This window comes from Pseudomonas sp. PDM30, from assembly GCF_019218985.1.
Classification (GTDB): Bacteria; Pseudomonadota; Gammaproteobacteria; order Pseudomonadales; family Pseudomonadaceae; genus Aquipseudomonas; species Aquipseudomonas jessenii.
Genome location: NZ_JAHUWM010000014.1, coordinates 57,672 through 114,693 on the forward strand (window position 1 = coordinate 57,672; position 57,022 = coordinate 114,693).

54 protein-coding genes and 1 pseudogene (2 of these 55 only partly in view) are annotated in these 57,022 nt (G+C 61.2%); 25 read left to right on the forward strand and 30 right to left on the reverse strand.

The genetic code is table 11. The features are described 5' to 3' along the window. Positions 1 to 499 carry the 3' end of a bifunctional aconitate hydratase 2/2-methylisocitrate dehydratase gene (gene acnB, locus KW840_RS26025; RefSeq protein ID WP_090454986.1) on the forward strand. It extends 2,102 nt beyond the left edge of the window, so the window shows 499 of its 2,601 coding nt (coding positions 2,103-2,601); its start codon lies beyond the left edge, outside the window; it ends in the stop codon at positions 497 to 499. A gap of 328 nt (positions 500 to 827) precedes the next feature. On the opposite strand, the gene KW840_RS26030 is transcribed toward acnB, so the two are convergent. Next, complete coding sequence (locus KW840_RS26030; protein ID WP_057715067.1) at positions 828 to 2,108, reverse strand: serine/threonine transporter; 1,281 nt, start codon at positions 2,106 to 2,108, stop codon at positions 828 to 830. A gap of 365 nt (positions 2,109 to 2,473) precedes the next feature. On the opposite strand from KW840_RS26030, the gene KW840_RS26035 reads away from it, so the two are divergent. From KW840_RS26035 to KW840_RS26055, 5 genes are all read left to right on the forward strand, one after another. Further along, entirely contained in the window at positions 2,474 to 2,857 is a 384-nt protein-coding gene (locus tag KW840_RS26035) for a tautomerase family protein (RefSeq protein ID WP_218498233.1), read from the forward strand. A gap of 28 nt (positions 2,858 to 2,885) precedes the next feature. Next, a complete protein-coding gene (locus KW840_RS26040; RefSeq protein WP_090454984.1) occupies positions 2,886 to 3,473 on the forward strand; it encodes a TetR/AcrR family transcriptional regulator in 588 nt (195 codons plus the stop codon). A 182-nt stretch (positions 3,474 to 3,655) separates the two neighbouring features. Further along, on the forward strand, positions 3,656 to 4,621 hold the full coding sequence (locus KW840_RS26045; RefSeq protein WP_218498234.1) for a 2-hydroxyacid dehydrogenase: 966 nt from the start codon (positions 3,656 to 3,658) through the stop codon (positions 4,619 to 4,621). 144 nt (positions 4,622 to 4,765) lie between these two features. Further along, on the forward strand, positions 4,766 to 5,833 hold the full coding sequence (locus tag KW840_RS26050) for a phosphotransferase family protein (protein WP_218498235.1): 1,068 nt from the start codon (positions 4,766 to 4,768) through the stop codon (positions 5,831 to 5,833). 137 nt (positions 5,834 to 5,970) lie between these two features. After that, positions 5,971 to 6,738, forward strand: coding sequence for an SDR family oxidoreductase (locus KW840_RS26055; RefSeq protein ID WP_007976320.1), 768 nt, complete (start codon positions 5,971 to 5,973; stop codon positions 6,736 to 6,738). Positions 6,739 to 6,882: 144 nt separating this feature from the next. Here the strand turns inward: KW840_RS26055 and KW840_RS26060 are convergent, their stop codons facing one another. From KW840_RS26060 to KW840_RS26085, 7 genes and pseudogenes are all read right to left on the reverse strand, one after another. Then, positions 6,883 to 7,104 (reverse strand): hypothetical protein, encoded by a 222-nt coding sequence (locus KW840_RS26060; RefSeq protein WP_139212678.1) that lies wholly within the window; start codon positions 7,102 to 7,104, stop codon positions 6,883 to 6,885. A 260-nt stretch (positions 7,105 to 7,364) separates the two neighbouring features. Next, a complete protein-coding gene (locus tag KW840_RS28750; RefSeq protein WP_371318495.1) occupies positions 7,365 to 7,532 on the reverse strand; it encodes a response regulator transcription factor in 168 nt (55 codons plus the stop codon). Positions 7,533 to 7,556: 24 nt separating this feature from the next. Beyond that, a pseudogene (locus KW840_RS28755) lies at positions 7,557 to 7,982 on the reverse strand (PAS domain-containing protein); the annotation flags it as partial. Positions 7,983 to 8,125: 143 nt separating this feature from the next. Beyond that, entirely contained in the window at positions 8,126 to 9,019 is an 894-nt protein-coding gene (locus KW840_RS26070) for a sigma-70 family RNA polymerase sigma factor (RefSeq protein ID WP_218498237.1), read from the reverse strand. Positions 9,020 to 9,022: 3 nt separating this feature from the next. Then, positions 9,023 to 9,457: a carboxymuconolactone decarboxylase family protein gene (locus KW840_RS26075; protein WP_218498238.1), complete on the reverse strand. Its 435-nt coding sequence runs from the start codon at positions 9,455 to 9,457 to the stop codon at positions 9,023 to 9,025. A 94-nt stretch (positions 9,458 to 9,551) separates the two neighbouring features. Beyond that, positions 9,552 to 10,835: a Zn-dependent hydrolase gene (locus KW840_RS26080; RefSeq protein ID WP_218498239.1), complete on the reverse strand. Its 1,284-nt coding sequence runs from the start codon at positions 10,833 to 10,835 to the stop codon at positions 9,552 to 9,554. Positions 10,836 to 10,983: 148 nt separating this feature from the next. Next, positions 10,984 to 12,468, reverse strand: a complete 1,485-nt coding sequence (locus KW840_RS26085; RefSeq protein WP_057715182.1) for an NCS1 family nucleobase:cation symporter-1 — start codon at positions 12,466 to 12,468, stop codon at positions 10,984 to 10,986. A gap of 552 nt (positions 12,469 to 13,020) precedes the next feature. Between KW840_RS26085 and hydA the strand changes: the two genes are divergently transcribed. The 4 genes from hydA (at position 13,021) to KW840_RS26105 (ending at position 18,561) form a co-directional block, all read left to right on the forward strand. Continuing rightward, on the forward strand, positions 13,021 to 14,460 hold the full coding sequence (hydA, locus tag KW840_RS26090; protein ID WP_218498240.1) for a dihydropyrimidinase: 1,440 nt from the start codon (positions 13,021 to 13,023) through the stop codon (positions 14,458 to 14,460). Positions 14,461 to 14,622: 162 nt separating this feature from the next. Continuing rightward, positions 14,623 to 15,990 carry an NAD(P)-dependent oxidoreductase gene (locus KW840_RS26095; protein WP_218498241.1) on the forward strand — a complete coding sequence of 456 codons (1,368 nt, stop codon included), beginning with the start codon at positions 14,623 to 14,625 and terminating at the stop codon, positions 15,988 to 15,990. After that, a complete protein-coding gene (preA, locus tag KW840_RS26100; RefSeq protein ID WP_102672357.1) occupies positions 15,991 to 17,265 on the forward strand; it encodes an NAD-dependent dihydropyrimidine dehydrogenase subunit PreA in 1,275 nt (424 codons plus the stop codon). 297 nt (positions 17,266 to 17,562) lie between these two features. After that, complete coding sequence (locus KW840_RS26105; protein ID WP_218498242.1) at positions 17,563 to 18,561, forward strand: RHS repeat-associated core domain-containing protein; 999 nt, start codon at positions 17,563 to 17,565, stop codon at positions 18,559 to 18,561. A gap of 52 nt (positions 18,562 to 18,613) precedes the next feature. On the opposite strand, the gene KW840_RS26110 is transcribed toward KW840_RS26105, so the two are convergent. Next, on the reverse strand, positions 18,614 to 19,234 hold the full coding sequence (locus tag KW840_RS26110; RefSeq protein ID WP_008046717.1) for a TetR/AcrR family transcriptional regulator: 621 nt from the start codon (positions 19,232 to 19,234) through the stop codon (positions 18,614 to 18,616). A 135-nt stretch (positions 19,235 to 19,369) separates the two neighbouring features. Here KW840_RS26110 and copC point away from each other — a divergent pair, with 135 nt between their 5' ends. The 3 genes from copC to KW840_RS26125 all read left to right on the forward strand — a co-directional run bounded on the left by copC (position 19,370) and on the right by KW840_RS26125 (position 21,676). Next, complete coding sequence (gene copC / locus KW840_RS26115) at positions 19,370 to 19,735, forward strand: copper homeostasis periplasmic binding protein CopC (protein WP_218498243.1); 366 nt, start codon at positions 19,370 to 19,372, stop codon at positions 19,733 to 19,735. Positions 19,736 to 19,738: 3 nt separating this feature from the next. Continuing rightward, positions 19,739 to 20,596, forward strand: a complete 858-nt coding sequence (gene copD / locus KW840_RS26120; RefSeq protein WP_218498244.1) for a copper homeostasis membrane protein CopD — start codon at positions 19,739 to 19,741, stop codon at positions 20,594 to 20,596. Between the two features lie 189 nt (positions 20,597 to 20,785). Continuing rightward, positions 20,786 to 21,676, forward strand: coding sequence for an aldose 1-epimerase (locus KW840_RS26125; RefSeq protein WP_218498245.1), 891 nt, complete (start codon positions 20,786 to 20,788; stop codon positions 21,674 to 21,676). On the opposite strand, the gene KW840_RS26130 is transcribed toward KW840_RS26125, so the two are convergent. The 13 genes from KW840_RS26130 to pedF form a co-directional block, all read right to left on the reverse strand. Next, the gene (locus tag KW840_RS26130) at positions 21,652 to 23,388 is read right to left on the reverse strand and encodes a NahK/ErcS family hybrid sensor histidine kinase/response regulator (protein WP_218498246.1); all 1,737 of its coding nucleotides are present in this window, start codon (positions 23,386 to 23,388) and stop codon (positions 21,652 to 21,654) included. The genes KW840_RS26125 and KW840_RS26130 overlap by 25 nt on opposite strands. Beyond that, positions 23,372 to 24,535 carry an alcohol dehydrogenase-like regulatory protein ErcA gene (ercA, locus tag KW840_RS26135; protein ID WP_057715188.1) on the reverse strand — a complete coding sequence of 388 codons (1,164 nt, stop codon included), beginning with the start codon at positions 24,533 to 24,535 and terminating at the stop codon, positions 23,372 to 23,374. Before ercA ends, KW840_RS26130 begins: the two co-directional genes overlap by 17 nt. 221 nt (positions 24,536 to 24,756) lie before the next feature. After that, entirely contained in the window at positions 24,757 to 25,899 is a 1,143-nt protein-coding gene (pqqE, locus tag KW840_RS26140; protein WP_218498247.1) for a pyrroloquinoline quinone biosynthesis protein PqqE, read from the reverse strand. Next, positions 25,877 to 26,149 (reverse strand): pyrroloquinoline quinone biosynthesis peptide chaperone PqqD, encoded by a 273-nt coding sequence (gene pqqD / locus KW840_RS26145; RefSeq protein ID WP_218498248.1) that lies wholly within the window; start codon positions 26,147 to 26,149, stop codon positions 25,877 to 25,879. Before pqqD ends, pqqE begins: the two co-directional genes overlap by 23 nt. After that, positions 26,146 to 26,898: a pyrroloquinoline-quinone synthase PqqC gene (pqqC, locus tag KW840_RS26150; protein WP_057715191.1), complete on the reverse strand. Its 753-nt coding sequence runs from the start codon at positions 26,896 to 26,898 to the stop codon at positions 26,146 to 26,148. Before pqqC ends, pqqD begins: the two co-directional genes overlap by 4 nt. A 143-nt stretch (positions 26,899 to 27,041) precedes the next feature. After that, positions 27,042 to 27,956, reverse strand: a complete 915-nt coding sequence (gene pqqB, locus KW840_RS26155; protein ID WP_218498249.1) for a pyrroloquinoline quinone biosynthesis protein PqqB — start codon at positions 27,954 to 27,956, stop codon at positions 27,042 to 27,044. 55 nt (positions 27,957 to 28,011) lie between these two features. Beyond that, complete coding sequence (gene pqqA, locus KW840_RS26160) at positions 28,012 to 28,083, reverse strand: pyrroloquinoline quinone precursor peptide PqqA (protein ID WP_003253598.1); 72 nt, start codon at positions 28,081 to 28,083, stop codon at positions 28,012 to 28,014. 256 nt (positions 28,084 to 28,339) lie between these two features. Continuing rightward, a complete protein-coding gene (locus KW840_RS26165; RefSeq protein WP_218498250.1) occupies positions 28,340 to 29,860 on the reverse strand; it encodes an aldehyde dehydrogenase family protein in 1,521 nt (506 codons plus the stop codon). A gap of 239 nt (positions 29,861 to 30,099) precedes the next feature. Continuing rightward, positions 30,100 to 31,875 carry a PQQ-dependent methanol/ethanol family dehydrogenase gene (locus tag KW840_RS26170; RefSeq protein ID WP_218498251.1) on the reverse strand — a complete coding sequence of 592 codons (1,776 nt, stop codon included), beginning with the start codon at positions 31,873 to 31,875 and terminating at the stop codon, positions 30,100 to 30,102. Between the two features lie 276 nt (positions 31,876 to 32,151). After that, entirely contained in the window at positions 32,152 to 33,090 is a 939-nt protein-coding gene (locus KW840_RS26175; protein ID WP_218498252.1) for a quinoprotein relay system zinc metallohydrolase 1, read from the reverse strand. 16 nt (positions 33,091 to 33,106) lie between these two features. Continuing rightward, on the reverse strand, positions 33,107 to 33,868 hold the full coding sequence (locus KW840_RS26180; protein WP_090454968.1) for a quinoprotein dehydrogenase-associated SoxYZ-like carrier: 762 nt from the start codon (positions 33,866 to 33,868) through the stop codon (positions 33,107 to 33,109). Between the two features lie 10 nt (positions 33,869 to 33,878). Then, positions 33,879 to 34,754: an ABC transporter substrate-binding protein gene (locus KW840_RS26185; RefSeq protein WP_218498253.1), complete on the reverse strand. Its 876-nt coding sequence runs from the start codon at positions 34,752 to 34,754 to the stop codon at positions 33,879 to 33,881. Between the two features lie 3 nt (positions 34,755 to 34,757). Continuing rightward, the gene (gene pedF / locus KW840_RS26190) at positions 34,758 to 35,219 is read right to left on the reverse strand and encodes a cytochrome c-550 PedF (protein ID WP_057715198.1); all 462 of its coding nucleotides are present in this window, start codon (positions 35,217 to 35,219) and stop codon (positions 34,758 to 34,760) included. A gap of 210 nt (positions 35,220 to 35,429) precedes the next feature. Between pedF and KW840_RS26195 the strand changes: the two genes are divergently transcribed. The 6 genes from KW840_RS26195 to KW840_RS26220 all read left to right on the forward strand — a co-directional run bounded on the left by KW840_RS26195 (position 35,430) and on the right by KW840_RS26220 (position 40,624). Beyond that, entirely contained in the window at positions 35,430 to 36,614 is a 1,185-nt protein-coding gene (locus tag KW840_RS26195; RefSeq protein ID WP_218498254.1) for an ABC transporter substrate-binding protein, read from the forward strand. Between the two features lie 30 nt (positions 36,615 to 36,644). After that, a complete protein-coding gene (locus KW840_RS26200) occupies positions 36,645 to 37,604 on the forward strand; it encodes a YVTN family beta-propeller repeat protein (protein ID WP_090454965.1) in 960 nt (319 codons plus the stop codon). After that, entirely contained in the window at positions 37,601 to 38,332 is a 732-nt protein-coding gene (locus KW840_RS26205) for an ABC transporter ATP-binding protein (protein WP_218498255.1), read from the forward strand. The genes KW840_RS26200 and KW840_RS26205 overlap by 4 nt, the downstream gene beginning before the upstream one ends. After that, a complete protein-coding gene (locus tag KW840_RS26210; RefSeq protein WP_057715202.1) occupies positions 38,329 to 39,120 on the forward strand; it encodes an ABC transporter permease in 792 nt (263 codons plus the stop codon). Before KW840_RS26205 ends, KW840_RS26210 begins: the two co-directional genes overlap by 4 nt. Positions 39,121 to 39,343: 223 nt before the next feature. Then, positions 39,344 to 39,901 carry a PQQ-dependent catabolism-associated CXXCW motif protein gene (locus KW840_RS26215; RefSeq protein ID WP_057715203.1) on the forward strand — a complete coding sequence of 186 codons (558 nt, stop codon included), beginning with the start codon at positions 39,344 to 39,346 and terminating at the stop codon, positions 39,899 to 39,901. A gap of 57 nt (positions 39,902 to 39,958) precedes the next feature. Next, a complete protein-coding gene (locus KW840_RS26220) occupies positions 39,959 to 40,624 on the forward strand; it encodes a response regulator transcription factor (protein ID WP_057715204.1) in 666 nt (221 codons plus the stop codon). Between the two features lie 108 nt (positions 40,625 to 40,732). Here KW840_RS26220 and nahK read toward each other — a convergent pair whose 3' ends face one another. From nahK to KW840_RS26250, 6 genes are all read right to left on the reverse strand, one after another. Further along, the gene (gene nahK / locus KW840_RS26225; RefSeq protein ID WP_218498268.1) at positions 40,733 to 43,327 is read right to left on the reverse strand and encodes a hybrid sensor histidine kinase/response regulator NahK/ErcS'; all 2,595 of its coding nucleotides are present in this window, start codon (positions 43,325 to 43,327) and stop codon (positions 40,733 to 40,735) included. Then, positions 43,296 to 44,459: a nitric oxide-sensing protein NosP gene (gene nosP / locus KW840_RS26230; RefSeq protein ID WP_218498256.1), complete on the reverse strand. Its 1,164-nt coding sequence runs from the start codon at positions 44,457 to 44,459 to the stop codon at positions 43,296 to 43,298. Before nosP ends, nahK begins: the two co-directional genes overlap by 32 nt. 154 nt (positions 44,460 to 44,613) lie before the next feature. Continuing rightward, on the reverse strand, positions 44,614 to 45,798 hold the full coding sequence (locus KW840_RS26235) for a porin (RefSeq protein ID WP_057715207.1): 1,185 nt from the start codon (positions 45,796 to 45,798) through the stop codon (positions 44,614 to 44,616). Positions 45,799 to 46,006: 208 nt separating this feature from the next. Beyond that, positions 46,007 to 46,813: a sulfite exporter TauE/SafE family protein gene (locus KW840_RS26240; protein ID WP_090454959.1), complete on the reverse strand. Its 807-nt coding sequence runs from the start codon at positions 46,811 to 46,813 to the stop codon at positions 46,007 to 46,009. Between the two features lie 9 nt (positions 46,814 to 46,822). Further along, entirely contained in the window at positions 46,823 to 48,067 is a 1,245-nt protein-coding gene (locus KW840_RS26245; protein ID WP_218498257.1) for an FAD/NAD(P)-binding oxidoreductase, read from the reverse strand. A 164-nt stretch (positions 48,068 to 48,231) separates the two neighbouring features. Further along, on the reverse strand, positions 48,232 to 48,573 hold the full coding sequence (locus KW840_RS26250) for a helix-turn-helix transcriptional regulator (protein ID WP_057715210.1): 342 nt from the start codon (positions 48,571 to 48,573) through the stop codon (positions 48,232 to 48,234). 119 nt (positions 48,574 to 48,692) lie between these two features. Here KW840_RS26250 and KW840_RS26255 point away from each other — a divergent pair, with 119 nt between their 5' ends. Continuing rightward, positions 48,693 to 49,556, forward strand: coding sequence for an MBL fold metallo-hydrolase (locus tag KW840_RS26255; RefSeq protein WP_218498258.1), 864 nt, complete (start codon positions 48,693 to 48,695; stop codon positions 49,554 to 49,556). A 142-nt stretch (positions 49,557 to 49,698) separates the two neighbouring features. On the opposite strand, the gene bkdR is transcribed toward KW840_RS26255, so the two are convergent. After that, the gene (gene bkdR / locus KW840_RS26260) at positions 49,699 to 50,187 is read right to left on the reverse strand and encodes a Bkd operon transcriptional regulator BkdR (RefSeq protein WP_007976593.1); all 489 of its coding nucleotides are present in this window, start codon (positions 50,185 to 50,187) and stop codon (positions 49,699 to 49,701) included. A gap of 185 nt (positions 50,188 to 50,372) precedes the next feature. Here bkdR and KW840_RS26265 point away from each other — a divergent pair, with 185 nt between their 5' ends. From KW840_RS26265 to KW840_RS26285, 5 genes are all read left to right on the forward strand, one after another. Then, positions 50,373 to 51,608: a 3-methyl-2-oxobutanoate dehydrogenase (2-methylpropanoyl-transferring) subunit alpha gene (locus KW840_RS26265; RefSeq protein ID WP_154860167.1), complete on the forward strand. Its 1,236-nt coding sequence runs from the start codon at positions 50,373 to 50,375 to the stop codon at positions 51,606 to 51,608. Between the two features lies 1 nt (position 51,609). After that, complete coding sequence (locus tag KW840_RS26270) at positions 51,610 to 52,668, forward strand: alpha-ketoacid dehydrogenase subunit beta (protein WP_154908888.1); 1,059 nt, start codon at positions 51,610 to 51,612, stop codon at positions 52,666 to 52,668. Next, positions 52,669 to 53,946 (forward strand): dihydrolipoamide acetyltransferase family protein, encoded by a 1,278-nt coding sequence (locus tag KW840_RS26275; protein WP_218498259.1) that lies wholly within the window; start codon positions 52,669 to 52,671, stop codon positions 53,944 to 53,946. Between the two features lie 3 nt (positions 53,947 to 53,949). Beyond that, positions 53,950 to 55,332, forward strand: coding sequence for a dihydrolipoyl dehydrogenase (gene lpdA / locus KW840_RS26280; RefSeq protein ID WP_218498260.1), 1,383 nt, complete (start codon positions 53,950 to 53,952; stop codon positions 55,330 to 55,332). Positions 55,333 to 55,600: 268 nt separating this feature from the next. After that, positions 55,601 to 56,620, forward strand: coding sequence for a branched-chain amino acid aminotransferase (locus tag KW840_RS26285; protein WP_057715216.1), 1,020 nt, complete (start codon positions 55,601 to 55,603; stop codon positions 56,618 to 56,620). A gap of 159 nt (positions 56,621 to 56,779) precedes the next feature. On the opposite strand, the gene KW840_RS26290 is transcribed toward KW840_RS26285, so the two are convergent. After that, positions 56,780 to 57,022: the end of a helix-turn-helix transcriptional regulator gene (locus tag KW840_RS26290; RefSeq protein WP_218498261.1), read on the reverse strand. It continues 522 nt past the right edge of the window; the window shows 243 of its 765 coding nt (coding positions 523-765); the start codon falls outside the window, past its right edge — the gene reads right to left on this strand; it ends in the stop codon at positions 56,780 to 56,782.

Sequence of the window (57,022 nt, forward strand, 5' to 3'; positions counted from 1 at the left end):
GATCGACGAAGTGTTCATCGGTTCGTGCATGACCAACATCGGTCACTTCCGCGCCGCCGGCAAGTTGCTGGAACAGGTCAAGGGTCAGCTGCCAACCCGTCTGTGGCTGTCGCCGCCGACCAAGATGGACGCTCACCAGCTGACCGAAGAAGGCTACTACGGCATCTACGGCAAGGCCGGCGCTCGCATGGAAATGCCAGGCTGCTCGCTGTGCATGGGTAACCAGGCACGTGTAGAGCCGAACTCGACTGTCGTGTCGACTTCGACCCGTAACTTCCCGAACCGTCTGGGTGACGGCGCGAACGTCTACCTGGCTTCGGCCGAGCTGGCGTCCGTGGCTTCCATCCTGGGTCGCCTGCCGACCGTCGAGGAGTACATGGAATACGCTGGCAAGATCGACAGCATGGCGGCCGATGTCTACCGCTACCTGTCCTTCGACCAGATCGCCGAGTTCCGTGAAGCTGCTGCGAACGCCAACATCCCGGTCGTTCAAGCCTAACGTTGCAACGCAATGAAAAACGCCGCCCATCGTGAGATGAGCGGCGTTTTTTTATGGCTGTTTTTTGTGTACATATCCGTTTCTGGAGTAATGGCTGCTATTTGTTCCGCGAGCCGACCTGGCTCTGACTGAGGTCCCCGAACCTCTGTAGGAGCGAGCCTGCTCGCGATGGTCGTCAACGATAACGCAGGCTGTCTGAATCCCCGCGGTGTCCCGGCGTTTTTCGCGAGCAGGCTCGCTCCTACAGCGATCGAATACCCCCCCCCAAAAAAAACGGCCAACCCGAAAACCGGATCAGCCGTCATTCACTCATCAAATCAAACAGCAATCACGCACTCAGCGAATAGACCAACGCCGAAATCGCCACCAGGCCTACCGCCGTCACGAAGACATTGGACGCCTGACCGCGATAGCGTGCCATCGCCGGCACCTTGCGGATGGCGTACATCGGCATCAGGAACAGGATCGCCGCGATCACCGGGCCACCGAGGGTTTCGATCATGCCGAGGATGCTCGGGTTCAGCGTGGCGACGATCCAGCACACCACCAGCATGAACGCGGCGGTCATACGGTCCAGGGCCTTGGCGGACGGACGCTTGCCGCTCTTGACGATCAGACCCTTGAGGCCTTCGCTGGCGCCGATGTAGTGCCCCAGGAACGACTTGGAAATGGCCACGAAGGCAATCAACGGCGCCGCGAAGGCAATGGTCGGATTGCTGAAGTGGTTGGCCAGGTACGACAGGATCGACAGGTTCTGCGCCTTGGCTTCAGCCAGTTGCGCTGGCGACAGGGTCAGCACGCAACTGAAGACGAAGAACAGCACCATCACTACCATCAACAGATGGGCACGGGACAGGATCTGCGAGCTGCGTTCCTCGGCGTGTTCGCCATAACGACGCTTCTGGTCGACCGCAAACGCCGAGATGATCGGCGAGTGGTTGAACGAGAACACCATCACCGGTATCGCCAGCCACAGGGTATGCAGCAGCGCCGACGGCGCAGGCACTTGGCTCGCGGTGGCGAGAATGCCGCCGTTCCAGTGCGGAATCAGGTACACCGCCAGAAACAGCAGCGCCACGATGAACGGGTAAACCATCAGGCTCATGGCCTTGACGATCATTTGCTCGCCGCAGCGCACCACGGCCAGCAAGCCAAGGATCAGCACCAGCGACAACACGGCGCGCGGTGGCGGCGTGATGTGCAATTGATGCTCAAGGAAACTGCCCACGGTGTTGGTCAGCGCCACGCTGTAGATCAGCAGGATCGGGAAGATCGCGAAGAAGTACAACAGCGTGATCAGCGCGCCGGCCTTGATGCCGAAATGTTCTTCCACCACTTCAGTGATGTCGGCGCCTTCGCGACCGGACAACACGAAACGGGTCAGCCCGCGGTGTGCGTAGAACGTCATCGGAAACGCCAGCAACGCCAGGATCAGCAGCGGCCAGAAACCGCCCAGGCCTGCGTTGATCGGCAAAAACAGGGTTCCGGCACCAATCGCCGTGCCAAACAGCCCCAGCATCCAGGTGGTGTCTTGGCGATTCCAGCTCGTAAGCGTCGCGGGTGTCGCGTCTACATAGCGTTCGTTAACGCTATTGGCCTGATCATTCATCCGGTGGGATCTCCACATTCCGGTCACTTGCCACCCGGCCAGGACGCGTCGGAATACCCGACAGGCGGCGCCCGGCCGAAACAGGGGCGCGATTCTGGAGGATTAGTGAGCAGAAGCAAAGACTTAGGTGAGGAACGGTGGTACCAGATAGACGAAAGTCCCCTGTGGGAGCGAGCTTGCTCGCAATAGCTGCGGCACATCCAACATCTACTTGCCAGACACACCGCTATCGCGAGCAAGCTCGCTCCCACAAGGAATTGCAGTGTTTTCGAGGCTACGTTTCATCGCCAGAAAGCATGGGACACTTGATAAAGGTTCACCATCATGTATTTTTAACCGACCTGCATTCCTTCTGGAGTCTGCCCATGCCACTGGTTCGCGTCGACATCCGAAAACACCGGGACCCCACCCACGCCAGACGCATCGGGCAACTGATCTATGCCGCCATGCGCCAGACCATTGGCGTGCCTGAACACGACAACTTCCAGATCCTGGCCGAACACGACGAGCAGCATTTCATCTTTGATCCCGGGTATCTGGGCATCAACCGCACCGATAACCTGGTCGTCATCCAGATCACCCTCAACGAAGGGCGAACCCTGGAGCAGAAAAAAAACCTCTACAAAACCATCGCCGAAAGCCTTAATGCAGAGCTGGCGGTGCGCCTGGAGGACGTTTTCATCAATCTGGTGGAAGTGAAAAAAGAGAACTGGTCGTTCGGCAACGGGATTGCCCAATACGCCCTCTGATAGTCCACCTGAAAAACGAGAATGACCCATGCCCCGAGTTTCCCGCAAACAAGCCGACCTCAACCGCGAGACTATCGTCGATGCCGCCACCCGGCTGTTTCGTGAACGCGGCTTGCACGGGATCAGCGTGGTCGATGTGATGGCCGCCGCGGGCCTGACCCACGGTGGCTTCTACGGGCACTTCGAATCCAGGGAAGCCCTGGCGCAAGAGGCCAGCGGCCGGGCTTTCGAGCAGGCCGCGCAACGCTGGTCAGGACGGGTGGCCGAGCATGACGGCAAGGACGCCGCCCGCTGTGCCGTGGTCGAAACCTACCTGTCCAACGAAAGCCGGGACAATCCGGGCGACAGCTGCCCGGTGGTGGCCTTTGCCGGGGACATGTGCCATGAGGCCGCCGAGAGCGGATTGCGCCAAACCTATCTGCAGGGCCTGAACAACCTGCTCGATTCCCTTGGCTCGCTGCTGGACGCAGAGGACGAAGCCGGCAAACGGCAGCAGGCGCTGGTGCAGTATTCGCTGATGTTCGGTGCCCTGATGTTGTCCCGGGCCACCCGAGGCGACCCGCTATCGGATGAAATTCTCGAAGCTGCCCGGGCCGCCCTCACGCCGTCGAAGTAAATCGCCCGCCCCCACGCAATAAAAAGATCGCAGGCATTACCAGCCCCTACACTCAGCGCAGTGTCCACAATGGCGCAGGAGCTGCCACGGACTGCGATCGCTGGTGGTTGCCAAGCCGCCCTGAAATCAGCAATCTCAAGTGACGTTCGAGCCGATTTTTCGATGCCCACAGGGAGCCAAGCATGCCTGTAACCGTTCTGGTACTGGTTGAAACCATCAATGAGTACCTGCCTATCCTCGAACATCAGGGCTTTCACCTGATCCTGGCCCCGACGCCCGCCGAGCGCGCCGAAGCCATTGCCCACCACGCCGGGCAGATCGACGCCGTCCTCACCCGTGGCCCGTTGGGGCTGTATGCCGATGAAATCGCCGCCCTGCCCAACCTCAAGATCATCTGCGTGATTGGCGCCGGCTATGAACACGTCGACCTGCAGGCCGCAGCGAACCGGGGCATCACCGTCACCAATGGCGCCGGGGTCAACGCCTCGTCCGTCGCCGACCATGCGATGGCGCTGCTGCTGGCGCTGGTGCGCGACATACCCCGCTGTGATGCCGCCGTTCGGCGCGGTGAGTGGCCGAAGATCATGCGCCCTTCCCTCGCTGGCAAACGCCTGGGCATCCTCGGCCTCGGCGCCGTCGGCATGGCCATCGCCAAACGCGCGGCGAATGGCTTCGACATGGCGGTGAGTTACCACAATCGCCAGCATCGCAGCGATGTGCCCTACACCTTCTGCTCCACCCCCACTGAACTGGCCCGTGCTTCGGACTTTTTGATCGTCGCGACCCCCGGTGGTCTCGGGACCAGGCACCTGATCAACAAAGCGGTCCTTGATGCCCTGGGTCCCAACGGGTTCATCGTCAACATCGCCCGCGCCAGCGTGATCGTCACCACCGACCTGATCAGCACCCTTGCACAACGCCGGATCGCCGGCGCCGCACTCGACGTGTTCGACGCCGAACCGAAGGTGCCGGATGCACTCAAGACCCTGAGTAACGTGATCCTCACCCCCCATGTCGCCGGGCTGTCCCCGGAAGCCACCCAGGGCACCGTCGAAATGGTGGGCAAGAACCTCGTGGCGTTTTTCTCCGGCCAACCGGTGCTCACGCCGATCGAACTGCCGTCGGCCAAGAGCCGGCTCGCCCATTGATGGCGATTCAAACAGCTGTATCAAAAACAATGATTGGCCGGCAACACGCTCACCTATAAGAGCCGTTCGCGGTTGTAGGTGTGCAGTGTGCGCATTAGATTAGCCAATAGTTTCAGGCCTCCAGAATAAGCAGAAGGGATAAGCATGGCGCTTACTGACCAGTCCACCCGTACCCGCACCGGTGAAGAGCTCGATGCCGGCCTGATCGATCCGTACCTCAAGACCCATATTCCGGGGCTCAGCGGCTTGCCACGGATCAGCCAGTTTCCGGGCGGCGCTTCAAACCTCACTTACTTGCTGGAATACCCCGAACAGGAATTCGTCCTGCGTCGCCCGCCCTTCGGCCACAAGGCCAAGTCGGCCCACGACATGGGCCGTGAATTTCGCATCCTCAATCAACTGCGCGACGGTTTTCCGTACTGCCCGAAAGCCTACGTGCACTGCACCGACGAATCGGTGATCGGTGCCGAGTTCTATGTCATGGAACGGGTCAACGGCATCATCCTGCGCTCGGACCTGCCGCCGGAGCTGGGCCTGGATTCGGCGAAAACCGAAGCCCTGTGCAAGAGTTTCATCGACAAGTTCGTGGAACTGCATCGCGTCGACTACAACGCCTACGGCCTGGGTGACCTGGGTAAACCCGAAGGCTACGTGGCGCGACAAATCAAAGGCTGGAGCGATCGCTACGAAAAGGCCCTGACCCCCGATGCGCCACTATGGGAAGCGGTCAAGGCCTGGCTCAACGACAAGATGCCGGCCGACCATCCGACCTCCAGCATCGTGCACAACGACTACCGCTTCGACAACGTAATCCTCGACCCGAACAACCCGATGCAGATCATCGGCGTGCTCGACTGGGAACTGACCACCCTGGGCGATCCGCTGATGGACCTGGGCAACACCCTCGCCTACTGGATCGAAGCCGATGATCCGGCGCCGGTGCAGATGATGCGCCGCCAGCCGAGCCACGCGCCGGGCATGCTCACCCGCCGCGAGTTCGTCGATTACTATGCCGAACGCTCGGGCATACGCATCGACAATTTCGACTTCTACTACACCTACGGCCTGTTCCGCCTGGCCGGCATCGTGCAGCAGATCTACTACCGCTTCTACCATGGCCAGACCCAGGACAAACGCTTCGCGCAGTTCATTCACATGAACAAGCTGCTGGAGCAGATGAGCTTGCAGGTCATCTCGAAATCCAGCCTCTGACCATATGCGATCCCTGTAGGAGCAAGCCTGCGCGCGAAGACCGTGAACGATAACGCGCACTGACTGGACTCAACTGAACAGCATTAGCCGCAACACGGCATTTGACTCGATAACAAGACTTTTCATAAGGGAATCCCATGTCCAAGACTCAGTTGTTCGACCTCGACGGCAAGATCGCTTTCGTCTCCGGCGCCAGCCGTGGCATCGGTGAGGCCATCGCCAAACTACTGGCCCAGCAAGGCGCCCACGTGATCGTGTCGAGCCGCAAGCTTGAAGGCTGCCAGCACGTCGCCGACGCCATCATCGCCGCCGGCGGCAAGGCCACCGCCATTGCCTGCCACATCGGCGAGATGGAACAGATCAGCCAGGTCTTCGCCGGCATCAAGGAACAGTTCGGGCGCCTGGACATCCTGGTCAACAACGCCGCGACCAACCCGCAGTTCTGCAACGTGCTGGACACCGACCTCAGCGCCTTTCAAAAAACCGTCGACGTGAACATCCGCGGCTACTTCTTCATGTCGGTCGAAGCCGGCAAGCTGATGCGCGAAAACGGCGGCGGCAGCATCATCAACGTGGCTTCGATCAACGGTGTTTCACCGGGTATCTTCCAAGGCATCTACTCGGTGACCAAGGCGGCGGTGATCAACATGACCAAAGTCTTCGCCAAGGAATGTGCGCAATTCGGGATTCGCTGCAATGCCTTGCTGCCGGGTCTGACCGACACCAAGTTCGCCTCTGCACTGGTGAAAAACGAAGCCATCCTGAACACCGCTTTGCAACAGATCCCGCTCAAGCGCGTGGCTGACCCAAGCGAAATGGCCGGCGCAGTGCTGTACCTGGCCAGCGATGCTTCCAGCTACACCACCGGCGTTTCGCTGAATGTGGATGGCGGCTTCCTGTCCTGATCGTCTGAACAGCACAAATCCCTGTGGGAGCGAGCTTGCTCGCGATGGCGGTATCAGATTCAACATCGATGTCGACTGATACGCCGCTATCGCGAGCAAGCTCGCTCCCACAGTCGGGGTTGTTGCACATCGCAGCGTCCGGGCTTACTGCGTGACGCAACGAGTCGTGGTAGTGACTCGGGTCACCTGCCCGTCTTCAGCCCGTACATCGCCCAGGACATCGGTTTTATCCATGGCCTGGCAGGTGCGTTCAGGAGGTGGTGGAGTGACCGCTGGAGGGGGTGGCGGACTGGCACAGCCGCCGAGGATCGCCACGCAGAATGCCAGCGACAAGGGTGAGATAACGCGTTTCCCAAGAGTTTTCATAGGTTGACCCGCGATAAGTGATAGACACTTTTTTGTGACAACAAAACCGGCGCGCAAAATCCATGCACCTGTCAAAAAAATAAATATCTGCGAATCATTTATAGCCCAATCCGTGACCAGTACCCGTAAAAGCTGACAGTTCTTACATCACCGAATCAGGGCGCTGCAAGGAATTGCTGTCCAGTTCGTAACGCAGTTCTTCGATCAATGCGGTGACCGATAGTGCGTTTGTAGGTTAACCCTGCCCCTTCGACCGGGATTCACCAGAGAACAGTCCCCCGCTCCCGCGCCCAGACAATCGCCTCGCTGCGGCTGTGCACATTGAGCTTGGAGTACACCGTCGCCACATGGTTGCGCACTGTGTTCGGTGCCAGTTTCAGGCGCGCGGCGATGTCCTTGTCGGCCAGGCCTTCGCAGATCAGACCCAGTACATCGCGCTCACGGGCGGTTAGTTGCCCAGTGCTGGCCCGGTCGGTGACATCGTCCATGATCAAGACCAGCGACTCCGGTTTGCCACGGCCGTCAACCAATACCAGGCTGCGCACGCGATGGACCCAGGTGTACGCTTCGTTCCCCGCCGATGTCACCTCCACCAGCACATCGCTGAACGTCTCGCCACGGGCCACCCGACTGATCGGGTAGCTGTCGGCCGGCACGAGGTGATTGTTGCGATAACGCAGGGCGAAGCGTTTGACATAGGCCTTGGCGTTGCTGCCCAGGTCGCTGATCTGCGAGGCACCGTGCATGGCCAGCGCCGCCTCGTTGGCCCACAGGATGCTCTGGTCGGGATCGAGCAGAATCACCCCGTCGGACAAGCAGGCGATGATTTGCTGCAACTGGCGACGATTGGCCTCCGTGGAAAGGACGTGCTGGCTCATTTCGACTCCACAAGTATGGTGCCCCTGTGAAGAATACGACCGCCGGAGTTTTGGTTAGTGCAACGAACCTTGTGGGAGCGGGCTTGCTCGCGAAAGCGGTTGAGTAGGTCAGCGAAAAGCCTGGAGGGCCGGTGGTCCTTTGACTATCGCACGTTAAAGGACGCGTCAAGCCCCGCCAACTTGTCCGGATTACGCATGATGAAAACCCGATTCACCCGCCCGGTTTCATCGAAAGCAAACGTCATCGACGCGGTGATAACGCCGTCGGCCTTGATGATGGCGCCTCGGGCCCCATTGATTTCAACGGGCAGCCATTCACAGGTTTGCCAATAGGCGTGCAACGACTGGCCAATGAAATCCAGCACGCTTTCGATGCCAAACAGCGTTTCACGGATCGCCGAAGCCTTGCCGCCGCTGTCGGCGCAGAGTTCGACGTCTTCGCTCAGCATCACGCTCAAGTTCGCCGTGGAACCACTGGTGATGGCGTTGTGGAAGGCACTGAGCAACTGGTTTTGGCGCACAGGTTCCGGTTGATAGCGGGCCTGGGCACTGCCAAGACTCGCCTTGGCCCGAGACACCAGTTTGCGGCAAGCGGCTTCCTGCACCCCGACCGCATCGGCAACCTGCGGGTAATCCAAGTCGAAGATTTCGTACAGCAGGTACGCGGCACGCTCCTTGGGTGTCAGCCGCTCCAGCAACAACACGAACGCGGTGGACAGCGACGAAGCCAGTTCATGCATGTGCTCGGGTGAATCCTGATGCGCCGTGTGGATCGGCTCCGGCAGCCAGGTACCGATGTAATCTACCCGGGACTTGTGCGCCGACCGTAGCAGGTCAATGCAATGGCGGGTGCAGGCGGTGGTAAACCAGGCGGCCGGCGTGGCGATGGAGGCCCGGTCGGCCTCCAGCCACTTGATGAACAACTCTTGCACCGCATCCTCGGCTTCGACGCGCGAACCGAGAATGCGATAGGCCAGACCAAGCAAAAAGGGCCGGCGCTGCTCGAACACAGTGGCGGCGTTTTCAGCGCAGTTCATCAATCAGTGCCTCGACACCTGCAAGCGGTTCCACAGGTTGATCATGCCGATCTCGGCCGTCAAGGCGCCGATCTGTTCGTCATTGAAATACGCCCTCAGTTCACCGCGCAAGCTGGCGTAATCGGTTTTTTCATCCAGTACCGTCAAGGCTTCGGTCCACGCCAGCGCGGCGCGCTCCGCAGGGCTGAAATCATTGACGTGACGCCAGACGATCAGGCGATCCAGACGCTCGTTGGTTTCATTGGCTTCCCGGGCTTCGCGGGTGTGCATCTTCACGCAAAAACCGCATTGGTTGATCTGCGAGGCGCGCAGGTGGATCAAATGCTTGAGGGTGGGGTTGAGGTCATGATGATCGAGAACGACATGAACCTGGGTCAGGCTTTCGAAAACCTGTGGGATCGATTGCAGCAGATTGACCGCTTGGGTGTTGGACGACATCGTGTTGCTCCACTGATTGAGGGATTCAACAGGATGACGATTGAGGGTTGGGGTTTGTGACGTGCGCTGATTCATTCAGCGCACGTCACTCGGTTCAAGCAGCCAACTCTCCCTTCGCAATCGCCGCCGAAGCCGCCAGCATTGCCCGCAACAGCACCGCACACCCGGCCGCCAGGTCATCCGGCGCGGCGTTTTCGATTTCGTTGTGGCTGATGCCGCCTTCGCACGGCACGAAGATCATCCCGGCCGGGCCGAGTTCGGCGAGGAAGATCGCGTCGTGGCCCGCGCCGCTGACAATGTCCATATGCGACAGGCCCAGGCTTTGGGCGGCGCCGCGTACCGCTTCGACGCAGCCCTTGTCGAAGTACAGCGGTGGGAAGTCGGCCGTTGGCGTGAGTTCGAAGGTCAGGCCATGTTCGTCGCAGGTGGTTTCGATGACTTCACGCACTTCGGCAATCATCGAGTCCAGGCGCGCCGGTTCCAGGTGCCGGAAGTCCAGGGTCATGCGCACTTCGCCTGGGATGACGTTGCGCGAGCCGGGATAGGCTTGCAGGCAGCCGACGGTGCCGCAGGCATGGGGTTGATGGCTGAGGGCGGCGCGGTTGAGCGCACCGACGATCACCGCGGCACCGACCAGGGCGTCCTTGCGCAGGTGCATCGGGGTCGGGCCGGCGTGGGCTTCGACGCCGCGCAGCTTGAGGTCAAACCATTTCTGCCCGAGGGCGCCCATGACCACGCCTATGGTCTTGCGTTCGTCTTCCAGTATCGGGCCTTGCTCGATGTGAGCTTCAAAGTAGGCGCCGACTTTGTGGCCGCTGACTTTGCGCGGCCCGGCGTAACCAATGGCATTCAGTGCCTGCCCCACCGTCACGCCCTCGGCATCGACCTTGGCCAGGGTTTCCTCGAGGGTGAATTTTTCCGCGAACACGCCGGAACCCATCATGCACGGGGCGAAGCGCGAGCCTTCTTCGTTGGTCCAGACCACCACTTCCAGCGGCGCTTCGGTTTCGATGTTGAGGTCGTTGAGGGTACGCAGCACTTCGACGCCGGCCAGCACACCGAAGCAGCCATCGAACTTGCCGCCGGTGGGCTGGGTGTCGATGTGGCTGCCGGTCATCACTGGTGGCAGGTCGGGATTGCGCCCGGGGCGACGGGCGAAGATGTTGCCGACGGCGTCGATGCTGACGGTGCAGCCGGCATCGATACACCATTTGACGAAGATGTCCCGGGCCTGGCGATCCAGATCGGTCAGGGCCAGGCGACACACGCCGCCCTTGACCGTGGCGCCGAGCCTGGCCAGTTCCATGAGCGATTGCCACAGGCGGTCGCGGTTGATGTGCTGATGGCTGGACTGCAGAACGTCTACGGCCGCGTTCATGATGATTTCCTCAGGCTGTTCTTGTGTGTTTCTTCAGGCAATTCGTTGGTGAACTTGAGGCCGCCATCGCGGGCAAGCCCGCTCCCACAGGGTTCTCGGGTGTTCACAAAACCTGTGGGAGCGGGCTTGCCCGCGATGAGGCCCTCCCTTACACCGCAGTTTTAGCTATTGATGGGCTGGGCCGCATCACACTCAACCCGTAATAAATAATCCCACCCAGCGCCGAGCCGGTGAACCAGCCATAGCTGTAGAACCAGCTGAACGCGTCGCTGCCCAGGGACAGCAGCGTCAGCACCACCGGCACACCAAACGCGATGAACCCGCTCCAGTTCCACGCCGGATACACGTCATCGCGGTACAGGCCGGCGAGGTCCAGTTGCTGCTTCTTGATCAGGAAATAGTCCACCACCATGATCCCGGCGATCGGCCCCAGCAGGCTGGAATAGCCGAGCAGCCAGTTGGAATAGACCGTTTCCAGGCTGAGATCGGAAACGATCAGGCCGAGCTTTTTCAGCAGTTCATGGGCCATCAGCGCCAGTCCGACCAGCCCGGTGAGGATTACCGCTTTGGTCCGGTTGATCGCCTTGGGTGCGATGTTCTGGAAATCGTTGGTGGGCGACACGATGTTGGCCGCGGTGTTGGTCGACAGCGTGGCGATGATGATCAGCGCCATGGCCAGCGCCACCCAGACCGGACTCTGGATATGGCCGATCAGGGTCACCGGGTCGGACACCGTCACCCCCACCAGCTTCACCGAGGCGGCGGTCATCACCACGCCCAGGGAGGCAAACAGGAACATGGTCAGTGGCAAGCCGATGATCTGCCCGACGATCTGGTCCTTCTGGCTTTTCGCATAGCGGCTGAAGTCGGGGATGTTCAGCGACAGCGTGGCCCAGAACCCGACCATCGCGGTCAGCCCGGCCGCGAAGTAACTGGCCACGCCCGCGCCTTCGGGGCGCTTGGCCGGGATCGCCAGCAACTCGGTCATCGACACGTTGGGCATGGCCCACACCAACAACCCAACCCCCACCAGCACTAACAGCGGTGCCGAGAGCGTTTCCAGCCATTTGATCGACTCGGCACCGCGAATCACCACCCACAGGTTCAGCGCCCAGAACACCATGAAGCCGATGACCTCACCGGTGCCGCCCAGGGACTTCCAGCCCTCGAACACCGAGCCGAGGAACAGGTGAATCGCCAGCCCGCCGAACATGGTCTGGATGCCGAACCAGCCACACGCCACCAGGGCGCGGATCAGGCACGGAATGTTGGAACCGAGCACGCCGAAGGACGAGCGCAGCAACACCGGAAAGGGAATACCGTACTTGGTGCCGGGAAAGGCGTTAAGCGTCAGGGGAATCAGCACGATGATGTTGGCAAACAGAATCGCCAGCAGCGCTTCACCGACGGTCAGGCCGAAGTACGCGGTCAGCACGCCACCAAGGGTGTAGGTCGGCACGCAGATCGCCATGCCTACCCACAGCGCGGTGATGTGCCATTTGTTCCAGGTGCGTTCGCGCACCTTGGTCGGTGCAATGTCGTGGTTGTAACGGGGACTGTCGAGGACATCGCTGCCGGCTTCAAGCTCGAACAAGCCGTCGCGCTCGGTCACTTGCGATCTGATCTGTTGCATGGCCGCTCCACTGTTCTTTGAATTATTTTTTGCTCATCGGGGGCTGGCGGCATCAATAAACGTGCCGGGTGCCCCGTTTGCGCATCGGGCAGTTCCATAAACACTCTGTAAGCAACTGATGTTTATCAGTTTTATGCAGTCAACGATGCAGTCCTCAGTTGCATGTCATGCCACTCAGGCCGAATGCCAGACAAGTTGTCCTGACAGTCAGGACTCAATCTGGTGCGTTGATCTTTTTTTCGATGGCTGCGCATCAACCATAGACCATACTCAAACAGCTGATTTCACATAAGAAATCTTGACTATTTTTCGATCCTGTCAAGTGCGTCAAAATGGTGAACGGCCTCACCATTTTGGTGATTCTTGTAATTAATCTTTAAATATCAACTAGTTAATACCTGCATAAGCTTATAAAAAATATTCTTGCCGATTCGGATAACTGCAGCTAGCGTTTAATCCTGACAGCACTGACAGGATTAAATCTGACCGGGCTGTTTTATATAGAACATCTAGAACCGGCATAAACCGGTCATTGCCTGCGAGGAACTCGGAATGTCTCTGTTGATCCGTGGCGCCACCCTTATTACCCATGATGAAAGTTATCGCGCCGATGTGTATTGCGCAGACGGCGTGATCAAGGCCATCGGCGAAAATCTCGATGTACCTGCAGGCGCCGAAGTGCTCGACGGCAGCGGCCAATACCTGATGCCCGGCGGCATCGACCCGCACACCCACATGCAACTGCCCTTCATGGGCACCGTGGCCAGCGAGGACTTCTACAGCGGCACGGCGGCCGGACTGGCCGGCGGCACCACGTCGATCATCGACTTCGTGATTCCCAACCCGCAGCAATCCTTGCTCGAAGCCTTCCATCAGTGGCGCGGCTGGGCCGAGAAGTCGGCGTCGGACTATGGCTTTCACGTCGCCATCACCTGGTGGAGCGAACAGGTCCGCGAGGAAATGGCCGAACTGGTCAGCCAGCACGGCGTCAACAGCTTCAAGCATTTCATGGCCTACAAGAACGCGATCATGGCCGCCGATGACACCCTGGTGGCGAGTTTCGAACGCTGCCTGGAACTGGGCGCGGTGCCGACCGTTCATGCGGAAAACGGTGAACTGGTGTATCACCTGCAACGCAAGCTGATGGCCCAGGGCATCACCGGACCGGAAGCGCATCCGCTGTCGCGGCCTTCACAGGTTGAGGGCGAGGCCGCGAGCCGGGCGATCCGCATCGCCGAAACCCTGGGCACGCCACTGTACCTGGTTCACGTCTCGACCAAGGAAGCCCTGGACGAAATCACCTACGCCCGGGGCAAGGGCCAGCCGGTCTACGGCGAAGTACTGGCCGGGCACCTGCTGCTGGACGACAGCGTCTACCGCGATCCGGACTGGCAAACCGCCGCCGGTTACGTGATGAGCCCGCCTTTCCGCCCTCGCGGCCATCAAGAGGCGCTCTGGCATGGCCTGCAATCGGGCAACCTGCACACCACCGCCACCGACCACTGCTGCTTCTGCGCCGAGCAAAAATCCGCTGGCCGCGACGACTTCAGCAAGATCCCCAACGGCACCGCCGGCATCGAAGACCGCATGGCGGTGTTGTGGGATGAAGGTGTGAACAGCGGACGCTTTTCGATGCAGCAATTCGTCGCGCTGACGTCCACCAACACGGCGAAGATCTTCAACCTCTACCCACGCAAAGGCGCGATTCGTGTGGGTGCCGATGCCGACCTGGTGCTGTGGGACCCGCAAGGCACGCGGACCATTTCCGCCAAGACCCACCATCAGCAGGTGGACTTCAACATCTTCGAAGGCAAGACCGTGCGCGGCGTGCCCAGCCACACCATCAGCCAGGGCCGCGTGGTCTGGGCCGACGGCGACCTGCGGGCCGAACGCGGGGCCGGGCGCTACATCGAACGACCGGCGTATCCGGCGGTGTTTGATTTGCTGAGCAAGCGGGCCGAGTTGAATCAGCCGGTTGCCGTGAAACGCTGAGAGCGGCCTTCGGCCTATCGCGAGCAAGCTCGCTCCCACAGGTTTTGTGAACACCCGAGATCCCTGTGGGAGCGAGCTTGCTCGCGATGAGGCCCGCACAGACAACACAAAAAACAATGCCCATTCAGAGGCAGCACCTCAAATAACCGTGAGGCCAAAACCGTGATCAAGACCCTGGACCACCTCCCGCATCCCGTTGAGAATGCGGTCGCCCTCGCCGGCCACTTCACCGATCTGGCGCCGCCGCTCAACGAGCGCCAGGCGCACCTGGAAGCCTCGCGCTGCCTGTATTGCTACGACGCGCCCTGCGTGAATGCCTGTCCGAGCGAGATCGACATTCCCTCGTTCATCCGCAACATTGCGCAGGACAACGTGCAAGGCGCCGCGCAGAAAATCCTCTCGGCCAACATCCTCGGTGGCAGTTGCGCCCGGGTGTGCCCGACGGAGATTCTTTGCCAGCAGGCCTGCGTGCGCAACAACACTCACGAATGCGCGCCGGTCATGATCGGCCTGTTGCAACGTTACGCCGTGGACAACGCCCATTTCAGCACGCACCCCTTCCAGCGTGCTGCCGCCACCGGCAAACGCATCGCCGTGGTGGGTGCCGGTCCGGCCGGTTTGTCCTGCGCCCACCGCAGTGCCATGCACGGGCATGACGTGGTGATTTTCGAGGCGCGGGAAAAGGCTGGCGGCCTCAACGAGTACGGAATCGCCAAATACAAACTGGTGGATGACTACGCGCAAAAGGAACTTGAGTTCCTGTTGGAGATTGGCGGCATCGAAATCCGCCACGGGCAGAAACTCGGTGAGAACCTGACCCTCAGTGAACTGCAGCAACAGTTCGATGCGGTGTTCCTCGGCCTCGGGCTCAATGCCAGCAAACAGCTAGGGTTGGCCCACGAAGACGCGCCCGGCCTGCTCGCCGCCACCGACTACATCCGTGAACTGCGCCAGGCCGATGACCTGAGCCAACTGCCCCTGGCCGACCACTGCATTGTCCTCGGCGCAGGCAACACCGCCATCGACATGGCGGTGCAAATGGCCCGCCTCGGCGCCCACGATGTGAATCTGGTTTACCGCCGTGGCATCGAGGACATGGGGGCCACCCATCACGAACAGGAGATTGCCAAGGCCAATCAGGTGCGGCTGATGACCTGGGCTCAACCCGAAGAAGTGCTGCTCGATGACCATGGCCGCGTGCGCGGCATGCGTTTCGCCCGCACCCGTCTGGTGGAAGACCGCCTGCAAACCACCGGTGAAACCTTCGAACTGGCCGCCGACGCGATCTTCAAGGCCATCGGCCAGACCTTCGACGGCAGCGCCCTCAGCGATCCGCTGGCCCGAGAACTCAAGCGTCAGGGCGAACGCATCGAAGTCGATGAGCAACTGCGCACCAGCATCCCCGGCGTGTATGCCGGCGGCGACTGCACCAGCCTCGATCAAGACCTTACCGTGCAAGCCGTGCAGCATGGCAAGCGCGCCGCCGAGGCGATCAACGCTCAACTGATGCTCAACGTGGAGGCTGCGTAAATGGCCGATCTGTCGATTGTCTTCGCCGGCATCAAAGCACCCAATCCATTCTGGCTGGCCTCCGCGCCACCGACCGACAAGGCCTACAACGTGGTCCGCGCCTTCGAGGCCGGCTGGGGCGGCGTAGTCTGGAAAACCCTGGGTGAAGACCCGGCGGCGGTGAACGTGTCTTCGCGCTACTCGGCACACTTCGGGGCTAACCGGGAGGTGCTGGGCTTTAACAACATCGAGCTGATCACCGACCGCTCGCTGGAGATCAACCTGCGGGAGATCACCCAGGTCAAAAAGGACTGGCCGGACCGTGCGCTGATCGTGTCCTTGATGGTGCCCTGCGTCGAAGAATCCTGGAAACACATCCTGCCGCTGGTGGAAGCCACTGGCGCCGACGGCATCGAGCTGAACTTCGGTTGCCCCCACGGCATGCCGGAACGCGGCATGGGCGCGGCGGTCGGCCAGGTGCCGGAATACGTGGAACAGGTCACCCGCTGGTGCAAAACGTATTGCTCGCTGCCGGTGATCGTCAAGCTCACGCCGAACATCACCGACATCCGTGTCGCCGCCCGCGCCGCCCACCGTGGTGGTGCCGATGCGGTGTCATTGATCAACACCATCAACTCGATCACCAGCGTTAACCTCGAACGCATGGTCGCCAATCCCATGGTCGGCAGCCAAAGCACCCACGGCGGTTACTGCGGCTCGGCCGTCAAGCCGATTGCCTTGAACATGGTCGCCGAAATCGCCCGCGACCCGCAGACCCAGGGCCTGCCGATCAGCGGCATCGGCGGCATTGGCAACTGGCGCGATGCGGCGGAATTCATCGCGCTCGGCAGTGGCTCGGTGCAGGTCTGCACGGCGGCGATGCTGCATGGCTTCCGGATTGTCGAAGACATGAAGGACGGCTTGTCACGCTGGATGGACAGTCAGGGCTATGCCAGCATTTCGGAGTTTTCCGGTCGCGCGGTGGGCAACACCACGGACTGGAAGTACCTGGACATCAACTACCAGGTGATCGCGAAGATTGATCAGGAGGCTTGTATCGGTTGCGGTCGCTGCCATATCGCTTGTGAGGACACCTCGCACCAGGCCGTGGCCAGCCTCAAGCAAGCGGATGGCACTCACAAGTATCAAGTGATCGATGAGGAGTGTGTGGGATGCAACCTGTGCCAGATCACCTGCCCGGTGCAGGACTGCATCGAGATGGTGCCGGTGGAGACCGGCAAGCCGTTCCTGGACTGGAATCATGATCCGAGGAATCCGTATCACGTCAGCCCTTGAGGCCGGCGGCGTCTGAACTGACGCCTTCGCGAGCAAGCTCGCTCCCACAGTGGATTTGTGTCGTACATCAAACCTGAGTACACCAATGATCCCTGTGGGAGCGAGCTTGCTCGCGATGAGGCTGGCCACTGCAGCACAAATCTCAAGGCGTCAATCCAATCTCTTGCGACTGCACCCAACACTGATATCCCCCTGATCATCGCCAACCCACCTCATTGCCTATCAGTTCTGCTAGTAGACGCTCCGCCGAAAAAATCCGAGGCTGATTCGGTCAATCTGCCGAAGGGAATTCGTCCCATGAAAATACTGCGTCGCTATAAATACGATCCCCTGGACCGCCTGGCGGGATTGCAGGCGCAAGAGCAGGCATTCACACAACGCTTCTATCAAGAGAACGACCTGGTGACGGAACTGGGGGAAGAGGATCAGCAAACGATCCTTCGTCATGGGGAGCAACCCTTGGCGCAACGGCAGACCCTGGCCGGCGCCACTGACACCCTTCTATTGGCAACAGATCAGGCGCATTCGGTATCGCAAACCCTTTCAACGACCCGTCGCGAGCGCATGGCTTACTCCGCGTACGGACACCGTCCGGCTGACAGTGGATTGAGCAGTTTGCTCGGGTTTAACGGTGAATGCCTTGACGGTATTACTGGTCATTATTTGCTAGGGCAAGGGAAGCGGGCTTTTAATCCGGTATTGATGCGATTTAACAGTCCGGATGAGTTGAGTCCTTTTGGTGAAGGTGGGATTAATCCATATGCGTACTGCGGGGGAGATCCGATCAATTTCCAAGACCCGACAGGAAATATTAAATTACGTATTGTTCTAAATCACTTCCAATTGCCAGGTATTGCTAAAAAATCAAATAGCATAGCAAAGCCAGCAACTGGTCCAACCAAGGCAACTATATCAACAGTGGTTCAACCAATCGCACACGCCCCTCAATTTGAGCTTGGCGTGCCAGTAGCAATTCACAAGAGCCAGCTAAAGACCAATCAAAGACCAAGAAAAACTCCATCTAAAAGTACGTTGGATACTAGAAATCTGAAAAACAGGGCTAAAGAATACGATAAATATATTTTTGAAAACCCAGGACACCATCCTACGCCCCCTTCAAAATACCACGATAAACTGAACAGGCGCCGAGGTGAACTTGAAGAGGCTGAAAATCGCAACGCATCGAAAACAGAAATGAATATGCATCGAGTAAACTATCTTCGCGCTCTTCGAACCTTTAAAGCTCAGGCAATTAAAGCAATTGATCTGACAGCGAAAAAAGTTCGAACCTCATGAAGTAAAACACAACTCACCATTAACTAAGTTGCTTACCCCTTCGCCGACGCTTCTAGGGCTCCAACCCAATCCCCCGCAAAATCACACTAGTCACCGTCTGCACCGCTTTCTCGAACTGCATGTCCGACAGCGGCTGATGGTCGTTGAGAATGTTCACCTGGTGATCGAAGTCGGCGTAGTGCTGGGTCGAGGCCCAGATCATGTACAGCAGGCTCGAGGGCTCCACCGGCAGGATGCGTTTGTCGTCCACCCACTGGCGGATTTTCGCTTCCTTCATCTTGGCCCAGTCGTACAGGCTCGCATCCAGCGCTTCGCCGAGGGTCGGCGCGCCATGGATGATTTCGTTGGCCCAGACTTTCGAGCCATAGGGCCGGCTGCGGGAATGGTTCATCTTGGCGCGGATGTAGCTGCTGAGCACCACACGCGGGTCATCGAACATCTCGAAGCACAGCGCATCCTGCTTCCAGACTTCCAGCAAATCGAACAGCACCGCGCTGTACAGTTCGGTCTTGGTGCTGAAGTAGTAGTGCAGGTTGGAGCGCGGCAGTTGTACTTCAGCGGCTATGTCGGCCATGGCGGTGCTGCCAAAGCCCTTTTCAGCGAAGACTTTTTCCGCCCCCAGCAGGATTTTTTCGACGTTACTGCGACGAATCTCGATCTTGTGATTGCCCATGCGGATCCCCGACAACAACGTTGAGCAAGACTAGCATCCGCTCTGGATCGCGGCGACAGGGGAAAACGAAACTTCGTGCAGCCACTGTCGTAAAGCTAAACTCTGCGCACTTGGAAACTGCCTGAGGTACCCACGATGTTGCTCAAGAAAACCCTGACCGTCGCGGCCCTGCTCGGCTCGCTGCTCGCTGCTTCTTCGGTGTTTGCCCACGCCCACCTGAAAAGCCAGACCCCGGCGGCCGACAGCACCGTGGCCGCGCCGGCGCAATTGCGCCTGGAGTTCTCCGAGGGTATCGAGGCCAGTTTCACCAAAGTCACGCTGACCCGGGATGGCGCACCGGTGGCGGTCAACGCGCTGACCACCGAAGGCAGCGACAAAAAGACCCTAATCGTCACCCCGGCCGGGCCGTTGACCGCCGGCGCCTACAAAGTCGAATGGCACGCCGTGTCCGTCGACACCCACAAAAGCGAAGGTGCCTACGCCTTCAAGGTAGGCCAGTAATTCATGGCGAGCGCGCTGGTGCTGTGCCGCTTCCTGCATTTCATCGTGGTGTTGATGCTGTTCGGGGGCTGGTTGTTCAGGCCGTTGCTATCAAGTGGCGAAACCGCACTGGATCAGCGGCTGGTGCGGACCTGCCATTGGCTGGCGGTAGTGGCGCTGGTCAGCGGGGTCTGCTGGTTGTTGCTGATTACCGCGAGCATGGCCGGGGCCTGGGGCGCGGCCTTCGATCCGTCAACCCTGCGTCTGGTGCTGGGCAATACCTTTTTTGGTCAGGTCTGGCGCTGGCATTTGCTGATTAACATGGCCTTGCTGGCATTGTTGCTGACGCCTCTACGCGCCAGCCTTGCGCTGCGTCTGATCCTCAGCGGCCTGCTGCTGGCCACCCTGGCCCCGGTCGGCCACGGCGCCATGCTCGATGGCACCGCAGGCCAGTTGCTGATCTTCAATCAACTCATTCACTTGATCTGCGTGGGAGCCTGGCTCGGCGGCTTGATGCTGTTGGTGATGATATTGCGAGAACCCGAGGCGCATTCGATCCGCGTGATGTTGCAGCGCTTCAGCGGCGTCGGTTACGGCCTGGTCGCCGGGCTGCTGATCACCGGGCTGATCAATGTACGGGTGCTCACCGGGGCGTTCTGGCCGACGCCGTTGTTCAGCGGGTTCGCCTTGATCCTGTTGATCAAGGCTACGTTGGTGGCGACGATGCTGGGCCTGGCGTTGTTCAATCGCTTGCGGATCAATGATTGTGAGCAGCGTCTGCAGATATTGCACGCCAGCGTGATGCTGGAGTGGATGCTGGGGCTTGGCGCAGTGGCGGCGGTTTCTTTACTCGGCACGCTGCCGCCGATGATTTCCAGCTGACAATTCAATCCCTTGTGGGAGCGAGCTTTTGTGGCGAGGGGGCTTGCCCCCGTTCGGCTGCGCAGCAGTCGTAAATATAAACTCCTCGATATGCCTGAAAGTCGTAGGGGCCGCTTCGCGACCCAACGGGGGCAAGCCCCCTCGCCACAGGGAACGGTGCAAGCCTTGAAAATCACACAGCAGGTCAACATGTCGCTAACACTGATCGAACTTGAAGACGAATTCACCCGCCTCACCCTCGCACCGGGGCTTGGCGCCAGCATCGTCAACTGGACGGTGCGCAGCACCGGACAGCCCTTGTTGCGGCACGCCGATGAGCACGCCCTGAATACCGGCCTGCCCGGCAAACTCGGCTGCTTTCCCTTGATCCCCTGGTCCAACCGCATCGCCGATGGCGGTTTCGATTGCCCCGATGGCTGGCTGGCACTGGCGCCCAACAGCCTCACCGATCCCCTGCCGATTCACGGCAGCGCCTGGCAGCAGGCGTGGGACGTGGTTTCCCGGTCGGAAAATGAAGTGGTCCTGCAGCTCGACAGCACAGCCCCCTTCGCTTATCGCGCCCGGCAACGTTTCCATTTGAGCGCGGGCAAGCTGAGCATCGAACTGCACGTCACACACCTGGCCGAGCACGCTGCGTGGCATGGCCTGGGATTGCATCCGTATCTGCCGCGCACCGCGAACACCCGACTACAGGCACCCGCCCGGCATGTGTGGTTGTGCGACAGGGAAAAACTGCCGACAGAACTCAGCGCATTGCCGCTCGAGTGGGATTTCCAGCAACTGAAGGTATTGCCCGAATTGCTGGTGGACAACGGCTTCTGCGAATGGAACGGTCACTGCCTGATCGAGCAAGCGGATCTTGGTTACACGCTCGACTGCCAGGCCACCGGCAGCGATTACTACCTGCTGTACTGCCCCGTGGGCCTGGAGTTTTTCTGCATCGAACCGGTGAGCCATCCGGTCAACGCGCACCACCTGCCCGGTCGGCCGGGGTTGCGTTTGCTGGAACAGGGCCAATCCACCGAACTGGGTTTCACCCTGCAGTATCGACCGCTTCAGGCAGATGTTCCCAACAGTTGACTCAACACTGCTCGCAACTTGCCGGGCTTCACCGGTTTGTTCAGCAAGGGTGCATTGAGCCGCTGCAACGCTCGCCGACAATGGTCGGTGCGGTCGGCGGTAATGATCACCGCGGGAATGTCCTGGTGGAAATGCTCACGCAAATGTCGCACCACATCACAGCCGACCACCCCGTGATCGAGGTGGTAATCCGCGAGAATCAGCTCCGGCGCCTGTCCGCGTAACGCTGCCAGTGCAGCCGCTTCATCGGTGGCGACCAGAACGTCGCAGCCCCACTGCCCGAGCAACGCGCCCATGCTTTCGAGAATGCTCACTTCGTTGTCGATCACCAGTAAACGGCGGCCCGGCAGCGGATTGCCGGTGCCCGGTTGTGGTACCGCCTGGCTCACGGGCAACGGAACCTCGTCGGATATCGGCACCTCGATGCTGAACATCGAACCCCGCCCCGGCAACGAGTACACGCCGACTTTATAGCCAAGGATCTTGGCGATGCGCTCGACAATCGCCAGCCCCAGACCCACGCCCTTGCGGTCGGCGGCGCGACCGACATCCAGTTGGTTGAACTCGAGGAAGATCGAATCGAGCCGGTCGGCGGCGATGCCACGCCCGGTGTCCCAGACCTCCAGGCGCAGCATCTCGCCCCGACGCCTTACCGCCAGCAGGATGCTGCCTTCATCGGTGTAGCGGCAGGCATTGCTGAGGAAGTTGCGCAGGATCCGCGTCATCAGGCGCAAGTCGGTGCTGATGGCGTAATCGGCCATGCGCACCCGCAGGTTCAAGCCGGCCGCCTGGGCAACGGACTGGAACTCCGACACCAGCGGCCCAAGCAGTTCGTCGAGGCGGTACGACGCGATGTCCGGCTTGACCGCGGCCTGATCGAGCCGGGAAATGTCGAGCAGATCCGTCAACAGGTCTTCGGCCCCTTCCAGGGCCTGGTGAGTGCGCTCCACCAGCACCTGTTCGGCTTCCGGCAATTGGCGTTCGCGCAAGGTCGAAACCAGCAACCGCGCGGCGTTCAGCGGTTGCAGCAGGTCGTGGCTGGCGGCGGCGAGGTATTTGTCCTTGCTGTGATTGGCGGCCTCGGCGGCATCGCGGGCATCGCGCAAGGCCTTGGCGATCTGTTTACGCTGGGTGATCTGCTGCTGAAGGTTACGGTTGGCTTCGAGCAGTTCATTGGTGCGCGCGACGACGCGCAGCTCCAGTTCGTCATTGAGTTGCTGCAGGCGTTGCTGAGCCTGTTTGCGCTCGGTGATATCGGAAACGAACCCCTCCACCAGGCCTTCCTGGCCAGGTTTGAGCAGCAGGTTCATCAACACATCGAGATGGCTGCCGTCCTTGCGGCGCAAGCGGGTTTCATAGCCGTGCAGGCTACGCTGGTGCCTGAGGATCTCGCCGATGTTTTCCAGCTCCTGCGCGCCGTCGACAAACAGGGCGCCGGCCATGTCGGTCAGGGAGAACAGCACCTCCTGCGGGTCCTGATAGCCAAGCATGCGTGCCAGCGCCGGGTTGGCGGCACGCATGCCATCGTGCAGGCTGGCCTGGAAGATCCCGTGCACCGCGTTTTCGAACAGCCACTTGTAGCGGTTACGCTCGGCTTCCAGATCATCCAGGCGCGCGGCCAGTTCCGGGTAATGACTCTTGCGCGCCGAATGGCTGCCCAGCCCCAGCAGCCCGGCCAGGGCGCGTTGTTGCTCGTCAGAGGGCTTCGCCATAGACGACCTCGACATCACGCTGGCTTGATTCGCGCGGGTTGGTCAGGATGCACGGATCATGCATCGCATGCTGCGACAGGAACGGAATGTCCGAGGTCCTGACGCCATGCAAACCGAGGGTTTCGTGAAAGCCGATGGCGTGCTTGAGGGCGATCAGGTGTTCGACCAGGCGCCCACAGATCTGCCGGTGATTCAGGCCTCGGCAGTCGATGCCGAAGGTCTCGGCGATCACCTTGAAGCGCTCCGGTGCCGAGTTGTAATTGAAGGCCACCACATGCTCGACGAGCACCGCGTTGCACAGGCCGTGGGGCAGGTCCAGAAAGCCGCCGAGGCTGTGGGACATGGCATGCACGGCGCCCAGGATGGCGTTGGAAAACGCCAGCCCGGCCTGCATGCTGCCGAGCATGATCTTCTCGCGCAGGGCGATGTCGGTCGGGTTGGCGATCATTTGCACCAGATTGCCATTGATCAGGCGCATCGCCTCCAGCGCATGGGGGTCGGTCAACGGCCCGTGGCCGGTGGACACGAAGGCTTCGATGGCATGCACCAGCGCGTCGATGCCGGTACAGGCCGACAGGAACGGGTCCATGCTCAGGGTGGTTTCCGGGTCGATCAGCGAAACGTCCGGCACCACGGCCTTGCTGACGATGGAGAACTTCATGCGCTCCTGCTGATTGGAAATGATCACGAATTGCGAGACATCGGCCGAGGTGCCGGCGGTGGTCGGAATCAGGATCAGCGGCGGGCTGGGCACGCGGATGGTGTCCACGCCCTCGAAATCGAGAATGCTGCGGCCATGGGCGACGACGATGCCGATGCCTTTGCCGCAGTCCATCGGGCTGCCACCACCGACGGCGACGATCACGTCGCAGTGGTTTTCCCGGTACATCTCGGCACCGAGCATCACCTCTTCGACCCGTGGGTTGGGCGAGACATCGCTGTACAGGCAGTATTCGATGCCCAGCGCTTGCAGGCTGGCCTCGACATCGGCGACCCAGCCGGCGGCGATCACGCCGGGATCGCTGACCACCAGCACCTTGCGTGCGCCAAAGGTCTTGGCGTAATTGCCGACACTGTGCCGGCTACCGGCACCGAAGATGATTTCAGGGGAAACGAACTTGCGCAGCTGGTTGAGACTCTGGCTCATTGGAAAGCCTGTTTTTATTGTTTTGGAAGGTAGAAACCACACTAAACCATCCAGCTGCGAATGCAATCAGACCAAGGTCATCCGCCCTATTCTGCGAACGCCGCAGACCCCCTGTGGGAGCGAGCTTGCTCGCGATAGCTGCATCACAGTCGACATCAATGTTGATTGTGCCGACCTCATCGCGAGCAAGCTCGCTCCCACAGGGGATTTATGTCGCCAGACTAACCGCGATAGATCAGCTGTGAAGTCTTCGCATTGCGCAGCGTCAGGTGTTCGATCCCCAACCCTGGCGCCTCGGCTTCTTCGCGGGCCTTGAGGATCACGCCGTGGTGTGGCGACTTGCTGCACACCGGGTCGGCATTGCTGGCATCGCCAGTCAGCATGAAAGCCTGGCAGCGGCACCCGCCCAGGTCCTTGTGCTTTTCATCGCAGGAGCGGCACGGCTCCTTCATCCACTCATCGCCGCGAAAACGATTGAAGCCGAACGAGTCGTTCCAGATGTGCGAGAGGCTGTGCTCGCGCACGTTGGGAAACGCTACCGGCAACTGCCGGGCGCTGTGGCAAGGCAAGGCCGTGCCGTCGGGGGTGATGTCAAGAAACAGGTTGGCCCAGCCGTTCATGCAGGTCTTGGGGCGTTCCTCGTAGTAGTCCGGGGTGACGAAGATCAACTTGCACGGGTGGCCCTGAGCTTCAAGCCGCTGGCGATACTCGTTGGTGATGCGCTCGGCACGCTGCAATTGTTCCCGTGTGGGCAACAGGCCGACGCGGTTGAGTTCAGCCCAGCCATAGAACTGGCACGTGGCCAATTCGACGAAATCCGCTTCCAGCTCCAGGCACAACTCGATGATCTGCGCGATCCGGTCGATGTTGTGCCGATGGGTGACGAAGTTCAGCACCATCGGATAGCCCTGGGCTTTCACCGCACGGGCCATGGCGAGTTTCTGGGCAAAGGCCTTGCGCGAGCCGGCCAGCATGTTGTTCACCGCTTCGTCGGCGGCCTGGAAGCTGATCTGGATATGGTCCAGCCCGGCCACCTTGAAGTCGCGCACCTTCTGCTCGGTCAAGCCGATGCCCGAAGTGATCAAATTGGTGTAGTAGCCCATGTCCCGGGCGGCCTTGATCAACTCGGCGAGGTCCTGACGTACCAGCGGCTCGCCACCGGAAAAGCCCAATTGCGCGGCGCCCATGTCCCGCGCTTCGCGGAATACGCGGATCCATTCTTCCGTGCTCAGTTCCTCGCCGTGCCTGGCAAAGTCCAACGGATTGGAGCAATAGGGGCACTGCAACGGACAGCGGTAAGTCAGCTCGGCGAGCAGCCACAGCGGCGGTCCGGGCAGCGTCTCACTCGATCCAGAATTGCGCATGGGCCACCTCCAGAAACGCCAGCACGTCTTCGTCGATCCCGGGTACGCCGGGGAAATTCGCGCTCAATCGATCAATGATCGTCGCCACGCTGCGCTGACCATCCACCAGGTCAAGAATCTGCCCGGCGCTGCTGTTGAGCTTGATCATGCCTTCGGGGTACAGCAGCACGTAGCAATCCTGACGGGGCTCCCATTGCAGACGAAAACCACGACGCAAGGCCGGTGACTGCTGGCGATTGATCAGGCTCACAGGGCGATCCCCCGGTGCCAGACGTTGTCGCCGGTGACCGTGTGATAAGGCGGGCGTGCAAGTTCGTAGGCCATGCTCATGGCATCGAGCATGCTCCACAGCACGTCGAGCTTGAATTGCAGGATCTCCAGCATGCGTTGTTGCCCCTCGGCCGTCACGTAGTGCGCCAGGGTAATGCGCAAGCCATGCTCGACATCGCGCCGCGCCTGACTCAGGCGCGTGCGGAAATAGTCGTAGCCGGCGACGTCGATCCACGGGTAATGGGTCGGCCAGGCGTCGAGTCGCGACTGATGGATCTGTGGGGCAAAGAGTTCGGTCAGCGAACTGCTGGCCGCTTCCTGCCAGCAGGCGCGACGGGCGAAATTGACATAGGCGTCCACCGCGAACCGCACCCCGGGCAACACCAGCTCCTGGGAGAGGATCTGCTCGCGATCCAGGCCCACGGCTTCGCCCAGTCGCAGCCAGGCTTCGATTCCGCCCTCGCTGCCGGGGACGCCGTCGTGGTCGAGAATCCGTTGCAGCCACTCCCGGCGCACATCGCGGTCCGGGCAGTTAGCCAGGATGGCAGCGTCTTTCAGGGGGATGTTGACCTGGTAATAGAAGCGATTGGCGACCCAGCCCTGGATCTGCTCGCGGCTGGCGCGTCCGGCGTACATCGCTTGGTGGAAGGGATGGTGGATATGGTAGTAGGCGCCCTTGGCGCGCAGGGCGGCTTCGAATTCTGTGGGGGACATGGGGGTGTCAGTCATTTTGTTCTCCGGGAATTTTTGCGGTGCCTGCGCTGGCCCTATCGCGAGCAAGCTCGCTCCCGCAGGTGTTCGGTGGGAACACAAATTTCATGTACTGCAGAAATCCATTGTGGGAGCGAGCTTGCTCGCGATAGAGCCTTTGGTTACAGCTCAATACTCATGCCGTCATAAGCCACTTCGATCCCCCGCCGCTCCAGCAAAGCCCGCTCGGCCGAGTCTTCATCGAGAATGGGATTGGTGTTGTTGATGTGGATCAGCACCTTGCGCTGGCGGTTGAAACCCTCCAGCACTTCAAGCATCCCGCCGGGGCCGCTTTGTGCGAGGTGCCCCATTTCGCTGCCCAGGCTCTGGCCGACTTCGCAGATACGCATCTCGTCGTCCCGCCACAGGGTGCCGTCCAGCAGCAGGCAATCGGCACGCTGCATCCAGCCCAGCACTTCATCGTCGATCTGCCCAAGGCCCGGTGCATAGAACAGCGATGCGCCGTTGCGCAGGTCTTCTATGAACAGGCCAATGGTGTCGCCCGGTTGCGGGTTGCCGCGATTGGGTGAATACGGCGGCGCGTTGCTCACCAGGGGAATCGCGCGAAATTGCAAATGCTCGCAGGCCGGGATGCCGAACGGCTGGCGATCGAGGCCGACCGGTTGCCATTGCAATCCGCCGTTCCAGTGTTCAAGCATTTTGAACAACGGGAAACCGCTGCTCAGGTCCTGATGCACACGCGCGGTGCACCAAACGTCATGCGGACAGCCTTCGCGCAGGCTGAGCAAACCGGTGCAATGATCGATCTGGCTGTCCAGCAGCACGACGCCGGCGATGGCAGTGTCACGCAATCGGCGCGCCGGTTGCAGCGGCGCAAAACCCTCGAGTTGCGCGCGAATGTCCGGTGACGCATTGCACAGCACCCACTCCACACCGTCGTCACTCAGGGCAATCGACGACTGCGTACGGCGCTGGGCCCGCAGGCTGCCATTGCGCACACCGGCGCACTGGCGGCAGTTGCAGTTCCACTGCGGAAAACCACCGCCAGCGGCGGAACCGAGAACGCGGATGTGCATGGCGGATGCTCCAGAAGGCAGGCCCGGCCAACGCATCGGCTGGCCGGGTGGTCAATCAACGGTTGGCGAAATACATCGTCACTTCGAAGCCAATGCGCAGATCGGTAAACGCGGGTTTAGTCCACATGGGTCATTCCTCTTCTTGTGCCCGGGTGATTCCGGTAGAGCCATTAATGCACGGGGCGCCGAGTGCTCGAATGCTACTTTCGAAGGAGTTTTGGGGGTGATTTGGTAGGGGGTGTTGCGCAGTCATTGGCAACACAAAACCCATGTGGGAGCGAGCTTGCTCGCGATGACGGAGCAACAGTCAACCGAGATGTTGAATGTGCCGGCCTCATCGCGAGCAAGCTCGCTCCCACAGGTTTTTCAGTGTTCTTGCGAGGTTAGAAGAACCCCAGCGGATTGATGTCGTAGCTCACCAGCAGGTTTTTGGTCTGCTGATAGTGATCGAGCATCATCTTGTGGTTTTCGCGACCGACGCCGGACTTCTTGTAGCCACCGAACGCCGCGTGCGCCGGGTACAGGTGGTAGCAGTTGGTCCATACGCGCCCGGCCTTGATCGCCCGGCCCATGCGGTAGGCGCGGTTGATGTCGCGAGTCCACAGGCCGGCGCCGAGGCCGAACTCGCTGTCGTTGGCAATCGCCAGCGCTTCGGCTTCGTCCTTGAAGGTGGTGACACCCACCACCGGGCCGAAGATTTCTTCCTGGAACACGCGCATCTTGTTGTGCCCCTTGAGCAGGGTCGGCTGGATGTAATAGCCGCTGGACAGGTCACCTTCCAGACGTTCGGCCGCGCCACCGGTGAGCAGCTCGGCGCCCTCCTCTTGGGCAATGGTCAGGTACGAGAGGATCTTGTCGTATTGCTGCTCGGAAGCCTGGGCGCCGACCATGGTCTCGGTGTCCAGCGGATTGCCGCGCTTGATCTTGACGATCTTCTTCATCACCTCGGCCATGAACGGCTCGTAGATCGACTCCTGGACCAGTGCCCGAGACGGGCAGGTGCAGACTTCGCCCTGGTTGAAGAACGCCAGCACCAGGCCTTCGGCGGCTTTTTCGATGAACGCCGGTTCAGCGTTCATGATGTCTTCGAAGAAGATGTTCGGCGACTTGCCGCCCAGTTCGACGGTGCTCGGGATGATGTTCTCGGCGGCGCAATGCATGATGTGCGCGCCCACCGGGGTCGAGCCGGTGAAGGCGATCTTGGCGATGCGCTTGCTGGTGGCCAGGGCCTCGCCGGCTTCGCGCCCGAAGCCCTGGACGATGTTGAGCACGCCCGCCGGCAGCAGGTCGGCGATCAGCTCGGCGAAGACCATGATCGACAGCGGCGTTTGCTCGGCGGGCTTGAGCACGATGCAGTTGCCGGCGGCCAGGGCCGGGGCGAGTTTCCAGGCGGCCATCAGCAGCGGGAAGTTCCACGGAATGATCTGCCCGACCACGCCCAGGGGCTCATGGAAGTGATAGGCCGTGGTCAGCTCATTGATCTCGGCAGCCCCGCCTTCCTGGGCGCGGATGCAGCCAGCGAAGTAACGGAAGTGGTCGGCCGCCAGCGGCACGTCGGCGTTCAGGGTTTCGCGCACGGCCTTGCCGTTGTCCCAGGTTTCGGTGACGGCCAGGACCTCAAGGTTCTGCTCGATGCGGTCGGCGATTTTCAGCAGCACCAGGGAGCGGTCCTGGGCCGAGGTCTTGCCCCAGGCGTCGGCAGCGGCATGGGCGGCGTCCAGGGCCTTGTCGATGTCGGCGGCGCTGGAGCGCGGGAACTCGGCGATCACTTCACCGTTGACCGGCGAGGTGTTGGTGAAGTACTCGCCATTGATCGGAGCGACAAACTCGCCACCGATGAAGTTGCCGTAGCGCGGCTTGAAGGTAATGACGGCGCCTGGAGTTCCGGGTTGTTTGTAGATCATGGTGGGCCTCTGTCTGGGTCGATGCCTGTCGTACTGACAGGCGATACGCCGATACTAGAGAGCCCCGCGCGCCAGACGAATGCATCGTTGGCAGGAGGGGCTCTCGTTATTTGGTCGTAGGTTTCACACAAAACACTGTGGGAGCGAGCTTGCTCGCGATGAACCCGAGAACGCCGCGGGGTATCAGGCTTCCAGCGTTATCGTTGACGACCATCGCGAGCAGGCTCGCTCCTACAGGTTTAATGCTTGGCGACGAGGTCCTTGGGCAGCTTGAAGGTCCAGAGCATGCCGCCCTGGTTGAAGTCCTTCACCCGCTTGGCCACTTCGCCGCCCCACAGCGGTACCGCGCCGCCCCAGCCGGAGAGCACCGAGACGTACTGTTCGCCGTCCATTTCCCAGGTCACGGGCGAGCCAAGCACGCCGGAGCCGGTCTGGAATTCCCAGACCTTTTCGCCGGTCTTGGCGTTGAAGGCCTGCAGGAAGCCTTCAGGCGTGCCGGTGAACACCAGGTTGCCCTTGGTGGTCAGCACCCCGCCCCACAGCGGCGCGTAGTTCTTGTGGCGCCAGACTTCCTTGCCGGTTTTCGGATCGATGGCCCGCAGCACGCCGATGTAGTCTTCGTTCAACGGTTTGATGGTGAAGCCGGCGCCGAGGAACGCCGCGCCTTTCTTGTAGGCGATGCCTTCATTCCAGATGTCCATGCCCCATTCGTTGGACGGCACATAGAACAGCCCGGTGTCTTTGTTGTAGGCCATCGGCATCCAGTTTTTCGCGCCGAGGAACGCCGGCGCCACGAAGACCGAACTGCCCTTGGCTTCGGAACCCGGGGCACCGGGACGGCTGGCTTCGTTGTAGATCGGCCGGCCGGTTTTATCCAGGCCGGTGGCCCAGGTGATCTTGTCCACGAACGGGAAACCACGGATGAATTTGCCGTTGGTGCGGTCCAGCACGTAGAAGAAACCGTTACGGTCGGCAGTGGCCGCCGCCTTGATCTCCTTGCCCCCTTCGCTGTAGTTGAAGGACACCAGCTCGTTCACGCCGTCGTAGTCCCAACCATCGTGGGGCGTGCTCTGGAAGTGCCACTTGATGGTGCCGTCGTCCGGGTTGAGCGCCAGGCGCGACGAGGAGTAGAGGTTGTCGCCAGGGCGCAGGTGCGAGTTCCACGGCGCCGGGTTGCCGGTACCGAACAACAGCAGGTTGGTTTCGGGGTCGTAGTAACCGCCAAGCCAAGGGGCCGCGCCACCGGTTTTCCAGAGATCGCCCGGCCAGGTCTTGCCCGCCTCGCCGCCGGAGATGCCGTTTTCCACCGCTTTGCCGTCCTTGTAGACGTAGCCCATATGGCCTTCGACCGTTGGCCGGGTCCACAGCAGATCACCGTTTTTCGGGTCGTAGGCCTCGATCTTGCCCACCACGCCAAACTCGCCACCGGCCACGCCGGTAATCAGCTTGCCGTTGATCACCAGCGGCGCGGCGCTGATCGAATAGCCTTCCTTGTGGTCGGCGACTTTCTTGCTCCACACCACCTTGCCGGTGTCCTTGTTCAGCGCCACGAGCTTGGCGTCGAGGGTGCCGAAAATCACCAGGTCACCATACAGCGCGACGCCACGGTTGATCACGTCGCAGCAAGGGCGGATGTCATCGGGCAGGCGCGCATCGTATTGCCAGAGTTTCTTGCCGGTGCGCGCATCCACGGCAAATACCCGGGAGTAGGAACCGGTCATATACATCACGCCGTCCTTGACCATCGGCTGCGCTTGCTGGCCACGCTGTTTTTCTCCGCCGAAGGAAAACGCCCAGGCCGGGCGCAGTTCCTTGACGTTGTCGACGTTGAGAATATCCAGCGGGCTGTAGCGCTGCCCTTGAACGCCGAGGCCGTTGGTCACGACCTGTTCCGGGTTCTTCGGGTCCTGGAGAATGTCCTGGTCGGAAACCCCGGCCAATGCCTGGCCGGACAACAGCATGGCACTGAGCAGCAGGCTCAAGACGAAGGACTGGCGACGTGCGGGTTGGGTCATGACGGCTTCCTCTGCGGATTTTTGTTATGTCCGGAAAATTTTCCCGGTCTGGTGCAGATTCTTGGGCGCCGCTGCCCTGGCAACAATTGCCCGCAATGAGGAGATTGCTAGTTCCTTGGTACAGGGTCGGAGGAGATGAGCCGCGAACTTTGTGCCAGACATAGATCCCCTGTGGGAGCGAGCTTGCTCGCGATGGCGTCGTATCAGCCGACATCAATGTTGACTGTCAGGACCTCATCGCGAGCAAGCTCGCTCCCACAGGGGGGCTGTGTTTGCTCACTTTTGCGCGGCAGAATCCACCCGGCTCATCTGCCCTCGCTCGTAACGCGGGTACAGATGACTGACGCTGCGGATCAGTTCATAACGGTTCAGGTTGATCCCGGCGAAGCGTTCGGGGATGGGGCTGCGGATCATCTCGGCCATATCACTGCCATTGGCCGCGCCGTCGCGCATGAGCTGATCGAGCCAGGTCAGGTAATCGCGCATCTGCTCGAAGGGTTGTGGATCGCTCGACACCGGCCCATGGCCCGGCACGATCTGCGTCCAGGGCAAGCCTCGCAGGGTCGCGATGTCCGCCAGCCACACCGACAGCCCTGGACTGTTGGGCGTTGTCAGCGCCCGCTGATAAAACACCAGGTCCCCGGCAAACAGCACGCCGGTTTGCTGGTCGAGAATAGCCAGATCCGCGCCCGTATGCCCACCCAGGCTCAGCAAGCGCAGATCGTGATTCCCAAAACTTTTCACGCCGGGTGTCAGCGCCTGGGTGGGCAGCACCACTTCGGTGCCACGCATCCAGTCGCCGACCATCCGGTACATATTCTCCGCCATGGCATCGCCTTGCTGGTGTAACAGCTCGCTGGTGCCGGCCAAGGCGCCGATTGGCACGTCGGTGAAGGCTTGATTACCCAGCACATGGTCCGGGTGATGATGGGTCAGCAAGACCTCGATCACCGGCTTGTCGGTGGTGGCGGCAATGGCCTTGCGCATCGCTTCGCCGTAACGCCTGGACGGCCCGGTGTCTATCACCACCACACCGCGCTCAGTGACGATAAACGCGGTGTTGACGATGTTGCCGCCGTTGGCCTTGGCGAAATTATCGGTGCTGCCTTCCAGTAACCAGGTGTCCTGGGCAATCCGCCGGGGCTTGAGCGAGTACTCGAGATCGGCCAGGGCCGGCAGACTGACGCTTAACACCATCAACAGGATCCAGCGCATGCCACGCTCCTTAGGGTCAGGGGATCGACGCATCGAACTCATTGCCGCTGTTGTCCCGTAGCAGCAGGCGCGTTTGCCCTGCCCCTTCGATGTCGAAGGCCAGGTTGGGGTTTTCGCTGACCGCGGGGAACAGCTCCAGCCGGGCCAGCACTTGCTCGTTGCGGTCGCGCAGTTCGGCATGGTTGATGAAGAATTCCGGAATTCCGCTGACCATGCCGTTGTCCATGGGATGGGCCACCTGCATACGCAAACGGCTGAACCCGTCCCGGGGATAACGGCCGCCGAGCACTTCGCCGATGCGCTCCTCCCAGCCCGGTTGAGTCCGCACCACGCTCGGCGCGGTGCAACCGCCACCCGCGGCGTCAATCAGGGTCGAGCCGACATGCCACACGCCGTCGCGGGTCAACACCGCCGCGCGCAAGGGCGTCGCCTGTTCGATGCGAATGCGCAAAGACAGCCACGGCAAAACCGAATTCAGCGGCTGGAAGTCGACGATTTTCGGCAACGGATTCAGCTCTGCCCAGGCGAGGATTTTCACCACCTCGCCATTGAACGCCCGGGCATCGATTTCCAGCGGCACCTGCCGGGCATCTTCGGCAAACGGCGGCGCCAGCAGCTTGACCCGCTCATCGAACACGAACGGCGCATTGCCCAGAAACCGCTGATGGTAGAAGGCCCACATCACCGATGGCACCGGATCCTTGCCGGGATCGATAGCGCCAGCCTGTGCCGCCAGGCTCAACCAGCAGGCCAACAGACAACTCCCTCGCCATTTCATCGCCTGCTCCTTATTGATACATCTCGGGCACGTCGTAACGCAGGCCGTAATGGCCGTAGATGGTCTTCACCGAACCGTCGCGGATCAGCGCTTCCAACGCCTCTTCCACGGCATAGGCCAGTTGACGGTTGCTTTCGTGCACCGCCATGCCGATTTCCCAGAGCTGCTTGCCCATGTTCGGGTAGGCATTTTCTGCCAGCGCCAGCTGCGGGTCGGCCGCTTCGTGCACTTGCCAGTCGATTTCGCCGCGCATGGCCATCACCGCGTCGACCTCACCGGCCTTCATCGCGGCAAACGCCTGGGGTACGCCCGAATAGTGATGGGTCTTGCCGGCGAGCATGCCGTTGAACACCGATGTCAGGTAGAACGACGGCACACTGTCGACTTCGACACCAATCGGGTGATGCTCGAACACCGCGACGCTGGCGACCTTGTACAGCCTTCGGCGGTCATAGGCCACCTGCCATTGTTCGTTCTGGTACGGACCGAACATCACCACTTGGCCGTTGACCAGTTCGCCGAACTCGTTGCGCTTCTGCGCGTAGTCACGGTCGTAGGGCACGCGCATCATCAGGTCGGCCAGTTGCTGGTTGTGCAAGGCACTGGCACGCCAGATGTAGTCGCGCAGGTCGTCATCGAGTTTTTCCCCGGCCGGTGCCCAGATCAGCGACAGGCGCACACCGAGTGCCTTGGCCAATGCCTCGGCGAGTTCAACATCGACCCCCTGGGGCTTTCCGGCGCTTTCGAAACTGTAGGGGGCGAAGTCCTTGTAGACCGCCACCTTCAGCTCCCCGGCGGCGATCATTTCGTCGTAGTTGCGAACCTGCGCCTGCGCCGCCTGGCAGCACAGCCACAGAGCGCTGATCAACACCGCGAGCAGGCGCATGGGTCACTCCTCGACGCGCACAGTGTCCAGATAGGTACGCACCGCCCACAGGGCTTCCTGGCTCAGGTAGTCGGCCATCTTCGGCATGTACACCCGACCGTCGCGCACCGCGCCATGGCGCACCCGTTCGGCGAACCATTCATCGCCCGCCTCGCCGACATCGAGCATGCGCAAGTCGGGGGCGATACCGCCGGACTTGGCTTCCAGGCCATGACAGGCCGCGCAGTTCTGGGTATAGGCCGAGGCGCCGATTTCCACTGCCTTGTCGTGTTCCGGGGCGGTGCGATACGGGTTCACCGCGGCCCAGCCATCGGCATCGAGCTGCACCCCGGCGTCCTTGATCGGGGTCAAGCCCTGGGTGGCGACAGCCTGTGGCACCACATTGCCGTGGGCCCAGACGGAACCTGCACTGATCAAACTGGCCAATAGCCCGGTCACGAGCAAGGCGTTGCGTTTTGTTGTCATTGTTATGCCCTCTGGATTGCACGCAAAACCTCTTGGCAGAGGCTATGGCAGCCATCTTAGAAAGCCCTGCGCACAGCCCCCATGCTGCTTTGGTGGTCGCTACCTAGTCCCTTGGTAGTAAGGCGCTGGATGGACACCACCGGTACTTTCTGCATATTTCCTCAGCTTCGCGGGCTTCCTATGCTGGCGCTACCTGTAATGGAGTGCCCTATGCGCCAGCTCATCCCTTACGCCCTGATCTACCTGCTGGCGATTGCCTGCGCCGCCGGCCTGGCCACCCAGAGTCAGGCCGCCGATGCGCCCTTGCAGGTGCGGATCAGTTACCTGGGTTATCGCCCCGACGCCGGCCCGTTGCTGTCGAACGTCATCCCCGAGCCCACCGATGCCGGGCTGCGCGGCGCCGAACTGGCGATCACCGACAGCAACAGCACCGGGCGTTTTCTCAACCACGGCTACAGCCTGGTCAGCGCCAGTGTCGACAGCCCCGAGGCCTTGCTCGAAGCGGCAAAGGTGCAGCATGAACAGGGCCTGCGCCTGTTTGTGGTGAATGCCCCCGCGACCAGCCTGCGCCAATTGAGTGCGGCACTGCCCGATAGTCTGCTGTTCAACGCCGGCAGCCCCGACGACAACCTGCGCACCAGCGATTGCCTGCCGAACGTGCTGCACACCTTGCCGAGCCGGGCGATGCTCGCCGATGCGCTGGCGCAGTTTCTGGTGTTGCGCAAATGGCAGCGGGCGCTGCTGATTGTCGGCCCGACCCCGGACGATCAAGCCTATGCCGCCGCCCTGCGCCGCGCCGCCAAGCGCTTCGGCTTGCAACTGGTGGCGGAAAAACCCTGGAGCTTTGATAACGACCAACGCCGCAGCGCCCAGGCCGACATGCCGCTGTTCACCCAGACCGCCGAGTACGACGTGGTGCTGGTGGCCGATGAACGCGGCGACTTCGGTGAATACGTGCCCTACCAGACCTGGTACCCGCGCCCGGTCGCCGGCACCCAGGGCCTGACCCCGGTGGGCTGGCACAAGACCGTGGAAACCTACGGCGCCGCGCAGCTGCAAAAACGCTTTGAAGCCCTGACCGGACGCTGGATGAATGACCGCGATTTCGCGGCATGGATGGCCGTGCGCAGTATCGCCAGCGCCGTGAGCAAACTGCGCCAGGCCGAGCCGATGGCGATCCGTACGCTTGAAATCAGCGATCAGTTGCCGCTCGACGGTTTCAAGGGTCGCAAGCTCAGCTACCGGTCGTGGAATGGCCAGTTGCGCCAGCCGATTCCCATTGTCCAGCCCCGGGCGCTGGTCAGCACCTCACCCCAGGACGGCTTTTTGCACCCGTTCAACGAGATGGACAGCCTGGGTTACGACAAGCCCGAGGTCAGCTGCCGCTTTCCCTGATCCGAACATCACAACAACAAGGAATCCGCCATGCGCCGCACCCTGCTCTCTTGCACCTTGCTGCTCGCCGCTGGCAATGCCGTTGCCAGCACTGCCTGGGTCTCCAACGAAAAGGACAACAACCTGAGCCTGATCGACATGCAGACCCTGCAAGTCACCGACACCCTGCCCGTCGGCCAGCGCCCTCGCGGCCTGCTGCTGTCCCATGACAACAAGTTGTTGTACATCTGCGCCAGCGACTCGGACCGGGTCCAGGTGATGGACGTGGCCACGCGCAAGATCATCAAGGAACTGCCCTCGGGCAAAGACCCTGAACAATTCGCCCTGCACCCCAACAATCGCTGGTTGTACGTCTCCAACGAAGACGATGCGCTGGTCACAGTGATCGACACCGAGACCTCCAAGGTACTCGGCCAGATCAACGTCGGCGTCGAGCCCGAGGGTATGGCCGTCAGCCCCGACGGCAAGTGGGCGGTCAACACCAGCGAAACCACCAACATGCTGCACTGGATCGACACCAGCACCCAGACCCTGGCCGACAGCACCCTGGTGGACCAGCGCCCGCGCTTCGTCGAGTTCTCCCCCGATGGCGCGAAGCTCTGGGCCTCGGCGGAAATCGGCGGCACCGTGACCATTCTCGATGTGGCCAGCCGTACCGTGCTCAAGACCCTTAACTTCCAGATCAAGGGCGTGCACCCGGACAAGGTCCAGCCGGTCGGCATCAAGCTCAGCGCCGATGGCAAGTACGGTTTCGTCGCATTGGGCCCGGCCAATCATGTGGCGGTGATCGATGCCAAGACTTTCGAGATTCTCGATTACCTGCTGGTGGGTCGACGGGTCTGGCAGATGGCGTTCACCCCGGATCAGAAGCAACTGCTGGCCACCAACGGCGTCAGCGGCGATGTCTCGGTGATCGATGTCGACAGCCTCAAGGTCAGCAAATCGGTGAAGGTCGGGCGCTATCCCTGGGGCGTGGTGGTGACGCCATGAACGCCCTTGAAGTCAGCGACCTGAGCTTTGCCTACGGCTCCCGGGAGGCCTTGCGCAAGGTGAGTTTCAGCCTGGAACCCGGGCGTTTCGCCGCGCTGCTGGGGCCCAACGGCGCCGGCAAGTCGACCCTGATTGCCCTGCTGACCCGGCTCTATGATCTGCAGCACGGCGAAATCCGCGTCGGTGGCTGTTCATTGCGCAGCGCGGCACGCCCGGCACTCAGGCAATTGGGCGTGGTGTTCCAGCAAAGCACCCTGGACCTGGACCTCAGCGTCGAGCAGAACCTGCGTTATCACGCGGCATTGCATGGCCTGTCCCGGCGTCAGACCGACCTTCGGGTCGACGTCGAACTGGCCCGTCAGGCCCTGACCGACCGTCGCCGCGAACGGGTGCGCGAACTCAATGGCGGCCATCGTCGCCGGGTGGAAATTGCCCGCGCCCTGCTGCATGAGCCGCGCCTGCTGCTGCTCGATGAAGCCAGTGCCGGCCTCGACCCGGCGAGTCGCCTGGCGCTCAACCAGCACATCCGCAGCCTGTGTCGCGACGAGCACATCAGCGTGCTCTGGACCACCCACCTGCTCGACGAAGTACAGCCCAGCGATGACTTGTTGATCCTGCATCAAGGCCGGTTGGTGGCCAGTGGGCAGGCCGACACCCTGAGCCTGGAGCACGGCGGCGATCTCGGCTCGGCCTTCACTCGCCTTACGACATCAGGGGTTGTCCAATGAACGCTTACTGGCAATGCTTGCGCGGTATCGTGCTGCGCGAATGGCTGCGCTTTGTGCTGCAACGCACCCGATTTCTGAGCGCCCTGGTGCGGCCGCTGCTGTGGCTGCTGGTGTTCGCCGCCGGTTTTCGCGCGGCACTGGGAATCGCGATCATCGAGCCCTACGACACCTACATTCCGTACGAGGTCTACATCATTCCCGGGCTGGCCTGCATGATCCTGCTGTTCAACGGCATGCAGGGGTCACTGTCGATGGTCTACGACCGCGAGATGGGCAGCATGCGCGTGCTGCTGACCAGCCCCCTGCCCCGAACCTTTCTGCTGTGCAGCAAACTGGTGGCCACGTCGCTGATTTCGTTGTTGCAGGTGTATGCGTTCCTGGCGATTGCCTGGGTCTACGGCGTGCGGCCACCGGCCATGGGCCTGTTGCTGGCGTTGCCGGCCCTGTTGCTGGTGGCGTTGATGCTCAGCGCACTGGGCCTGTTGCTGTCGAACGCGATCCGCCAGCTGGAGAACTTTGCCGGGGTGATGAACTTCGTGATCTTCCCGCTGTTTTTCCTGTCATCGGCGCTGTATCCGCTATGGAAGATGCGCGAGGCCAGCCAGTGGCTGTATTGGCTGTGCGCGGTGAATCCCTTTACCCATGCGGTGGAACTGGTGCGCTTCGCCCTGTATGAACGCTTCAATCCGCTGGCGCTGGCGGTGTGTGCGGGTTTGACGCTGCTGTTCGCGCTGCTCGCCGTGCTGACCTTCAACCCGCAGCATGCTGCCTTGCGCAAAGCCAGCTAACACCACAATCCCCGGTGGGAGCGGGCTTGCTCGCGAAGGCGGCGGCAAATTCAATAAATAAGTTGACTGACACAACGCTTTCGCGAGCAAGCCCGCTCCCACAGGGGGATCTTCATTGAACAGGGAGAATTACTACTTTAGTACTGGTTTTCCTGTCTATCGTCGCATTCCCAACGCCCCCCGACTGGCATGTAATAGGTCCATAACTATAAGGACCGAACCCATGCCGCGAGCCCGACGTTGCCTGTTGCGCCCTACTCTCGCCGCCCTGTCGCTGGGCCTGCTGTTGAGCACCGCGCAGGCCGACACGGCGCTGTTCTCCACCGACGGCTATCGCATCGGCCTGTACCGCAGCCCGACGCCGGAACAACTGCAAGGCGCAACCATCATCGACACCCCCGCCCTGCAAACCCTGCTCGGCCAAACCCCGCGCCCGGTGCTGATCGATGTCTACCGCCGTCAGTGGCTGCAAGGGCAGTTCATCGAAGACCAGCCCCATGAAAACCTGCCCGGCAGCCATTGGCTGGCCAATACCGGCGACGGTGACCTGACGCCCGCCTGGCAGGATTACTTTTCCCGCAACCTGAAATCACTGACTGGCGGCGACCCGACGCGACCGCTGGTCTTCTACTGCCGCTCCGACTGCTGGTTGAGCTGGAATGCGGTCAAACGCGCAGCCACCATGGGCTATAAGACTCTGTATTGGTATCGCGATGGCCTGGACGCCTGGCAAGCGGCCAATCTGCCGGTTTCGCCAGCCAGCCCCGAACCCTTTCCCTGAAGCTTTACGCGTGCGTGTAGTTGCCACACCATAATCAAAATAATGAGGTGAAAGGCCATGTACAAAATCCTGATTGCCGACGATCACCCGCTGTTTCGCGAAGCCATTCACAACGTCATCAGCGACGGTTTTGCCGGCACCGAAGTGATGGAAACCGCCGACCTGGACAGCGCCCTGGCGCTGACCCAGGAACACGACGACCTGGACCTGATCCTGCTCGACCTGAACATGCCCGGCATGCACGGGCTCAATGGCCTGATCAACCTGCGTAACGAAGCGCCGACCATTCCGGTGGTGATTGTCTCCGCCGAGCAGGACAAACAGATCGTGCTGCAAGCCATCACCTACGGTGCGGTGGGTTTCATCACCAAGTCTTCACCCCGTACCCAGATGACCGATGCCATCCAGCAGATTCTCAATGGCAATGTCTACCTGCCCCCGGACATCATCCGCACCGCCAAAAGCAGTACCCACCGGCGGATGAACGACACCCCGGGCTTCCCGCCCGAACTGCTTCAGGCCCTGACCCGCAAACAACTGCAGGTGCTGGAACGCATGACCAAGGGCGAATCGAACAAGCAGATCGCCTACACCCTGGAAATCGCCGAGACCACGGTCAAGGCCCATGTCTCCGCGATCCTGCGCAAGCTCAACGTGCACAACCGGGTGCAGGCGATCCTGAGTGCCGGGGATATTGATTTCGGGTCTTATCTGCGGCGTTGAGTCAAGACCGCGTCGCTCTCATCGCGAGCAAGCTCGCTCCCACAGGTACGATGCTGTCCCTGTGGGAGCGAGCTTGCTCGCGATAGCGGTGGCAAAAACGCCGGGATCTCAAGGCCGGCCGAGCAAATGACTCATCGCCGTCTTCAGTTTCATCGGCCGCACCGGCTTGTGCATCAGGGTGTGGCCCAGTTCGCGGATCTGCTGCTTGAGTTCATTGCTGTAGTTGGCCGTGATCATCATCGCCGGGACCGGTGACGCGCGCCGGGCATTGATCCGGGCCACGGCGTCGACACCGTTAAGATCGTTGTCCAGGTGGTAATCGGCAATCAGCAGGTCGGCCTCGGCGTGGTAGTTGTCCACTTGCCGCGCCAGGTCCTCCTCCGACAGCGCCGTCACCACCCGACACCCCCACCCCTCCAGCAAGGTGCGCATGCCGGCACAGATGGTCGCGTCATTGTCCAGCACCCATATCCGCGCACCGCGCAGGCGCTCAAGCATCGGCTCGCTCATCTGCAACGTCGGCGGCGGTTTCGGCGCGGTGGCGCTCAACGGTACTTCGACCGAGAACATCGAACCCCGTCCCGGCCACGAGCGCACATGAATGCGATGCCCGAGGATGCCGGCAATCTTCTCGACAATCGCCAGACCCAAGCCCAAGCCGCGATCCTGATCGGGTCGCTGCACATCACCGCGCTTGAACTCCTGGAAAATCTCCTCCAGGCGATGCTCGGCAATGCCCATGCCACTGTCCCAGACTTCGATCGTCAGGCACTGATGATGCCGCCGGCAACCGAGCACCACGCGACCACTGTAGGTATAGCGAATCGCATTGCTCAGCAGGTTGCGCAGAATCCGGGCGAGCAGCTGGATGTCGCTGCGCACCAGCGCCGAACAGCCGATGAAGTGCAGTTGCAGGCCTTCACTGCGCGCCACCTGGGTGTATTCGGCGGCCAGGTTGTCCAGCAGTTCACTGAGGGCAAACGGCGCAATGTCGGCTTTGATCACCCCCGCATCGAGCTTGGAAATATCCACCAGGGTGCCGAGCAGGTTTTCCACGTCTTCCAGGGAATTGCTCACGTTGCGCACCAGAACTTCGCTGGACATCGGCTCGCGCCGCTCCAGCAAGGCACTGGTAAACAGCCGAGCGGCATTCAACGGTTGCAGCAGGTCATGGCTGACGGCGGCGAGGAACTTGGTCTTCGACAGGTTGGCCTGCTCGGCCTCCTGCTTGGCCTCGCGCAAGCGTGACTCGACCAGGCGACGCTCATCGATCTCGCGCAGCAGTTGGTCATTGAGTGTGGTCAATTCCGCCGTGCGCTCGCGTACCCGCAGCTCAAGGTTCTGATAAGCCTGATGCAACGCCTCGGCGGTGCGCCGGCGTTCGGTGATGTCGCGGATCAGCACGAAAATCCCCACCACCTCGCCACTGGCCAGACGGTTGGGCACATAGGAGCGCAGCATGTAGCGCTCCTGATTGTTGACGTTGGTTTCGGCGAATTCGAACGTCACGCTCTCGCCCGCCAGCGCCCTGGCCACGTAGGACTCCAGCCGCTGGTAATGCTGTTCGCTGTGCACTTCGCGCAGGCTCTGGCCGAGCATCACGCCACGGGGCCAGCAGTACCATTCTTCGTAGACCTTGTTGGTGAACTCGTAGACCAGGTCGGCATTGAGGTAGGCAATCAATGCAGGTACGTGATCGGTGATCAGGCGAATCCAGTGCTCGCTTTCACTCAGCGCCTCGGCGTGCTGATAGCGTTCGGTAATGTCGGTGAAGGTGTTGACGAAGCCGCCGGCGGGCAATGCATGGGTGCGGATTTCCAGGACCCGGCCATCGTACAGGCGCTGTTCGCATTCGCGTACCGGTCGTCCGTTGCCATCGCGACTGGCCGGGGTCAGCAGGTTCAACTCGCTGTCGGCGATTACTTCGGCAAACGGGCGATGGGCCGCCACGGGCGCCAGGCCGCTCAACTCCAGGAAACGCCGGTTCCACAACTCCAGAATGCCCTCGGCGCTGACCATCGCCACCCCTTGGGACAGGTTGTCGACCGCCCGTTGAAGCAGATGCGACTTCTGCGCCACCGCCTGTTCCCGGCGTACGGTTTCGCTGAGTTTGACGTCGGTAATGTCGGTGAACAGAATCACCCGCCCCCCTTCCTGGGTCGGCCGCTCGCTGACTTGCAGCCAGCGCCCGTTCTGCAGGCGGTAAAGCAGGTTTTCGTCGGCATGCCCGCGTGGCTCTTCGGTGAACAGGCCGTTGTTCATCATCAGCCGCTTGACCTCGGTCAGGCGCATGCCGGCATTGATCCGCACCCGGCTGTTGCTCCAGAACGCCTTGAACCGACTGTTGAACAGCACGATGCGCTGCTCGGCGTCGAACAGGACGAAGGCGTCGGAAATGCTTTCAATGGCATCGATCAGGTGTTGATGCGCCGTTTCCGCGCGCAGGCGGGCTTCGCTGAGCAAATGATTACCGGCCTTGAGTTCGGCCATGGCCTGGTTCAGGGCATCGGTGCGTTCGCGCACCTGCTCGGCCAGCACCACCGAATGCTGGAATGCCGCGTACGGATCGTTGCCGCGGGTCACCCCGGACTCGACCCGTTCGATCAGCGCACCATTGATGCGCTGCAGTTTATGGTTTTCCAGGCGCAGCCTGGCCAGCTCGGCCTGCAGCTCAGCGATGTCCTGGGGCGCGGCCACGGGCAATGGCAACGCCGGTGAAGGTCTGGTTGATGTGCATGCCATTGAACTGTTCTCCGTAGGTGTTGAAACCCATCACCCGTTGCTCACGCAAAAACGTGCCGATCTGATCAAGACTGCCGTCGTCTTCGAGTTCCAGACGCCGCAGGAAACAGTCGCAACCGATGGTCAGCAGCAAATCACCCAGGCGCTCCTGCAAACCCTCGAACAGGCTCTGCAGGTTCGGCAGCATCGGCCCCGGAGTCATGGCGGTGAGGACGATGCCGTTTTCCACGGCGCAGTAGAAGCTCAGGCTCAGGTCCGGATGCACCTGCTGGATGGCCCGCACGTAGTACTGCTGGTTGATCCGCACTGCCAACGGGTGCACGGCGAAGACCCGGTGATCGAGTTGCGCCACCGGCACGCCGATGTGCCGGGCGTACTCGGCGGCGGCCGGCTCGGCATTGAGTTCGAAGACCCGGCGCAAAGTGCTGTCGGCCCCGGTGACCACCAGCTTTTCGGCGCGGGGCAGCACGTGGTGGGTGGTGAACACTTCGAAATCCAGCCAGGTATTGACCAGCACCACCACGGCCGCGCCGCTGTGGAACTCGCCATCGAAGTACACATGGGTATGGGTCAGGTAGTTATCGTCGCCGGCCGAGCCGCCGAAATGCGGAATGTCGCCCAATGCCGCGCTCAAGGCCGCCAGGACCATTTCTTCACGGCTGGACAGGCCATCGAGCAAGGTCAGGGCAAAGCTGTTGCCCTTGATCGGGGCCAGGGTGTTGCTACGACAGCCACTGACCAGGCGCTCGACCATTTGCTGGGCGTCGATCAGGCTGAAGTGCTCCATCTGGTCGATCAGCTCGATCGCGATGGAAAAGTGCCGATGATCGAAACCCACCGCCGTCACGCAATTGCGTCCGTAGCCCAGCGGGGTGATTTCCCCGGCGCTGGTGCAGCCCGCCAGGCGAATGCCGCCGAAGCTTTGCTGCAAGGCCTGGCCCAGCGCCTGCAAGTCGTACTCGGCGGAACAGAAGAACAGCACGAACCCCAGGTGCGGGTGTAACAACTGTCGTGCCAGTTCCTGCGCGACCTGCCGGGCATCGGTAGCCTGGGACATCGCACTGACGATTCCTTCGTTCTGGACCGACTGCATCGTCACCTCCGGCAGGTGCGTGTGTATGAGGCACGAGTGTACGAAGTCTGTGAGGTGCGACGAATGCTACTTGGGTAGCGGGTAGCCGCTTCGATGGGATGAGACGGTTGGCGACCCTCGCCGCGATGCGCACGGCCAGGGCCACCTCCCGGGGTTACCAGGTCAGCACCGCACCTACGGCAAAGGTGTCGGTGTCTTCGTTCTGCTCGTCGGTGTCGTGGCCATTGATTTCGAACTGGTTGTACTCGGCCACCAGCTTGAGGTTGTCGTTCACGTCATGGAACAACGCGATGCCGCGGGTCTCGTAGTCCGCGCCGCTGCCGACCACGCCGTTGCCATCGTCATTGGTCTTGCCATAGGACAGGGCCAGGCGGTTCTTGCCCAGTTTGTAGGAGCCCTGCATCAGGTAGCCGTCGCTGTCGACATTGCGCAGGGTCGGCTCGCCGGCATTGTTGGTGAAAAACGGGTTGATGCCCTTGGCCTGGAAACCGGAGCCGGTGAGGGACAAACCGCCCATCTTCGCCTGCACGCCATAACCGACACCCTTGGAGGTGACGGTCTCGACCGTGGAATCAGTGTTGTCCGAGGTCTGGTAGCTGCCGTTGACCCAGCTGTAGATCTTTGCCCCGGCCAGGTCGAATTGATAGGTGACTTCGCTCTCGGTACGCGGGTTTTCCTGATAGGCCTTGCCCGTCGGGCTGCTGTCGTTGGTGTCCACCGGGTCCATGATGCCGACCGCCACGCGCAGACCGTCCATCACCGGGGTGCGATAGGTTATCTGCGAGGTCGGGAACGGATACGGATAACCGGTGCCGATGTTGCCGAACGACACCCCGCCGCCATCCACCAGCCCCAACGTATCGCTGACCTGACCGTAACCGGCGAGCATTTCGTCGAGCAGGATGTTGGATCGGGCAAACAGCCCGAAGTCCTTGCCGATCAGCACCTCGCCCCACTCCGGGTTGGCCACGGTGCCGAAGAACTGCCGCACATCGATGGCGGTGTCGGTGCCGTTGGTTTCGCTGTCGTTGATGGTGACCCAGAACGAGGCACGGGCGCCGAGCTTGAGGTCGTCTACCTGCTTGCCCATGTTGAACCCCAGGTAGTTGGGCAGGAACCCCATCTTGACCCGCGACTGTCGACGGTCGAACTGATCGCCGGCGCGATCAACATCGCTGTTCACGTAGAAGGCGTTAATGTAGCCGTCGGTGGAGAACGTGGTCTGGTCCTTGTCGTACAGCATGATATCCGCCTCGGCCAGCGGGCTCAGGCCAAGGGCGGACAGGCTGGCGATGAAGGCAGGCAGAAAACGATGCGTGACGTTCTTATTGTTGTGCATGGCGCGCTCCGAAACGGGGACTGAGTGTCGGAGGCGATTATCGAAACCTGACGGGCGGCGCCATACGCTGCCTTGGGGCTGGTTTTCAGGTGCTTTGGATTGGCTGGCGGTGTGTGACCACTATGGCGTAAGACCGCGTGTCGGTGAGGCTCGCCACTAAGGGTGTAGGCCTGTGGACCCCACTGGCGTCCACAGGAACCGGTACCGGTCAGGCGTTGGCCCTGAACAGCATGTAGGCGGCGACCACGACGCAGATGCTGGCGAATCCGACCTGCAACGCCCGCGCCGGCACCCGGGCGCAGAGCTTGCGGCCGATGATCATGCCGACGATGCTGGAGACGATGAAGGCAATACCCGAATCGTCGATGCGCACCCCGGCATGGAACGCGCCGATCACGCCGATGCCGGAAATCAGGCTGATCACCATCAGCGACGTGGCGATGATCCCGCGCATCTGCACGTCGGTCAGTTGCTTGAAGGCCGGGACAATCAGAAAGCCGCCGCCCACCCCTAGCAATCCAGAGACCACACCGGTTACTGCCCCGAGCGCGGCGAGGGTTGCGGTGCATTTGGCGGTCCAGGAAAAGCGCCCGGTCTGTTGATCGAGCATGCAGTTCTTCTGGCCCCAGTTGGCCTGACCATGGTCGCTGGGCCCCTCGTCCTTGCGCTCGCGGCGCAACATCCGCCCGGCCACCATGACCATCAGCAGGCTGAACAGGATCATCAGGATTTTTTCCGGCAACTGGTGGGCAAAGTAGATGCCTATCGGCGAAAACACCGCACCCAATGCCGCGATCAGCAGCGCTGCGCGATAACGCACCAGGCCATGGCGCAAGCCGTCGATGGCACCGACCGCTGCCGCACTGCCTACCGCGAACAACGCCACCGGAGCGGCCTGGGTCATGCTCCACCCCAACCCCAACACCAGGGCCGGGACCGCAAGGATACCGCCACCGGCGCCCGTCAAGCCGAGCACCAACCCCATCACTACACCAAACAGACTTGCCAGCAACATACGGAGTTCTCAGTCGACCCTGGACACACGTGTCAGCCACTCGCGGCCCTTGAGCATACCGTTCCAGTAGAACCACGGTAGCAGTGTCGCCTTCAGCCACCACGCCGAGCGGCGCGGGATCGTCGGGTCAAAGGGAAAGGTCGGCAGCAACTTGCCCGCGTACCCGAACTCGGCAAGGATCACCTTGCCCTTCTCCACCGTCAGCGGACAGGAGCCATAGCCGTCGTACTTCAGCGGCAGCGGTTGCTGCTTGCGCAAAGCCAGCAGGTTTTCCGCCACCACCACGATCTGCTTGCGCACCGCCGCAGCAGTTTTTGCATTCGTGGTGCCGCAGATGTCACCCAGCGCGAACACGCCTGGATAGCGCGGATGTTGAAGGGTGTGGGGATCGACCTCGCACCAGCCGGCGGCGTCGGCCAGCGGACTTTGGGCGATGAAGTCCGGGGAGACTTGTGGTGGCACGACATGCAGCAGGTCAAAGGTTTTTGCCTGGCGGGTGACATTGCCATCGGCATCCTTGACGTCGAACCACGCGGTTTTCGCCGGGCCGTCGACCTTGACCAGATTCGAGTTGAACGCCAAACGGGCTTTGTACTTTTCGATGTACTTCATCAGTGGCGGGACAAAGGTCGGCACTCCGAACAGTGCCGCGCCCGCAAGATTGAACTCGACGTCGATGTCGTTCAGCACACCGCTCTTGGTCCAGTGATCGCAGGATAGGTACAGCGCCTTTTGTGGCGCTCCGGCACATTTGATCGGCATGGCCGGCTGGGTGAACAGCACCTTGCCGCCGCGCAATGTCTGCACCTGGTCCCAGGTGTAGGTCGCGTGCCGATAGCTGTAGTTGGAGGTCACGCCGTGCTGGCCGAGGGTGTCCTCCAGGCCTTCGATTTTCTCCCAGGCCAGGCGCAGGCCGGGGCAGACCACCAGGTTTTGATAGCCGACCGTACGCCCGTCACCGAGGGTGAGTTGACGCTTGTCGGGATCGATGCCCGTCACGGCAGCCTGCAGCCAATGGGCCCCGCGCGGCATCACCGACGCCATGGGCCGCACGGTGTTTTCCACGTTGTAGGCACCACCGCCGACCAGCGTCCAGGCCGGTTGATAGTAGTGCCGGGAGTCGGGTTCGATCACGGTGATGTTCAGATGCGGGCTACGCTTGAGCAGGCTGGCGACAAAGCCGATACCTGCCGTGCCGCCGCCGATGACCACGATATCTGCACTGATGGATGGGCCCCAGTGTTGATCGTTCATTGCTTGTTCCTTTTGCTGCACGCAAGGATTGTTACGAGTCAAACCACAAAACCTGTGGGAGCGGGCTTGCCCGCGATGGCGTCAGGTCAGTCGCCATTAATGTTGGATGTGCCGGCCCCATCGCGAGCAAGCTCGCTCCCACAGGTTCGGTGTGTTGAATAAGATCAAGGTTGAACCCAGCTTTTAAGCACGGCCCCGCAATAAAGCCCGGAGAGGGTTTTCATCACCTGGATCACTTCGTGACTGGCGAGACCGTAAAAAATGTACTTGCCTTCACGACGGGTGGCGACCAGTCCTTCATCGCGCAGGATCCCCAATTGCTGGGACAGGGTCGGTTGGCGCACGCCGGTCATTTTTTCCAGCTCGCCTACGTTGCGTTCGCCCTGGGTCAGCTGACACAGGATCAACAGGCGATCCTCATTGGCCAGGGCCTTGAGCAGCGCACACGCCTTGGAGGCCGAGGCGCGCAGTTGGGAGACTTCACATTCGGTCAGACCGGATTGCATTTGCAGGATGCCTTCAACGTCACTTAAGCTGTAAACATTATGTTTAAACATATAATGTTGCAACCCATGACTGAAATTTCGCCCGTCTGACTTTTCCAACCCTGCACAGGTTCGTGTCCATGCCCGCACTGATTGAAGCTTTCCTCGACCCCGCCTCCTCGACCTACAGCTACGTGGTCTACGAGGCTGATGGCGGGCAGTGTGCGATTGTCGATCCGGTGCTCGACTACGACGCAGCCTCCGGGCGTACCGCAACCACCCAGGCCGACAACATCATCGCCTTCGTCCGCGCCCGTCACTTGCAAGTGCAATGGCTGCTGGAAACCCACGCCCATGCCGATCACCTGTCCGCCGCGCCGTACCTGCGCAGGGAGCTTGGCGGCAAGATCGCCATTGGCGAGTCGATCAGCAAGGTGCAGGACGTGTTCAAGACACTGTTCAATCTGGAGCCCTCCTTTCGCGTCGACGGCTCCCAGTTCGATCACCTGTTCGCCCCCAACGAATCGTTCATGATCGGCAACCTCAAGGCGACCGCCCTGCACGTGCCCGGCCATACCCCGGCGGACATGGCCTACCTGGTCGACAGCGATGTGATTCTGGTGGGCGACACGATGTTCATGCCCGACGTCGGCACCGCCCGCTGCGATTTCCCGGGCGGCAATGCCAACCAGATGTTTGCCTCGATCCAGAAACTGCTGGCCTTCCCCGCCAGCGTGCGCCTGTACGTCTGCCACGACTACCCGCCCAATGGCCGCGCGCCCCAATGCATGACCACCGTCGGTGAACAACGCAAAAACAACATTCATGTACATGACGGGATCGATGAAGCCGCGTTCGTGGAAATGCGTACACGACGTGATGCAGGGCTGGGCATGCCGACGCTGTTGCTGCCGGCGATCCAGGTGAATGTGCGGGCGGGGAATTTGCCGCCGGCCGAGGACAACGGCGTGACCTACCTGAAAATCCCGCTTAACAAATTCTGACCCTGTAGGAGCGAGCTTGCTCCGGGCGGCGTTCCGACGATGGACTTGAGGGCAACGCGTTTATCCAGAAGACTCGCGTTATCGTTAACGTCCATCGTCGGAACGCCGCCCGGAGCAAGCTCGCTCCTACAGAGTGATCGTGTCAGTTGCCCAAAGTCAGGCCATTGGCCGGCAACGGCAGCGCGGTCTTGTACCGCACCTGCTTGAGCGCAAAGCTCGAACGGATGTTCGCCACCCCCGGCACCTTGGTCAGAAAGTCCATCATGAAGCGCTCCAGCGACTGGATGGTCGGCACCAGCACCCGGATCAGGTAGTCCGGATCGCCGGCCATCAGGTAGCACTCCATCACCTCGGGGCGATCGGAAATCGCTTCTTCGAAATGCTGCAACGCCTCCTCCACCTGCTTCTCCAGGCTGACGTGAATGAACACATTCACATGCAGCCCCAACAGATCGGCATCCAGCAGCGTCACTTGCTCGCGAATCACCCCCAGTTCTTCCATGGCCTTGACCCGGTTGAAACACGGCGTGGGTGACAGGTTCACCGAACGCGCCAGGTCGGCGTTGGTGATGCGCGCGTTCTCCTGAAGGCTGTTGAGAATGCCGATATCGGTACGGTCCAGTTTGCGCATGAGACAAAACCACCTGTTTTTTATGTTTATGCAGGTTTTTTATCTGCAAATGATCTTTAGCGCAACGAAACAGAGAGAAATATTCTTCTTGGTCGGGCCTATGATTGTTGTAGGACAAGATTTCTTCTACCGAACGAAATCTGTCAGCTCACTACAAGAAATTCACAAGATCGAGCGTAGAAGCCATGACCCAAGCGTATGAACCGCTGCGCCTGCACGTCCCCGAACCCTCGGGCCGTCCCGGCTGTAAAACCGACTTCTCCTACCTGCATCTGACCGATGCCGGCACGGTGCGCAAACCCCCAATCGACGTTGAACCGGCTGACACGGCTGACCTGGCCCGTGGCCTGATCCGCGTGCTCGACGACCAGGGTAATGCCCTCGGCCCATGGGCCGAAAACGTACCGGTGGAGATCCTGCGCAAGGGCATGCGCGCCATGCTCAAGACCCGCATCTACGACAACCGCATGGTGGTCGCCCAGCGTCAGAAAAAGATGTCGTTCTACATGCAGAGCCTTGGCGAAGAAGCCATCGGCAGCGCCCAGGCCCTGGCCCTGAACATCGACGACATGTGCTTCCCGACCTACCGCCAGCAAAGCATCCTGATGGCCCGCGACGTACCGCTGGTCGACCTGATCTGCCAGCTGCTGTCCAACGAGCGCGATCCGCTCAAGGGACGTCAGTTGCCCATCATGTACTCGGTCAAGGACTCCGGTTTCTTCACCATCTCCGGCAACCTCGCCACCCAGTTCGTGCAAGCCGTGGGCTGGGGCATGGCCTCGGCGATCAAGGGCGACACCAAAATCGCTTCGGCGTGGATCGGCGACGGCGCCACCGCCGAGTCGGACTTCCACACCGCCCTGACGTTCGCCCACGTGTACCGCGCGCCGGTGATCCTCAACGTGGTCAACAACCAGTGGGCGATCTCCACCTTCCAGGCGATTGCCGGTGGTGAAGCCACCACCTTCGCCGGTCGTGGCGTCGGTTGCGGCATTGCCTCCCTGCGGGTCGACGGCAACGATTTCTACGCGGTCTACGCCGCTTCCGCCTGGGCTGCCGAACGTGCGCGCCGTAATCTCGGTCCGACCATGATCGAGTGGGTCACCTACCGCGCCGGCCCGCACTCGACCTCCGATGATCCGTCCAAATACCGTCCGGCCGATGACTGGAGCCACTTCCCGCTGGGCGATCCGATTGCGCGCCTCAAGCAGCACCTGATCAAGATCGGCCAGTGGTCCGAAGAGGAACACACCGCCGTCAGCGCCGAGCTCGAAGCCCAAGTGATCGCCGCACAGAAAGAAGCCGAACAGTACGGCACCCTTGCCGGCGGCCAGATTCCGAGCGCCGCGACCATGTTCGAAGACGTCTACAAAGAGATGCCGGAGCACTTGAAGCGCCAGCGTCAAGAGTTGGGGATCTGACATGAACGATCACAACAACCATATCGAGCTGGAAACCGCCATGACCACGACCACCATGACCATGATCCAGGCCCTGCGCTCGGCCATGGATGTGATGCTTGAACGTGACGACAACGTCGTGGTCTTCGGCCAGGACGTGGGCTACTTCGGTGGCGTGTTCCGTTGCACCGAAGGCCTGCAAGCCAAGTACGGCACCTCGCGAGTATTCGACGCGCCGATCTCTGAAAGCGGTATCGTCGGCACCGCCGTGGGCATGGGCGCCTACGGTCTGCGCCCGGTGGTGGAGATCCAGTTCGCCGACTACGTCTACCCGGCCTACGACCAGATCATTTCCGAAGCCGCGCGCCTGCGTTATCGCTCGGCCGGCGAGTTCACCGCGCCGATGACCCTGCGCATGCCCTGCGGCGGCGGCATCTACGGCGGCCAGACCCACAGCCAGAGCATCGAGGCACTCTTCACTCAGGTATGCGGTCTGCGCACCGTCATGCCGTCCAACCCCTACGACGCCAAAGGCCTGCTGATCGCCTCCATCGAAAACGATGACCCGGTGATCTTCCTGGAGCCGAAACGGCTGTACAACGGTCCTTTCGACGGCCACCACGAACGTCCGGTTACCCCGTGGTCGAAACACCCCGCCGCACAGGTTCCGGACGGTTACTACACCGTACCGCTGGACGTTGCCGCTATCGCCCGTCCGGGCAAGGACGTCACGGTGCTGACCTACGGCACCACCGTCTACGTGTCGCAAGTGGCCGCTGAAGAAAGCGGCGTGGATGCCGAAGTCATCGACCTGCGCAGCCTGTGGCCGCTGGACCTGGAAACCATCACCAAATCGGTGAAGAAAACCGGGCGCTGCGTGATCGTTCACGAAGCCACCCGCACTTGCGGCTTCGGCGCCGAACTGACGGCGCTGGTGCAAGAGCATTGCTTCCACTACCTGGAAGCGCCGATCGAACGCGTCACCGGTTGGGATACCCCTTACCCGCACGCGCAAGAGTGGGCGTATTTCCCAGGGCCGTCCCGAGTGGGCGCGGCGTTGAAACGGGTCATGGAGGTCTGAATGGGCACGCACGTCATTAAAATGCCGGACATTGGTGAAGGCATTGCAGAAGTTGAATTGTCGGTATGGCACGTCAAGGTCGGCGACATGGTCGTCGAAGATCAGGTGCTGGCCGATGTGATGACCGACAAGGCGATGGTGGATATCCCGTCGCCGGTGCATGGCAAGGTCATTGCCCTCGGTGGCCAGCCGGGCGAAGTCATGGCGGTTGGCAGTGTGCTGATCAGCATTGAAGTCGAAGGCGCGGGCAACGTTAAGGAATCGACGCAACCGGCACCTGTTGTTAAAGAAGCACCGGTTGCAGCAACGAAAGTCGAAACCGTGGTTGAAAGCAAACCGGTCGCTGCCCCGGCGCCGAAAGCTGCCGTATGCCAGGGCCCGATGATTGCTCGCGAGGCCGATGAGCGTCCGCTGGCCTCCCCGGCCGTGCGCAAGCATGCGCTGGACCTCGGCATTCAATTGCGCCTGGTGCGTGGCACCGGCCCCGCCGGCCGCGTGCTGCATGAAGACCTCGACGCCTACCTGGCCCAGGGTCAGTCGAACGCTTCGGCACCGGTGGCGGCTGCTTACGCCCAACGTACCGATGAACAGCAGATCCCGGTGATCGGCATGCGTCGCAAGATTGCCCAGCGCATGCAGGACGCCACCCAGCGCGCCGCCCACTTCAGTTATGTCGAAGAAATCGACGTCACCGCCGTGGAAGAGCTGCGCGCGCACCTCAACGAAAAACATGGCGCGACTCGCGGCAAGCTGACTTTGCTGCCGTTCCTGGTCCGCGCCCTGGTCGTCGCCCTGCGTGATTTCCCGCAGATCAACGCCCGCTACGACGACGAAGCCCAGGTCATCACCCGCCTCGGCGCGGTGCATGTCGGCATCGCCACCCAGGCGGATATCGGTTTGATGGTGCCGGTGGTGCGTCACGCCGAAGCCCGCAGCCTGTGGGACAGCGCCGCTGAAATCTCCCGTTTGGCCACTGCCGCCCGTAACGGCAAGGCCAGCCGCGACGAGTTGTCCGGCTCGACCATCACCCTGACCAGCCTCGGGGCCTTGGGCGGTATCGTCAGCACCCCGGTGCTGAACCTGCCGGAAGTCGCGATAGTCGGCGTGAACAAGATCGTCGAACGGCCAATGGTGATCAAAGGCCAGATCGTGATCCGCAAGATGATGAACCTCTCCAGCTCCTTCGATCACCGCGTGGTCGACGGCATGGACGCGGCGCTCTTCATCCAGGCCATCCGTGGCTTGCTCGAACAACCCGCGACCTTGTTTGTGGAGTAAGTCATGCAGACCCTCAATACCACGCTGCTGATCATCGGCGGCGGCCCCGGCGGTTATGTGACGGCGATCCGTGCCGGCCAACTGGGCATCCCGACCATCCTGGTGGAAGGCCAATCCCTGGGCGGCACTTGCCTGAACATTGGCTGCATTCCGTCCAAGGCACTGATTCACGTCGCTGAGCAGTTCCATCAAACGCAACACCACAGCCAGCATTCGGCCCTGGGCATCAGCGTTTCGGCGCCCACCCTGGACATCGGCAAGAGCGTGGAATGGAAAGACGGCATCGTCGATCGCCTGACCACCGGCGTCGCGGCGCTGCTGAAAAAGAACAAGGTCCAGGTCGTTCAAGGCTGGGCCAAAGTGGTTGACGGCAAAACCGTGGAAGTTGGCGACACACGTATCCAGTGTGAACACCTGGTGCTGGCCACCGGCTCCAAAAGTGTGAACCTGCCAATGCTGCCGATTGGCGGGCCGATCATCTCGTCCACCGAGGCCCTGGCGCCGACATCCGTGCCCAAGCGCTTGATTGTGGTCGGCGGTGGCTACATCGGTCTGGAGTTGGGCATTGCCTATCGCAAGCTCGGCGCCGAGGTCAGCGTGGTGGAAGCGCAGGAACGCATCCTGCCGGCCTACGACGCCGAACTGACTCAGCCGGTGCACGACGAACTGAAAAAACTCGGTGTGAAGCTTTACTTGAAACACAGCGTGCAAGGCTTTGATTCTTCTAACAATACCTTGCAAGTACTTGCCCCGAACGGTGAGACCCTGAACCTGGAAACCGACCAGGTACTGGTGGCCGTCGGTCGCAAGCCGAACACCCAGGGCTGGAACCTCGAAGCGCTGAACCTGGACATGAATGGTTCCTCGATCAAGATCGACAACCGCTGCCAGACCAGCATGCGCAACGTGTATGCCATCGGTGACCTGAGCGGCGAACCGATGCTCGCCCACCGGGCCATGGCCCAGGGCGAGATGGTCGCCGAGCTGATCAGCGGTAAAACCCGCGAGTTCAACCCGATCGCCATCGCGGCCGTATGCTTTACCGACCCGGAACTGGTAGTGGTCGGCAAGACCCCGGACGAGGCCAAGGCCGCAGGTTGGGACTGCATCGTGTCGAGCTTCCCGTTCGCCGCCAATGGCCGGGCGATGACCCTGGAGTCGAAAAGCGGCTTCGTGCGGGTGGTCGCCCGTCGGGATAATCACGTGATTGTCGGCTGGCAGGCGGTGGGCGTCGGCGTGTCGGAGCTGTCCACGGCGTTTGCCCAGAGCCTGGAGATGGGCGCGCGGCTGGAAGACATCGGCGGCACCATCCATGCACACCCGACCTTGGGTGAGGCGGTGCAGGAAGCGGCGTTGCGGGCCCTTGGCCACGCATTGCACCTGTGAATCAGGGCGATCGGTGGTGTCCGTGATGGCCTCTTCGCGAGCAAGCTCGCTCCCACAGGGGATTTGTGGTGTTTGCAGGACCTGATGGCCTACAAAGATCAAATGTGGGAGCGAGCTTGCTCGCGATTCTTGAGAACGACGCGATTTCTGCCGATCAGCCGATAGTCTGGGCTGCGATTTAGCCCAAGAATGAAGTATTGTTGTCCCCATCCAAAAAACGTCAGAAGCCTTGAACCGTTTCGACGGTTGTTCAGTGATAGAGGGTGTCATGGGTAACGAAAGCATCAATTGGGACAAGCTGGGTTTTGACTACATCAAGACCGACAAGCGCTATCTGTCGTACTTTCGCAATGGCGAGTGGGACAAAGGCACCCTGACCGAAGACAACGTGCTGCACATCAGCGAAGGCTCCACTGCCCTTCACTATGGTCAGCAATGCTTCGAAGGCATGAAGGCCTATCGTTGCAAGGACGGCTCGATCAACCTGTTCCGCCCGGACCAGAACGCCCTGCGCATGCAGCGCAGCTGCGCCCGCTTGCTGATGCCGCAGGTGGAAACCGAGCAATTCATCGAAGCCTGCAAGGAAGTGGTCCGCGCCAACGAGCGTTTCATTCCGCCGTACGGCACCGGCGGCGCGCTCTACCTGCGCCCGTTCGTGATCGGCGTGGGTGATAACATCGGCGTGCGCACTGCACCCGAGTTCATTTTCTCGATCTTCTGCATTCCGGTTGGCGCCTACTTCAAGGGCGGTCTGACCCCGCACAACTTCCTGATCTCCAGCTACGACCGCGCCGCGCCACAAGGCACCGGCGCCGCCAAGGTCGGTGGCAACTACGCCGCCAGCCTGATGCCGGGCTCCCAGGCCAAGAAGGCGCATTTCGCCGACTGCATCTACCTGGACCCACTGACTCATACCAAGATCGAGGAAGTCGGTTCGGCCAACTTCTTCGGGATCACCCACGATAACAAGTTCGTGACCCCGAACTCGCCATCGGTACTGCCGGGCATCACCCGTCTGTCGCTGATCGAACTGGCCAGGTCCCGCCTGGGTCTGGACGTGGTCGAAGGCGACGTGTTCATCGACAAGCTGGCGGACTTCAAGGAAGCCGGTGCTTGCGGTACTGCGGCGGTGATCACGCCGATCGGCGGCATCAACTACAACGACCACCTGCACGTGTTCCACAGCGAAACCGAAGTCGGCCCGATCACCCAGAAGCTCTACAAAGAGCTGACCGGCGTGCAAACCGGCGACATCGAAGCGCCAGCGGGCTGGATCGTCAAGGTTTGACCTGACGCCAGACGCACAAAAGCCCCCCATCGGGTGATCGATGGGGGGCTTTTTGTTTGCATAGTACTGACGAACCCACCACTCCCCAGTGGGAGCGAGCTTGCTCGCGATGACGGCATTGCATTCAACACAGAAACAACCGGAATACACGTTCGTCAGTCAGCGAATGTTCCCGAACTCCGCCGAACCTGCCGCAACTTTCGAAGCGTTGACATTACCCTCAACCACCAACGGCAACCCGATTCCAAACCGCCTTCCAAACTCCTTGCGCCCCAACGCCGTCAACGCCAACGCCCGACTGTCCAGATCCTGGGTCACCCACTTGCGCTTGAGCGCCGTTTGCAGCAACGCCGCGCCCAGCGACCCGCCCAGATGTGGCCGACGCATGCTCCAGTCCAGGCA

Coding starts and splice junctions, on each gene's coding strand:
- KW840_RS26060 (WP_139212678.1), bottom strand. CDS start 7,104: ATGAAAACTCTTGGGAAACGCGTTATCTCACCCTTGTCGCTGGCATTC.
- lpdA (WP_218498260.1), top strand. CDS start 53,950: ATGCAGACCCTCAATACCACGCTGCTGATCATCGGCGGCGGCCCCGGC.
- KW840_RS26270 (WP_154908888.1), top strand. CDS start 51,610: ATGAACGATCACAACAACCATATCGAGCTGGAAACCGCCATGACCACG.
- KW840_RS26245 (WP_218498257.1), bottom strand. CDS start 48,067: ATGAACGATCAACACTGGGGCCCATCCATCAGTGCAGATATCGTGGTC.
- bkdR (WP_007976593.1), bottom strand. CDS start 50,187: ATGCGCAAACTGGACCGTACCGATATCGGCATTCTCAACAGCCTTCAG.
- KW840_RS26250 (WP_057715210.1), bottom strand. CDS start 48,573: ATGCAATCCGGTCTGACCGAATGTGAAGTCTCCCAACTGCGCGCCTCG.
- KW840_RS26180 (WP_090454968.1), bottom strand. CDS start 33,868: ATGAAATGGCGAGGGAGTTGTCTGTTGGCCTGCTGGTTGAGCCTGGCG.
- KW840_RS26265 (WP_154860167.1), top strand. CDS start 50,373: ATGACCCAAGCGTATGAACCGCTGCGCCTGCACGTCCCCGAACCCTCG.
- hydA (WP_218498240.1), top strand. CDS start 13,021: ATGTCTCTGTTGATCCGTGGCGCCACCCTTATTACCCATGATGAAAGT.
- copD (WP_218498244.1), top strand. CDS start 19,739: ATGGCGAGCGCGCTGGTGCTGTGCCGCTTCCTGCATTTCATCGTGGTG.
- KW840_RS26185 (WP_218498253.1), bottom strand. CDS start 34,754: ATGCGCCTGCTCGCGGTGTTGATCAGCGCTCTGTGGCTGTGCTGCCAG.
- KW840_RS26165 (WP_218498250.1), bottom strand. CDS start 29,860: ATGATCTACAAACAACCCGGAACTCCAGGCGCCGTCATTACCTTCAAG.
- pqqC (WP_057715191.1), bottom strand. CDS start 26,898: ATGACTGACACCCCCATGTCCCCCACAGAATTCGAAGCCGCCCTGCGC.
- KW840_RS26085 (WP_057715182.1), bottom strand. CDS start 12,468: ATGCAACAGATCAGATCGCAAGTGACCGAGCGCGACGGCTTGTTCGAG.
- KW840_RS26240 (WP_090454959.1), bottom strand. CDS start 46,813: ATGTTGCTGGCAAGTCTGTTTGGTGTAGTGATGGGGTTGGTGCTCGGC.
- KW840_RS26105 (WP_218498242.1), top strand. CDS start 17,563: ATGAAAATACTGCGTCGCTATAAATACGATCCCCTGGACCGCCTGGCG.
- KW840_RS26235 (WP_057715207.1), bottom strand. CDS start 45,798: ATGCACAACAATAAGAACGTCACGCATCGTTTTCTGCCTGCCTTCATC.
- KW840_RS26045 (WP_218498234.1), top strand. CDS start 3,656: ATGCCTGTAACCGTTCTGGTACTGGTTGAAACCATCAATGAGTACCTG.
- pedF (WP_057715198.1), bottom strand. CDS start 35,219: ATGACAACAAAACGCAACGCCTTGCTCGTGACCGGGCTATTGGCCAGT.
- KW840_RS26205 (WP_218498255.1), top strand. CDS start 37,601: ATGAACGCCCTTGAAGTCAGCGACCTGAGCTTTGCCTACGGCTCCCGG.
- ercA (WP_057715188.1), bottom strand. CDS start 24,535: ATGAGCCAGAGTCTCAACCAGCTGCGCAAGTTCGTTTCCCCTGAAATC.
- pqqB (WP_218498249.1), bottom strand. CDS start 27,956: ATGCACATCCGCGTTCTCGGTTCCGCCGCTGGCGGTGGTTTTCCGCAG.
- KW840_RS26170 (WP_218498251.1), bottom strand. CDS start 31,875: ATGACCCAACCCGCACGTCGCCAGTCCTTCGTCTTGAGCCTGCTGCTC.
- KW840_RS26275 (WP_218498259.1), top strand. CDS start 52,669: ATGGGCACGCACGTCATTAAAATGCCGGACATTGGTGAAGGCATTGCA.
- KW840_RS26050 (WP_218498235.1), top strand. CDS start 4,766: ATGGCGCTTACTGACCAGTCCACCCGTACCCGCACCGGTGAAGAGCTC.
- KW840_RS26080 (WP_218498239.1), bottom strand. CDS start 10,835: ATGAACGCGGCCGTAGACGTTCTGCAGTCCAGCCATCAGCACATCAAC.
- KW840_RS26055 (WP_007976320.1), top strand. CDS start 5,971: ATGTCCAAGACTCAGTTGTTCGACCTCGACGGCAAGATCGCTTTCGTC.
- KW840_RS26130 (WP_218498246.1), bottom strand. CDS start 23,388: ATGGCGAAGCCCTCTGACGAGCAACAACGCGCCCTGGCCGGGCTGCTG.
- KW840_RS26070 (WP_218498237.1), bottom strand. CDS start 9,019: ATGAACTGCGCTGAAAACGCCGCCACTGTGTTCGAGCAGCGCCGGCCC.
- copC (WP_218498243.1), top strand. CDS start 19,370: ATGTTGCTCAAGAAAACCCTGACCGTCGCGGCCCTGCTCGGCTCGCTG.
- KW840_RS26285 (WP_057715216.1), top strand. CDS start 55,601: ATGGGTAACGAAAGCATCAATTGGGACAAGCTGGGTTTTGACTACATC.
- KW840_RS26125 (WP_218498245.1), top strand. CDS start 20,786: ATGTCGCTAACACTGATCGAACTTGAAGACGAATTCACCCGCCTCACC.
- KW840_RS26195 (WP_218498254.1), top strand. CDS start 35,430: ATGCGCCAGCTCATCCCTTACGCCCTGATCTACCTGCTGGCGATTGCC.
- KW840_RS26220 (WP_057715204.1), top strand. CDS start 39,959: ATGTACAAAATCCTGATTGCCGACGATCACCCGCTGTTTCGCGAAGCC.
- preA (WP_102672357.1), top strand. CDS start 15,991: ATGGCCGATCTGTCGATTGTCTTCGCCGGCATCAAAGCACCCAATCCA.
- KW840_RS26110 (WP_008046717.1), bottom strand. CDS start 19,234: ATGGGCAATCACAAGATCGAGATTCGTCGCAGTAACGTCGAAAAAATC.
- KW840_RS26255 (WP_218498258.1), top strand. CDS start 48,693: ATGCCCGCACTGATTGAAGCTTTCCTCGACCCCGCCTCCTCGACCTAC.
- KW840_RS26215 (WP_057715203.1), top strand. CDS start 39,344: ATGCCGCGAGCCCGACGTTGCCTGTTGCGCCCTACTCTCGCCGCCCTG.
- pqqE (WP_218498247.1), bottom strand. CDS start 25,899: ATGCGCAATTCTGGATCGAGTGAGACGCTGCCCGGACCGCCGCTGTGG.
- KW840_RS26030 (WP_057715067.1), bottom strand. CDS start 2,108: ATGAATGATCAGGCCAATAGCGTTAACGAACGCTATGTAGACGCGACA.
- KW840_RS26040 (WP_090454984.1), top strand. CDS start 2,886: ATGCCCCGAGTTTCCCGCAAACAAGCCGACCTCAACCGCGAGACTATC.
- KW840_RS26075 (WP_218498238.1), bottom strand. CDS start 9,457: ATGTCGTCCAACACCCAAGCGGTCAATCTGCTGCAATCGATCCCACAG.
- KW840_RS26175 (WP_218498252.1), bottom strand. CDS start 33,090: ATGCGCTGGATCCTGTTGATGGTGTTAAGCGTCAGTCTGCCGGCCCTG.
- KW840_RS26210 (WP_057715202.1), top strand. CDS start 38,329: ATGAACGCTTACTGGCAATGCTTGCGCGGTATCGTGCTGCGCGAATGG.
- KW840_RS26035 (WP_218498233.1), top strand. CDS start 2,474: ATGCCACTGGTTCGCGTCGACATCCGAAAACACCGGGACCCCACCCAC.
- KW840_RS26200 (WP_090454965.1), top strand. CDS start 36,645: ATGCGCCGCACCCTGCTCTCTTGCACCTTGCTGCTCGCCGCTGGCAAT.
- nosP (WP_218498256.1), bottom strand. CDS start 44,459: ATGCAGTCGGTCCAGAACGAAGGAATCGTCAGTGCGATGTCCCAGGCT.